Annotated in this window: 52 protein-coding genes and 1 pseudogene (1 of these 53 running past the window's edge); 7 read left to right on the plus strand and 46 right to left on the minus strand. The window is 47.4% G+C overall.

Features of this window, described 5'->3' with window-relative positions; translation table 11 throughout:
* The 29 genes from BP97_RS38290 to BP97_RS0132820 all read right to left on the minus strand — a co-directional run.
* Positions 1 to 632, minus strand: a 632-nt coding sequence (locus BP97_RS38290; RefSeq protein WP_051621146.1) for a peptidoglycan-binding domain-containing protein, incomplete at its 3' end; no start/stop codon positions are given.
* Between the two features lie 174 nt (positions 633 to 806).
* Positions 807 to 1,727 carry a ribokinase gene (gene rbsK, locus BP97_RS0132680; RefSeq protein WP_028552834.1) on the minus strand — a complete coding sequence of 307 codons (921 nt, stop codon included), beginning with the start codon at positions 1,725 to 1,727 and terminating at the stop codon, positions 807 to 809.
* A 215-nt stretch (positions 1,728 to 1,942) separates the two neighbouring features.
* Positions 1,943 to 3,505, minus strand: coding sequence for an amino acid permease (locus BP97_RS0132685; protein WP_028552835.1), 1,563 nt, complete (start codon positions 3,503 to 3,505; stop codon positions 1,943 to 1,945).
* A gap of 58 nt (positions 3,506 to 3,563) precedes the next feature.
* Complete coding sequence (locus BP97_RS41520) at positions 3,564 to 3,692, minus strand: hypothetical protein (protein WP_269321940.1); 129 nt, start codon at positions 3,690 to 3,692, stop codon at positions 3,564 to 3,566.
* A gap of 49 nt (positions 3,693 to 3,741) precedes the next feature.
* Complete coding sequence (eutC, locus tag BP97_RS0132695) at positions 3,742 to 4,668, minus strand: ethanolamine ammonia-lyase subunit EutC (protein WP_156043485.1); 927 nt, start codon at positions 4,666 to 4,668, stop codon at positions 3,742 to 3,744.
* Positions 4,669 to 4,702: 34 nt separating this feature from the next.
* Positions 4,703 to 6,064, minus strand: a complete 1,362-nt coding sequence (locus BP97_RS0132700; RefSeq protein WP_028552837.1) for an ethanolamine ammonia-lyase subunit EutB — start codon at positions 6,062 to 6,064, stop codon at positions 4,703 to 4,705.
* 5 nt (positions 6,065 to 6,069) lie between these two features.
* Positions 6,070 to 7,560, minus strand: coding sequence for an ethanolamine ammonia-lyase reactivating factor EutA (locus tag BP97_RS0132705; RefSeq protein ID WP_036747033.1), 1,491 nt, complete (start codon positions 7,558 to 7,560; stop codon positions 6,070 to 6,072).
* A 4-nt stretch (positions 7,561 to 7,564) separates the two neighbouring features.
* A complete protein-coding gene (locus tag BP97_RS0132710) occupies positions 7,565 to 8,164 on the minus strand; it encodes an ANTAR domain-containing response regulator (RefSeq protein WP_028552839.1) in 600 nt (199 codons plus the stop codon).
* 17 nt (positions 8,165 to 8,181) lie between these two features.
* Positions 8,182 to 9,612: a sensor histidine kinase gene (locus tag BP97_RS0132715; protein WP_028552840.1), complete on the minus strand. Its 1,431-nt coding sequence runs from the start codon at positions 9,610 to 9,612 to the stop codon at positions 8,182 to 8,184.
* A 99-nt stretch (positions 9,613 to 9,711) separates the two neighbouring features.
* On the minus strand, positions 9,712 to 10,164 hold the full coding sequence (locus BP97_RS0132720) for a EutP/PduV family microcompartment system protein (protein WP_028552841.1): 453 nt from the start codon (positions 10,162 to 10,164) through the stop codon (positions 9,712 to 9,714).
* A gap of 4 nt (positions 10,165 to 10,168) precedes the next feature.
* On the minus strand, positions 10,169 to 10,510 hold the full coding sequence (gene eutS, locus BP97_RS0132725; protein WP_028552842.1) for an ethanolamine utilization microcompartment protein EutS: 342 nt from the start codon (positions 10,508 to 10,510) through the stop codon (positions 10,169 to 10,171).
* A 12-nt stretch (positions 10,511 to 10,522) separates the two neighbouring features.
* Entirely contained in the window at positions 10,523 to 10,801 is a 279-nt protein-coding gene (locus BP97_RS0132730) for a EutN/CcmL family microcompartment protein (protein ID WP_028552843.1), read from the minus strand.
* Positions 10,802 to 10,819: 18 nt separating this feature from the next.
* Positions 10,820 to 11,695: a hypothetical protein gene (locus BP97_RS0132735; protein ID WP_028552844.1), complete on the minus strand. Its 876-nt coding sequence runs from the start codon at positions 11,693 to 11,695 to the stop codon at positions 10,820 to 10,822.
* Entirely contained in the window at positions 11,692 to 12,477 is a 786-nt protein-coding gene (gene pduL, locus BP97_RS0132740; protein WP_028552845.1) for a phosphate propanoyltransferase, read from the minus strand. The genes BP97_RS0132735 and pduL overlap by 4 nt, the downstream gene beginning before the upstream one ends.
* A gap of 5 nt (positions 12,478 to 12,482) precedes the next feature.
* Positions 12,483 to 12,770 carry an ethanolamine utilization microcompartment protein EutM gene (gene eutM, locus BP97_RS0132745; protein ID WP_028552846.1) on the minus strand — a complete coding sequence of 96 codons (288 nt, stop codon included), beginning with the start codon at positions 12,768 to 12,770 and terminating at the stop codon, positions 12,483 to 12,485.
* A gap of 60 nt (positions 12,771 to 12,830) precedes the next feature.
* The gene (locus BP97_RS0132750) at positions 12,831 to 14,327 is read right to left on the minus strand and encodes an acetaldehyde dehydrogenase (acetylating) (RefSeq protein WP_036747038.1); all 1,497 of its coding nucleotides are present in this window, start codon (positions 14,325 to 14,327) and stop codon (positions 12,831 to 12,833) included.
* A gap of 24 nt (positions 14,328 to 14,351) precedes the next feature.
* A complete protein-coding gene (locus tag BP97_RS38295) occupies positions 14,352 to 14,681 on the minus strand; it encodes a BMC domain-containing protein (RefSeq protein WP_036747040.1) in 330 nt (109 codons plus the stop codon).
* Positions 14,682 to 14,698: 17 nt separating this feature from the next.
* Positions 14,699 to 15,373 carry an ethanolamine utilization microcompartment protein EutL gene (eutL, locus tag BP97_RS0132760; RefSeq protein WP_036747042.1) on the minus strand — a complete coding sequence of 225 codons (675 nt, stop codon included), beginning with the start codon at positions 15,371 to 15,373 and terminating at the stop codon, positions 14,699 to 14,701.
* A gap of 263 nt (positions 15,374 to 15,636) precedes the next feature.
* Positions 15,637 to 16,998: an MmgE/PrpD family protein gene (locus BP97_RS0132770; RefSeq protein ID WP_028552849.1), complete on the minus strand. Its 1,362-nt coding sequence runs from the start codon at positions 16,996 to 16,998 to the stop codon at positions 15,637 to 15,639.
* Positions 16,995 to 18,152 (minus strand): amidohydrolase, encoded by a 1,158-nt coding sequence (locus tag BP97_RS0132775; RefSeq protein ID WP_051621148.1) that lies wholly within the window; start codon positions 18,150 to 18,152, stop codon positions 16,995 to 16,997. The genes BP97_RS0132770 and BP97_RS0132775 overlap by 4 nt, the downstream gene beginning before the upstream one ends.
* Before the next feature lie 57 nt (positions 18,153 to 18,209).
* Positions 18,210 to 18,941, minus strand: a complete 732-nt coding sequence (locus BP97_RS0132780) for an amino acid ABC transporter ATP-binding protein (RefSeq protein ID WP_028552851.1) — start codon at positions 18,939 to 18,941, stop codon at positions 18,210 to 18,212.
* Positions 18,942 to 18,951: 10 nt separating this feature from the next.
* Positions 18,952 to 19,623 carry an amino acid ABC transporter permease gene (locus BP97_RS0132785; protein WP_028552852.1) on the minus strand — a complete coding sequence of 224 codons (672 nt, stop codon included), beginning with the start codon at positions 19,621 to 19,623 and terminating at the stop codon, positions 18,952 to 18,954.
* 24 nt (positions 19,624 to 19,647) lie between these two features.
* Positions 19,648 to 20,490, minus strand: coding sequence for an amino acid ABC transporter substrate-binding protein (locus tag BP97_RS0132790; RefSeq protein WP_028552853.1), 843 nt, complete (start codon positions 20,488 to 20,490; stop codon positions 19,648 to 19,650).
* Positions 20,491 to 20,493: 3 nt separating this feature from the next.
* Positions 20,494 to 21,012 carry a GNAT family N-acetyltransferase gene (locus BP97_RS0132795; protein WP_036746985.1) on the minus strand — a complete coding sequence of 173 codons (519 nt, stop codon included), beginning with the start codon at positions 21,010 to 21,012 and terminating at the stop codon, positions 20,494 to 20,496.
* A gap of 45 nt (positions 21,013 to 21,057) precedes the next feature.
* Entirely contained in the window at positions 21,058 to 22,383 is a 1,326-nt protein-coding gene (locus BP97_RS0132800; RefSeq protein WP_028552855.1) for an LLM class flavin-dependent oxidoreductase, read from the minus strand.
* Positions 22,384 to 22,648: 265 nt separating this feature from the next.
* Positions 22,649 to 23,641, minus strand: a complete 993-nt coding sequence (locus BP97_RS0132805) for a phosphotransferase (protein WP_028552856.1) — start codon at positions 23,639 to 23,641, stop codon at positions 22,649 to 22,651.
* Between the two features lie 285 nt (positions 23,642 to 23,926).
* Complete coding sequence (locus BP97_RS41525; RefSeq protein WP_028552857.1) at positions 23,927 to 24,196, minus strand: ATP-binding cassette domain-containing protein; 270 nt, start codon at positions 24,194 to 24,196, stop codon at positions 23,927 to 23,929.
* 393 nt (positions 24,197 to 24,589) lie between these two features.
* Positions 24,590 to 25,804 carry an MFS transporter gene (locus tag BP97_RS0132815; RefSeq protein ID WP_028552858.1) on the minus strand — a complete coding sequence of 405 codons (1,215 nt, stop codon included), beginning with the start codon at positions 25,802 to 25,804 and terminating at the stop codon, positions 24,590 to 24,592.
* 223 nt (positions 25,805 to 26,027) lie between these two features.
* Complete coding sequence (locus BP97_RS0132820) at positions 26,028 to 26,621, minus strand: TetR/AcrR family transcriptional regulator (RefSeq protein ID WP_028552859.1); 594 nt, start codon at positions 26,619 to 26,621, stop codon at positions 26,028 to 26,030.
* Between the two features lie 146 nt (positions 26,622 to 26,767).
* Between BP97_RS0132820 and BP97_RS38300 the strand changes: the two genes are divergently transcribed.
* Positions 26,768 to 27,928 (plus strand): nitric oxide synthase oxygenase, encoded by a 1,161-nt coding sequence (locus tag BP97_RS38300; RefSeq protein WP_064745764.1) that lies wholly within the window; start codon positions 26,768 to 26,770, stop codon positions 27,926 to 27,928.
* A 106-nt stretch (positions 27,929 to 28,034) separates the two neighbouring features.
* Here BP97_RS38300 and BP97_RS0132830 read toward each other — a convergent pair whose 3' ends face one another.
* The 7 genes from BP97_RS0132830 to wecB all read right to left on the minus strand — a co-directional run bounded on the left by BP97_RS0132830 (position 28,035) and on the right by wecB (position 37,208).
* Positions 28,035 to 29,546, minus strand: coding sequence for an extracellular solute-binding protein (locus BP97_RS0132830; RefSeq protein WP_442952410.1), 1,512 nt, complete (start codon positions 29,544 to 29,546; stop codon positions 28,035 to 28,037).
* A gap of 111 nt (positions 29,547 to 29,657) precedes the next feature.
* On the minus strand, positions 29,658 to 30,530 hold the full coding sequence (locus BP97_RS0132835; protein WP_028552861.1) for a carbohydrate ABC transporter permease: 873 nt from the start codon (positions 30,528 to 30,530) through the stop codon (positions 29,658 to 29,660).
* A gap of 23 nt (positions 30,531 to 30,553) precedes the next feature.
* Entirely contained in the window at positions 30,554 to 31,396 is an 843-nt protein-coding gene (locus BP97_RS0132840) for an ABC transporter permease (RefSeq protein WP_231506544.1), read from the minus strand.
* Between the two features lie 343 nt (positions 31,397 to 31,739).
* Positions 31,740 to 34,013: a helix-turn-helix transcriptional regulator gene (locus BP97_RS0132845; RefSeq protein WP_028552863.1), complete on the minus strand. Its 2,274-nt coding sequence runs from the start codon at positions 34,011 to 34,013 to the stop codon at positions 31,740 to 31,742.
* 157 nt (positions 34,014 to 34,170) lie between these two features.
* A complete protein-coding gene (locus BP97_RS0132850; RefSeq protein WP_028552864.1) occupies positions 34,171 to 35,259 on the minus strand; it encodes a Gfo/Idh/MocA family protein in 1,089 nt (362 codons plus the stop codon).
* Positions 35,260 to 35,406: 147 nt separating this feature from the next.
* A complete protein-coding gene (locus BP97_RS38305; protein ID WP_051621150.1) occupies positions 35,407 to 35,895 on the minus strand; it encodes a MarR family winged helix-turn-helix transcriptional regulator in 489 nt (162 codons plus the stop codon).
* A gap of 140 nt (positions 35,896 to 36,035) precedes the next feature.
* Positions 36,036 to 37,208 (minus strand): non-hydrolyzing UDP-N-acetylglucosamine 2-epimerase, encoded by a 1,173-nt coding sequence (gene wecB, locus BP97_RS0132860; RefSeq protein ID WP_028552865.1) that lies wholly within the window; start codon positions 37,206 to 37,208, stop codon positions 36,036 to 36,038.
* A gap of 315 nt (positions 37,209 to 37,523) precedes the next feature.
* Here wecB and BP97_RS41645 point away from each other — a divergent pair.
* The 3 genes and pseudogenes from BP97_RS41645 to BP97_RS0132870 form a co-directional block, all read left to right on the plus strand.
* A pseudogene (locus BP97_RS41645) lies at positions 37,524 to 37,598 on the plus strand (MerR family DNA-binding transcriptional regulator); the annotation flags it as partial.
* A gap of 56 nt (positions 37,599 to 37,654) precedes the next feature.
* Positions 37,655 to 38,095 carry an SRPBCC family protein gene (locus tag BP97_RS0132865; protein ID WP_028552866.1) on the plus strand — a complete coding sequence of 147 codons (441 nt, stop codon included), beginning with the start codon at positions 37,655 to 37,657 and terminating at the stop codon, positions 38,093 to 38,095.
* Positions 38,092 to 39,690 carry an MFS transporter gene (locus tag BP97_RS0132870; protein ID WP_028552867.1) on the plus strand — a complete coding sequence of 533 codons (1,599 nt, stop codon included), beginning with the start codon at positions 38,092 to 38,094 and terminating at the stop codon, positions 39,688 to 39,690. The genes BP97_RS0132865 and BP97_RS0132870 overlap by 4 nt, the downstream gene beginning before the upstream one ends.
* A gap of 92 nt (positions 39,691 to 39,782) precedes the next feature.
* Here the strand turns inward: BP97_RS0132870 and BP97_RS0132875 are convergent, their stop codons facing one another.
* Positions 39,783 to 41,576, minus strand: a complete 1,794-nt coding sequence (locus BP97_RS0132875; RefSeq protein ID WP_028552868.1) for an alpha-L-fucosidase — start codon at positions 41,574 to 41,576, stop codon at positions 39,783 to 39,785.
* A gap of 144 nt (positions 41,577 to 41,720) precedes the next feature.
* Here BP97_RS0132875 and BP97_RS0132880 point away from each other — a divergent pair, with 144 nt between their 5' ends.
* Positions 41,721 to 42,584: an AraC family transcriptional regulator gene (locus tag BP97_RS0132880; protein ID WP_028552869.1), complete on the plus strand. Its 864-nt coding sequence runs from the start codon at positions 41,721 to 41,723 to the stop codon at positions 42,582 to 42,584.
* A gap of 19 nt (positions 42,585 to 42,603) precedes the next feature.
* On the opposite strand, the gene BP97_RS0132885 is transcribed toward BP97_RS0132880, so the two are convergent.
* The 4 genes from BP97_RS0132885 to BP97_RS0132900 form a co-directional block, all read right to left on the minus strand.
* Positions 42,604 to 43,557 carry a D-2-hydroxyacid dehydrogenase gene (locus BP97_RS0132885; RefSeq protein ID WP_028552870.1) on the minus strand — a complete coding sequence of 318 codons (954 nt, stop codon included), beginning with the start codon at positions 43,555 to 43,557 and terminating at the stop codon, positions 42,604 to 42,606.
* Positions 43,558 to 43,674: 117 nt separating this feature from the next.
* Complete coding sequence (locus BP97_RS0132890) at positions 43,675 to 45,000, minus strand: ABC transporter substrate-binding protein (RefSeq protein ID WP_028552871.1); 1,326 nt, start codon at positions 44,998 to 45,000, stop codon at positions 43,675 to 43,677.
* 326 nt (positions 45,001 to 45,326) lie between these two features.
* Positions 45,327 to 47,153, minus strand: coding sequence for an ABC transporter ATP-binding protein (locus BP97_RS0132895; RefSeq protein WP_051621196.1), 1,827 nt, complete (start codon positions 47,151 to 47,153; stop codon positions 45,327 to 45,329).
* A gap of 40 nt (positions 47,154 to 47,193) precedes the next feature.
* Positions 47,194 to 48,936 (minus strand): ABC transporter ATP-binding protein, encoded by a 1,743-nt coding sequence (locus BP97_RS0132900; protein WP_028552873.1) that lies wholly within the window; start codon positions 48,934 to 48,936, stop codon positions 47,194 to 47,196.
* Between the two features lie 191 nt (positions 48,937 to 49,127).
* Between BP97_RS0132900 and BP97_RS0132905 the strand changes: the two genes are divergently transcribed.
* Together BP97_RS0132905 and BP97_RS0132910 are read left to right on the plus strand one after the other, a co-directional pair.
* Positions 49,128 to 50,084 carry a D-2-hydroxyacid dehydrogenase gene (locus BP97_RS0132905; protein ID WP_028552874.1) on the plus strand — a complete coding sequence of 319 codons (957 nt, stop codon included), beginning with the start codon at positions 49,128 to 49,130 and terminating at the stop codon, positions 50,082 to 50,084.
* Between the two features lie 151 nt (positions 50,085 to 50,235).
* Positions 50,236 to 51,210 carry an aldo/keto reductase family protein gene (locus tag BP97_RS0132910; protein WP_028552875.1) on the plus strand — a complete coding sequence of 325 codons (975 nt, stop codon included), beginning with the start codon at positions 50,236 to 50,238 and terminating at the stop codon, positions 51,208 to 51,210.
* 282 nt (positions 51,211 to 51,492) lie between these two features.
* Here BP97_RS0132910 and BP97_RS0132915 read toward each other — a convergent pair whose 3' ends face one another.
* The 5 genes from BP97_RS0132915 to BP97_RS0132935 form a co-directional block, all read right to left on the minus strand.
* On the minus strand, positions 51,493 to 53,451 hold the full coding sequence (locus BP97_RS0132915; RefSeq protein ID WP_231506551.1) for a YjhG/YagF family D-xylonate dehydratase: 1,959 nt from the start codon (positions 53,449 to 53,451) through the stop codon (positions 51,493 to 51,495).
* A gap of 120 nt (positions 53,452 to 53,571) precedes the next feature.
* Complete coding sequence (locus BP97_RS0132920; protein WP_036746987.1) at positions 53,572 to 54,258, minus strand: GntR family transcriptional regulator; 687 nt, start codon at positions 54,256 to 54,258, stop codon at positions 53,572 to 53,574.
* Between the two features lie 194 nt (positions 54,259 to 54,452).
* Positions 54,453 to 55,844: a sulfatase family protein gene (locus tag BP97_RS0132925; protein ID WP_028552878.1), complete on the minus strand. Its 1,392-nt coding sequence runs from the start codon at positions 55,842 to 55,844 to the stop codon at positions 54,453 to 54,455.
* Positions 55,841 to 57,301: an ABC transporter substrate-binding protein gene (locus BP97_RS0132930; protein WP_028552879.1), complete on the minus strand. Its 1,461-nt coding sequence runs from the start codon at positions 57,299 to 57,301 to the stop codon at positions 55,841 to 55,843. Before BP97_RS0132930 ends, BP97_RS0132925 begins: the two co-directional genes overlap by 4 nt.
* A gap of 35 nt (positions 57,302 to 57,336) precedes the next feature.
* On the minus strand, positions 57,337 to 57,671 hold the 3' portion of the coding sequence (locus BP97_RS0132935) for a carbohydrate ABC transporter permease (protein WP_028552880.1). The gene runs 481 nt beyond the window's last position; only the last 335 of its 816 coding nucleotides appear in the window; its start codon lies off the right edge, out of view — the gene reads right to left on this strand; it ends in the stop codon at positions 57,337 to 57,339.

Here is a 57,671-nt window from a genome sequence, read left to right on the forward strand (position 1 = left end):
TGTCCTTGGCCTCCGCCTTGTCCTTGGCCTCCGCCTTGTCCCTTACCTCCGCCTGGTCCATGGCCAGCACCTGGCCCTTGGCCTTCTCCGGCTCCTTGGCCAACACCTGGTCCCTTACCTCCGCCAGGCCCATGGCCAACACCTGGTCCTTTACCCTCACCTGGTCCTTTACCCTCGCCTGGTCCATGGCCAGCACCTGGCCCTTTACCCTCGCCTGGTCCATGGCCAGCACCCGGTCCTTTACCCTCACCAGGTCCATGACCACCTTTGCCCTTGCCACCTTCAGGTCCTTGCTGCTGTGGCAGGTTCTTCAGCTTACTATAAGAATAAGTAATGGACTCTAGCGTCCGATCATCCACTGATCCTGTTACAGGTAGCCCATGCTTTTTCTGAAAATACTTTACCCCTTGAACTGTCGCTTCATTGTAGTAACCGTTGATTTCTCCTGAATAACTACCGAGGGACTTCAGCATTCCCTGGATAACAAATACTTCGGGTCCCGATGCGTCTTTACCTACAGCCAATATTGTACTAGGAACCCACATTAGAAGCATGATAGCTAGCAGAGCAACACCTACGTATCTCCCTGCGCTTTTGCCAATTGAAGCGATTTTCCACAATAATTCCTTCACGAAACAGGCACCTTCCTTTTGCTTATATGTTTTAATTTTCAGCGTCTTTACTATGCCATTTTCTCGTGAATATTATGATGGGCTTAACACTATAAAATTACAGCCAGTTATATAGGCAACTGCTGTTACCAGCAATAAAAACGGACCTGCATAAGCAGCTCCGTTTTGTGTATCCTATGAAAGATTATTAAGAAAATTTTCTATTTCTTCACGAGAAGGAATCGATGCTTGCGCCCCAGCCCGAGAAACAGCAATAGCTGAAGCGGCAGATGCGAACTGGAGACTGTCCTCCAAGCTTCGTCCATCCAAGTATGAAGCCATAAAGCTACCTATGAAAGTATCCCCGGCTGCCGTCGTATCAACTGCCTTCACCCGGTACGCTGGTTGATTCACCATCATACCTTCACGATTCGCATAAATGCAACCCTTCTCCCCTAGTGTCAAAAGCACAGCTGTAGCTCCCTGCTCAATGATAGCATCGATGGCTTGTTTATAGGACTCATCCTGTTCTACAGGGACACCAGTCAACTGCTCCGCTTCGCTTTCATTCACAACGACGAGATCAATTAAGGTCCATACATCTTTAGGAACGGGTGCTACTGGGGCAGGATTGTAGCAGATAAACACACCACGTTGACGAGCTTCCTTCATGGCCTGCACCGTTGTTTCCCACGGAATTTCGTTTTGTAATAGCATTCCTCTCACACCCTCAAGCGCTTGCGAGGCTTCAATCAGGTCATTAGCCGTGAATTGGCCGTTTGCCCCTTCTGATAAAATGATATGATTCTCAGCCCCATCATCGACATTGATATATGCGATTCCAGAACCGGTAGACTTTTTCAATACATAATTCGTATGTACACCCTTAGCTTCCAGTGATTCAATAAGCTTCGGTCCGTATGCATCCTCCCCAACAGCTCCAGCCAATGTCACATCCGCACCCGCCATAGCGGCTGCAACCGCTTGATTCGCCCCTTTACCACCAGGAAAATACGCCGTGCTCAGACCTTTCACCGTCTCCCCTGGAACAGGCAGCTTTGTAACATGAGTCACAATATCCATATTAATGCTTCCTACAACTAACAGCTTTGTCATAACAACCTCCAAGTAATTCTAAAAATGCACCTCAAAAGAAGTCCTACTTATTAGGACATATCACATCTTATTGTACCATCAGAAGAAGCCATGACAAAAGAGAGCATCTTCAAAGCCTATAAGCTTGAAAAAAGAACAGCCTTCCGACTGTTCAGATTGTCAAGAAACCTGTTTCTTAACAGACCCAACAGACTTCCGGCTGCTCTTCAACCTTATCATGCTTTATGAGATATTCCCGAACCAGTGGAAGAACCGCTATCAAGTTCCTTTTCCCGACGAAGAATCTCGTCCATGGACGTATTCAGCGCAGCTTGAGGACCAGGGAAATGATTTTTGTAATATGCGAAATCCATAATAATAAGAACAACCAGCATGGCCGCCAAAGCATAACCCGCTGTCTCATTTGGAGGAATGACCATCATAATGCAAATAAACACAATCCATATAAGCGCAACGATAGAGATGGCATCACTGTATTTTCCGAGATTCCATGGTCCGAGATGTTTCTCCTGGAATCTCCCGCTTGCCTTGGCTCTTAGCTTCAACCAAATGGGAATACCGTACGCTACATATAAGCCCACAACGCTGACAGCCGTAAGGAATGCTATGGTCGTATATTTGGCATCAGGATTAACAAGCTTAATGATATAATCTACAAAAGCAAGAAGGAATGAGAGCACGATGGCAAGCCAAATGGCTTTTGCCGGGGTACGAAACTTTTTGGAAATTTGTGCCCACTGCCTACTGAACGGCATGCCCTTGTCCCGGGAAAAAGCGTACATCATTCGAGAGAACGAAGTGATAGAAGAAAGACCGCAGAACCACATCGCGGCTGTAACCAGCCAAAGAACGACAGAACCGAACGTACCGCCAAGCGCCTGACTGATGACGTAAATAAAGGCATTTTCAGAGCCGGCCGCTGCTCCGGCATCCTTGATCGAGAGTGTAACGAAAGCCAGCATGAGGAAACCGATAACGAAAGAGTAAGCAACTGAGGTAAAAATTCCCCAAGGCGCACGAACGCGAGGATTAATCGTCTCTTCAATGGTATGTGCGGAAGCATCATAGCCCGTAAACGTCCACTGCGCCTGGAGAAGCCCTATTAAGAATGCGAACATGTACGGTTTATCAGAGAACGTTTCGCCAACTTTAAACAAGTAGTCTACTCCGTTCAATCCCCCTTTGGTGAAAAAAGCTAGGGAAACGACCAGCACTGCAACTATGATGATATGGTACCATGCGGAGAAATCATTTAATTTTGCTACAATACGTATCCCCATGTGATTAAGAATGCCGTGGGTCAGAAGGATAACCGTAAATGCGATCAGAACGGATGTGTTATCTGACGTATAGCCGAATACACTGCCCAGCAGCGGGTCTGCGAACAAGGCGACCGAATAATCAATCCCCGCAACGATCCCAATTTGCCCAATCAGATTAATCCAGGCGGTATACCAGCCCCAGCGTTTGTTTTTAAGAATAGCAGCCCAGTGGTACAATGCCCCTGCCGTAGGAATTGCCGATGCCAGCTCAGCCATTGCTGCAGCCACGAACATAACGAACAGTGCAACAATCGGCCAACCAAAGCCCATCATGCCTGCTCCGCCGTAAGTCAATCCATGTCCGTATAATGAAACGGCACCTGTAAGAATGGAAATAATGGAGAATGAAATGGCAAAGTTAGAAAAACCACCCATACTGCGAAGAAGCTCCTGTGCGTAACCGAACTTGTTCAAATCTTGTTTGTCCTTATCGTGATGATGAGATTGTGCACTCATGGATTCAACCTCCTCCAAAGGATAACGAGCCATAGTTACTTCCAGTTAACGAGAGAGATCACTTTCCTAAGAAGCTCTCGTGTTCACTTTCCTTGTAATTGCGGATACTGTTGTTAGCAATGCGGACGACGCTCAGTGCAAACAAGCATGTAACTAATATAATAACAATCCCTATAAAAGTGGACATGTGGGTCACCTCCTTAAAGTAGATTGTATGTAAAACCAGCATTTTAAGCCTATAGCTCCATGTTGACGCCGCTGGCCTGCTGCTCAAGCATTTTTTTCAGCAAAGTTCCGATATGTGCTCCCGCTTCAACGGGCGGTGTTCCGCCACGATGAATATTGGATATGACAGTTCTCTCACTCTCCACAGTCCCTTTGCGCGGTCGATAGCACATGTAGGCACTCATTGATTTGGACGAAACAAGACCTGGCCTTTCTCCTATCAACAGTACTAGCACTTCCGGCTGCAAAAGTTCTCCGATATGGTCCATCACCGCGACTCTTCCGCCCCGGACGAAGAAAGGCGTGCCTGCGCTCAATCCGTAAGAGGCAATGGAATCAAGCAAGGAAGGATATACATCCGGTAGGTTGGCATCAATAGCATTTGCGCTTAAGCCATCCGAGATAACGACTTGTACCTGAGGGTTCATTTTACATTTGGTACGAATGAGATTTACCCCCTGAGGAATAATAACTCGCCCCCTGTCCGGCCTTTTCAAATAGTTATCCGTATTTTCATAATGCGTCTCAACCTGAAACAAACCGAATGACTCCAGCAGTAACGGGCTAACTTCGCCATAGATGGAGTCTACGGCTGCTGCATGATCGCATCGGAATTTTAGCATTTCTTTAGTTAATGGCCTTGTACCCGTACGCCAAACACCGAGTCTAGAGGGGGTGCTGGACAACAGCTCTCCAATTCCCTCTTTCCACCTGGGTTGAGGAATATGGGATCCGACTACTTCATCATCAGCACGACCGGCAAACCCCGTCACTTCGGTGTCTACAGGTTCCTTCGTGTCAGGTCTGCCGTTCAGCGTGTCATCCCTACTAGAAGCAAGGCCATCTCTTGGGGGAGCTATCTCTTCCAGAAGCTTCCTTTTCTCTAGCTGGGCCATGACCTGATCGACCAACTGTTCCAACGGAATCGTTCGGTTCATCGCACTGCTCCTTCCTCCTGACTTGTTACCTCTACTACATGAAAATCGTCGGGTCACCTGCTATCGAAGTCAGTTTGCCATTTTCCATAATCCCCATTCGCTCCAGCCATCGCTCAAACTCAGGAGCTGGCCGAAGCCCCAACATCTCTCGTAGTGTCGCGATATCATGATAGCTGGTTGATTGATAATTCAGCATGCAGTCGTCAGCCATCGGAACGCCAATAATGTAATTGACGCCTGCAGCAGCCAGCAGTACAGCCAAATTATCCATATCATTCTGATCGGCCTTCATATGATTCGTGTAGCACACATCGACTCCCATCGGCAGCTGCTGAAGCTTGCCCATGAAATGATCTTCCAGTCCGGCGCGAATCACCTGCTTGGCATCATACAAGTATTCAGGTCCTATAAACCCGACAACCGTATTCACAATAAACGGTTTATATCTCCGAGCCAAGCCATAGCAGCGGGATTCAAGTGTCACTTGATCGATCCCATGATGCGCCTCTGCAGACAGCTCTGAGCCTTGGCCCGTTTCAAAATACCACAGATTCGGTCCCGTGCCCGTACCTTCTCTTCGAATCAGCTCGTCGGCCTCATCCAGCAGCTCGATATGGATGCCGAAAGCTTTATTACCATCCTCGGAGCCTGCCAAGCTTTGGAATACCAGATCCGCAGGCGCTCCTTGGCGAATCGCTCTCATCTGCGTTTTGACATGGGCAAGCACACAGTTTTGTGTTGGGATCTGCCACTTCCCCATGACCTCTTTGGTCTCAAGCAATATATCCTTCACACTCTCCGCCGTGTCGATGACGGGATTAATCCCCAGAACCGCATCGCCAATTCCATAGCTTAAAGCTTCAAACAAGGAGGCTTTGATTCCCTGGATATTGTCTGTCGGATGATTCGGCTGTGCGCGCCCTGCAAGTACACCCTTCTGGCCAATGGTGATGTTGCAATGACTGGTCACCTCCATCTTCGAGGCTGCTTGAATCAAATCTAGATTGCTCATCAGCTTTGCGGCTGCTGCAACCATTTCACTCGTTAGCCCCCTGCTGATACGGTGGATTTCGCTGTTGCCCGTTTCCTGCCGCAGCAAATATTCACGAAGCTCCGCTATAGTCCAGCCTCGTATCTCAGCAAAAATCTTCTCATTCACAGCCTCTTCAATAACCCTGGACACCTCATCGGTTTCAGGAGGAAGCAGCGGATGGTTACGAATGTCAGCAAGCGTCAGATCCGACAATACCAGCTTGGCTGCCATTCTCTCTTTGGCATCCTGAGCGGCGATTCCGGCCAGCTGGTCGCCTGACTTCTCTTCGTTCGCCTTAGCGAACACTTCCTTCAAATCTTTAAATTGAAATACAGAACCTTGCAAACCAACCTTCAGCCTCAAAGCCTCTACCTCCTGTTCCCGCCGTGAAATGCTAAAGTTTTGACCACCACCGGGATCATAATGCCTCCAATCGGCTCCCCCAGATCGATATAATCGCCATGCTCTACCCTAATTTGGTCAATGCAAATGACCTTAGGCCAATCACCGCATCGCCGGGCAATGGATTGCCCCAAAGCTTTGGCGACATCATTGACACAGATGACAATGATCACACCGCTCGCGGGAAAAAACCTTCTATAGCCTTCAACGATCAGTGTTGATATGTTCTGTAGTGATGCATAGCTCCAGTGCTTCAGAGCAGGAAGAGCAAATGCGACCGAAGCATTTATCGCTTCCTCCCTTTCATACAAGCTCGAAGAAATACGCATCACTTGAACAACAGCTCGTTCCAGAAGCTCGGGTCGCTCTACGACATCTTCTGTTAGATCAATCTTCATCACAGGCATGTTGCGTATCGGCAGCAGCGACGCGTCCAAATGAACAGTGGCTCCGCTGATTTCCGTACTCTGCATTCCTGCTCCAATGACAGTCGCCCTCACCGTTTCTTCAGCTTGAATCATCTGTAGCGCTGCGATATCCATCCAATCTTGAAGCGCGTGCGCAAGCAGCGGTCCGATATCACCATGGATCGCAATCTGATCCATCGTCGTTGGCTTAGGCTGAGTCATCAGCTTGCCGATGCCCCCTGAGATCATCCATTCTTCAATGGCCGGAACGTCTCCTAACGGGTGACCCAGCAACAGCCTGCTCGCCGTCCCCTCCAGACTGCCATCCATCGAGTGACATAACATATGAAGCATATCCCGGCACATGGCCGTACATATTTGCTGCAACTGCTCATAGCTCACGGTTTGACCCGCTTTCAGCTTATAGCCTTTGCCTTCTAACCATGGCCGCAATGAATCGGAGATAGCTGTGATGGTCCCTAGATTATTGACTTGAATTAATCTGCCGCCGATATGAAAGGTCACTGTTCCAGCCAGCTTGCCTCTATGAAAAACCGCCGTATTGGCCGTGCCGCCTCCGATATCGATATTAGCGACCGCTCCGCGGATTTGCATGGAGCGCCTTTCCGCACCGGCTCCTTTCCCTGCTAATAACCCTTCAAGATCTGCTCCTGCCGTAGCTACGACAAAATCACCTGAACGCTCTGCAAGCAAATGGACGATTTGTCTTGCATTCGCTTTATTGGCCGTTTCTCCAGTGATGATGACGGCACCCGATTTCAGCTCGTTCGGTTGTACTTCAGCACGCGCATAATCTGCTACAAGCAGCTCCCCGATCCGTTCAGCATCGACCTCATCGGCATTTTTCAAGGGAGTACTGTATATAGGGCTTGCATATAACAGCTCTCTCTCCACAATGTCATATCTGGGAAGACTCAGAGATCCCGAGGTTCGCGCGAGTCTTAAACGGCTGATGATCATTTTGGTTGTACTGGTTCCGATATCAATTCCTACACTGGTGATCCACGGGTCATCTTTACGGCTATCCATGATTTCACCCATTTCTTGCCGTCATAAAGCCTGCCTCTGGACCGTCAGCCAGCAGCTGCTCTGCCAGCTTGCCCAAAGTTATCCGCGACGCCATGCTAGCCTCACGCAATCTGCGGTAAGCTTCTTCCTCTTCTAGTGCATAAGCCTTCATAAGCATCCCTTTTACCTTTTCAATGCGTTTGCGGTCTTCAAGCGATTGCTTTAATTCCTCGAGGTCCTTCTTCAAACCGTCAATTCTCTCCTTCTGACTCAAAGCAATCTCGACTGCAGGAATCAAGTCCTCCTCGGAGACAGGCTTCACAAGATAGGCAGCAACTCCTGCGCTTCTTGCATCCTTCACGAGCTCCTTCTGACTGTAAGCGGTTAGCAGCAGCACGGATGTATCCTGCATTCTTCGGATAATCTGGGTGGCCTTAATCCCGTTCATCACCGGCATTTTCACATCCATGATGACAAGATCCGGCTTCAGTCTGGCAACGAGCGCTACAGCCTCTTCCCCGTTCTTCGCCTCCCCCGCTACTGTGTAGCCTTCTTCCTCCAGCATTTCACGGATATCCATACGAATAATCGGATCATCATCTACAACGACAATGGAGTTTTTCATAGCTGCAGCCCCCTCAACTATGGTTTGGATAGCGGAAATGTGAGCAGAACCTCCGTCCCCTTCTCGTCCGACGTGATATTAAGAATGCCTCCAAGATTTTCATTAACCAGAGTCTCTGTAATTTTCAAACCCAGATGACCTTTCGGATGGATCTGCCTCTGCGAATCAATACCAACTCCGTTATCAGCCACTCTTACACTCACAATCTGACCGTTTCGATGAAGAGCTATATCAATCTCGCCGCTTTCCCTGTCTACGAACGCATGAATCACACAGTTTTGTACCAGCTCATTCACAACAAGTGCAAGCGTCGTTGCCATATCCGATGGCAGCGTCAGCTCATCACCACATAGCTGGACACGAATGGTCTGATCAGGCTTGGCTGTTGAAGAGACAATATTTTTGGCGATCCGGTCCACCACATCGATGAATCGAATCGTATCCAAGCCGTCAAATGCAAGCATCTCATGAATAATCGCGATACTATTAATGCGATTCATGCTGTCCCGGTATACGGTCTTCACCTCATCAAGCTTGGTTCTGCGCATTTGTAAACGCAGTAAGCTGGATACCGTCTGAAGATTGTTCTTTACTCGATGATGAATCTCCTTAATGACGGCGGATTTGATCATCAGCTGCTTATCCTTTTCTTTCAAATCGGATACATCCCGAATAAGCATCAGCCCTCCGACAACTCGCTGTTCCTTGTAGATAGATACCGCCTTAAGTTCAAATGCTGTCGTGCCGATTTGAATATCCTCATGATATATCCCGCTGTGACCGATCACGGATTGTTTCTCCAAACGATCATAAAACAGCTCGACCAGCGTCCGACCTTGAATCATGCCGGTATGACCGATGTCCTGAAGCATCGCCGCTGCCCGTGGGTTAGTATAGGTTACGCGTTCTGTTTCATCAAAAAGCACGATGCCTTCATGCATCAAAAGGGGCATACTGCCTTCCGACATTGCCACCTTCAGCAATGTCTCGCTCAGCTGTTCCGTTGTTTCCATCAGCTGCTCCACATGCTTTTCTTGCTCAAGCTTCTTGGAAATGTCCTGCTCCATGATCAGGGCGCCTATTACTGTTCCACTTCCGTTCACACGGATCGGCACGACATGCTGCTGCATCGCAATATGCTCCTGCGAGATCCCACGAGAGCCGATAACAGGCTGGCCCGACAGCAGACAAAACATAACGGCAGGCTCATTGTGAGCATAGGCGAGCTGACCGACAACGGACGTTTTGTACAACGACGGTGCCGTTACAGGGTGCGCTTGGGCAATGACCAGCGCCGTGCCTGTATCGGGCAAAGGGCAATCGATGAACACATCCGATTGCGACACATCAGCGATCAGCTGCAAATGTCGAGCCAAATCTTCAATAACTGCAGCTTCCTCCTTGGATAATAGGGTGCGTTCCATACACATTGTCATGATTGATATCATCGGGTATCCCTCGCCGCCTTCAGAATGTTTTCCAATGATTTCATTGTCACACAATAGACACACTTTAGGAAGCCATCCCTTAGAAAACTTGCTAAAATCCTATTGGTTACTTCCCGGATATACAATGGGGAGCAATCTGTTCCTTAATTCTTCAATCCCTATTCCGTTGGCGGAGGAAGTCATTAAGATATCTCCTCCAGGTAAAGATTGCCGTAGGAGGTCTACCGCCTTATCGGTGTTGGCATCCGGGTGGTCAATTTTTGTAACAGCCCCTAAAGCCGGTATGGGAAATCCCCCTGCAAAACCTGGAGGAAAATAATTTCTCGTTCTTGTCGCATCATGAACCAGTAGTATCGCACCTGCTTGATGTGACGTAGCCATCAATGAGCGGTAATACATCGGATTCTCACTGTATTCACCCGGGGTATCAATAATCCATTCTCGATAAACAAGGCTCTGCGTTTTGGCTGCCGGAAGCTTTTCGCCGAAAAGCGCTTTAACCAAGGTTGACTTTCCTGCTCCGACGGCTCCGATGATCATCACTTTTTTCATCTCATCAAGACCTCGTTAGCGGAGCAATGGAAAATTGCAGCTTTTCGTGCAAAAAGCTGTTCACAGCCTCGATGGCCATCTCCACCGCAGACACATCACCTACGATAACAAGTGAGCCCGTAAAGCGGTCCAAGTAACCGATATCCACATTGGCTGCTTTCGTTGCTATATCTGCTGCTATGATAGCCGTTTCTGTTGGTGTCAAAGTCAATATGCCCAGCGCATTCGCATTTTCAATACCAAGCTTCGTATATAGCACTTGATCCGGGTTTGCAATTACATGAGCCAGCGTGAGCTGCTTGCCCGGCACGTATTCCTGAATGACTCGCTGCTTTGGCTGCTCCATGTCCACTCTCCTTTACTCGGCATCGTCCGTCACCTCGAAGCTATCCACGATCCCGACAATCATGGCGTCAATGGGTACCATTTTGCCGCTGAATAGCACTCTTGCGGGGCTGCCCCGCGATACGATAACTTTCTCTCCGACGCCTGCTCCAATCCGATCTGCGGCAATAACCGTCTGCCCGGATTCCCCATACTTAAAGTCAATCGGCTGAACCACCATCAGCTTCAAGTTGTCCATACCTTCTTCCTTCTGTGTTGCCCATACGCTGCCTATCACCTTCCCCAGAAACAAGCGTCTCCCTCCTTAGCCCTAAACCTGATCTGCATAATGCAGCGTTACGCCATTTGCCTTCAATAGATCCTTGGCCAATGGGGACACGAGGGTCCGTTTGCCAATCATGATACTCGTGAAAGTCCGAGTCCTTACCTGTTGTTGAACCCAATCCGCACTAATTAATCGTCCTTCAAAAGCGATCATCTCGCTTGTACTAATCTGATCTTCATCTTCCTGCTGATGCTGAGTGAAGCTTTCCTCCAGCACAGGAGGATGCGCTTCGCGAGCTTTCGCCTTCGTGGTAAGTATCGAGCATTTACCCACCACTCGCTCGGCGAGCTGCTTTTGCGGAGCAAACTCCACTCCAAGCGTTTGCAGGTCTTTTTTGTAGCGCTCGAATAAGAGCTGATAGGGCTCAGACATTGACAATAGTTGCAACGTCCGGCGGTCCGCCCTCTTAATTCCAGGGACATCATCCCCGATGAGGACAAACTTATTCAGCAGCAGGGCGGATAGAATCAGCTCCGATTTGACCGTTCCTTTCAGCCCAGCAGCCGCCCTCCCCGCATTATCCAGGTCAATTTCAGGAATGACAATACCCTCATAATCGAGCGGTACCTCGATGGGGGCCGGAGCGAACTCGTCGGCAGCAATGATTAAACCTGGACCTCCACATTCAATTTTATGCAGTCCAAGCCAAGATGAAGTCTCTCCATCCAGAAATAATAAATCGTGGCAAATGCCATGGTTGGCAAGCAGGATAAAGTGGTCCGTAAACGCTTCATGAGCCGTACTGTCGCAAAAGACATACAGCACCTTGGGAGACTTGACTGCTTCCTCGGGTATCGTGAGCAGGATCTCCCGGATGATCGACTCGACTGTTGATTTCCATTCCGATCGTATCTCTCTCACCCCCTTATGGTGTGTGTGAATTGCCCATTACAGCCAATAACTCTTACATAGTCCTTGGTACGCAGCTGTGCAGCGTTGGCTTCGTCCGTGTCCAAATGAAGCTCGAGTGAATACTGCCCATGAATACGAACTACCACATCGGCAAACAAGAGAGGGCGGTCTCCCGTTGATTGGAGGATGAGCCGGTCACCCTGCTCAACCTGAAATTGTTTGGCATCGTCCACCGACATGTGAACGTGATTTTTGGCTACGATGAGGCCTTCAGACAGCATCACCATCTGCTTTGGCCCAATTAGGGCGATCCCAGGAGTATCCTGCAAGTGACCCGAAAGCCTCACAGGAGGATGAATTCCGAGCAGATATCCATCCGTCCGGGATATTTCAACCTGCGATGCACCACGCGATGGCCCCAGAACGCGGACCTGTGGCAATACTCCTTTGGGGCCAGCCAACGTAACCGTTTCGCGTGCGGCAAATTGTCCTGTCTGAGAAAGCTCCTTGAATGGTGTCAATCGGTATCCATCCCCGAACAACAGCTCGACATGCTCCTCTGACAAGTGAACATGGCGATTCGATACACCAACGGGGATGCGAAGTTCCTCAGCCGATCCGTTGTGTAGAAGGGATGTTTCCGCCTTCGTTTTCCTTAGAAGGGAGATCCCTCTGCTTTTCAAAAAATCTGAAGCGGCTGGTGTTAGCTTATCCTCTTCGTTTACGGGAAACGGATTCGGTATGCCTTTGACCAGCTGGGCACGAAGACAGGATTCCGTTATGAGCGCCATAGTCTTTATCCTTCAAGCTTAGGCAGGATGAATTCAATATCCGTATGAGGACGCGGAATGACGTGAACTGAAACAAGCTCTCCGATCTTTTCAGCAGCAGCTGCGCCTGCATCCGTCGCCGCCTTCACGGCGCCTACATCTCCACGAACCATAACCGTTACGAGTCCTCCACCAACATGCACCTTCCCGATCAGCTTCACGTTAGCCGCCTTCACCATAGCATCAGCCGCTTCGATAGATCCGACCAGCCCCTTCGTTTCTACCATTCCTAGTGCTGCCATTTCTCCTGCCATATGATTGCCTCCTAGAATTTTTTAGTTGTCATTTCTCTTGCTTCTACCTTACTTTAAGAGTTAATGAAGCTGCATCTCGGCGAGTACACTTTTGACCAATTGCATCACCTCTTCACGCGAAATGCCCAGCTTAGTTCGAGCTTGAACGGATTCAACCGCTCGATCTATTGTCAAAGCTGTATCAGCCTCAGACGGTACCGAGGGAGGCATCTCGCGGATTCCAAAAGCTAGCCGCTTAATATTCAACAAGTGCTGCGGACCGATATTGTCCGATGTAATATTATTGCCGAACGATCCGCAACCAAGCGTCAAGGACGGCATGATGCCCGTCGTTGCCCCAATGCCTCCGAATGTAGTACCAGCATTGACTACGATTCGGGAAGCCGGCTTCTCTAACCCAAACGCTTCAATAACTGTATCGTCCTCACAATGGATGCCTAACGTATGACCCAATCCGCCGAGCTCCAGCAGCTCGATACATCGACGACAGCCTTCTCTCCAATCACTCACTGTATAGAGAGCCAGCAGTGGACTAAGCTTTTCCATCGAGAAGGGATGTGCGGGACCGACTGCCGTTTCTTCGGCAATCAACACCCGTGCTTCCGTCGGAATGGAGATACCTACCATGCCGGCAATGACCGAAGGCGATCTGCCGACAACCTTAGGGTTCAAGCCTTTACCAATCATCAAAATCGATTCGATATTTTGTTTATCCTGCTCATTCAGAAAATAGGCTCCCTGCTGTTTCAGTTCTTGAATCAACTGAGGTTTAATCGCCTGATCCACGACCAATGCTTGCTCGGATGCACAGATTGTTCCGTAGTCGAACGTTTTGCTTTGCAGTATTTGCCTTACGGCCTTAGAAATATCGGCACTCGAGTGAATGTATACCGGAACATTGCCTGGCCCCACGCCATAAGCGGGCTTTCCAGAGCTATACGCTGCCTTAACCATCGCTGTACCACCCGTAGCGAGGATGACATCCGTCAATTTATGCTTCATAAGTTCAGCGCTAGCTTCCAGTGTTGGTTGTGTAAGACAATGAATTATGCCAGCAGGTGCCCCAGCGTCCTGTGCCGCTTGCTGCATTAGCCTTGCCGCCTCCCGAGAGCAGCGGAGCGCTGATGGATGTGGACTGATGACAATCGCATTGCGCGACTTGATGGAGATCATACATTTGAAAAGTACCGTAGAGGTTGGATTCGTCGAGGGAATGATGGCGGCGACGATGCCGACCGGCTGAGCGATTTCCCACACTTTGAGCTGCTCGTCTTTTCTGATGATTCCAACCGTTGGCATATCCTTGATCGCCTCATAGACATCGGCGGCCACAAAGCGATTTTTGGCTGCTTTATCCGCCGGATTCCCAAATCCGGTTTCCTCAACGGCAAGCATTCCGAGCCGCTCCGCTTCCTTCTCCGCCACCTGGGCCATAGCTTCTACGATAGCGTCGATCTGCTGCTGAGACATAGTCTCCAGCTGCTTCTGAGCCGTCTTGGCTTCTTGAAGATAATTGCGCACCTCCTGAATGGATTGTAGATCCGGGTCAAGCTTCATGCCATGCTCCCCTTTCATCTATCCTTAAGCTTCCCGTCCTTCACTCTTCTTCTCGTCCGATTGCAGCCTTGCCAGCATGGCAGCAACAGTTCCATCCGGTCGAGGAATGACGTGAGCGGACAAAAGTTGTCCCACTCTTCGCGCTTCCGCTTCTCCTGCTTCCACTGCCGCCTTAACAGAGGCCACATCCCCCCATATGTACACCGTAACGATTCCAGCATCTGCCTTCTCGTATGCAGCGACTCGGACATCCGCTGTTTTGGCCGCCGCGTCCGCCGCCGCTATTAGAGCAGGAACTCCTAACGTTTCGATCATTCCTAATGCCATTGTGTTAAAGCTTGTCGGTAGGCTCATGCTCATTCACCCGCTTCTCAACCATATTTGACCGGCACACGCGCAACTTGCAAAACCGCCTCTGCAAAAGCCTCTGCCGCAGCCTTACATGCAGATTGTGTACCCGTAAGCAAACCGCCTGCAAAATTTGTTTCCGTAGGAGGGCCATAAAACTGGCACATCGTGACATCCGCCGCCTTCAGAGCCGCATCCAAACCATACACGGCTTCCAAAGGAGGTGCGATCAAATAGGCAAGTGGCTCGCCCTCCCTTATTCCTGCTGTTTTCGATAAATAAGAACCGGTTCTGGAAACCACATGAGCGTAATATGCATGTGTTCCCTCATCGTTGAGGGAATAAAAGCAAGCTGAATCTTCCATCATAGCAATCGCAGCATCCAGACCGCTCTTTACTTCCGCTGGCGTCTCTCCGCCGAGCATTCCGATAAATTCTCCCGACAAGGGTCCTGATGCATGGCCAGAGCCGGCATAGAAGGACTTGGCGTAGACGACCTCGACCGCCGCTTTCTTAGTAGCTTCATCAATAGCCGTATATCCTACGTCATCAATACTTGACGTGAGAAGGCCGATGCTGCGAATGTGCGGCTTTAATTCCAGCTTTGAAGCCAACCCTCTGTCAACATTAGGGATGATTCTGACTGCAAGCGGGACGGCTCGAATTGGTTGTTGTCTCACTCCTCCACACCTCTTCATCATGAATTGTTCACGAGCTAGTGCCGAAAAAAACAAAAAGATGCCCGGGATCGAAGAGGACGACTGCTGTCGTATCTCTTGTTCACCCAAGGCACCGTTGCCTTAGAAGCTATTCTTTTTTGCTAATATCTTGATTGTAATCCTGATACCCTATTTTTGCAAGCGTTATCATCGCTGTTATATCACGTTTTTTTCGAAACTTCCAGGCTGCTGCTTTTGCTACATCATATGCCCGCATAGAAGCATTTATTCTGTCTAAGTCCCTAGAGCTGATGGAGAAGTGTCTGCATATCCATTTCTGATCGAAGATTAAGAATCGTCTTCAATAGAGTGGTCGCATGTCCGGGAGCATAGGATAGCGAAGCCTCCAGCTTCTGCTTCAGATCTTCCAGTGACAATGCATTGCCTGGCGCTCCTCTTGGGCAGTCTACACGCTCAGAATAGCTTTCACCATTTTTAACTGCGATCTTAACAATAGTGAATCGCCCCTTTGGAACAGCATTTGGAGCAGGTTCAATCGTATCGTCATAGCTTCTTTGAATGCGAGGAAGCAATTCCAACACGCGCTTGGGAATAGGAGCGTTTGTAAAACTGTCAACCGATAGTGGAAGTCCCAATATTGCCGCTGCCGTCACATACTCCACACTAAACCTTCCTTGCTCGCCTGTGCGAGGATTTCTTTCGATCAAAGCGGCATCTCCGCCAGTTGGAAACACAATATCGATTTGTTCGATATCCTTCGGATCAAAGCTATGCTGTTCCGCCAGTCTTACGGCAGCATCTGCCGCATGATGAGCTGCAGAGCAGAACGGATAAATTTTAAACCATAAGCCGGGTTCAACGATTTTCCAAGACTGCCCCCAATCCTCCAGCAGCGTCTGTTCAGCAAGCTCCAGATTGCCATACACACCGAAAAAGCCGTTCTTGCCATCTAAGGCGGTACGCGTTCCTCCAAAATCAACCTCCGTCAAACTCACAGCTAGCAGTGCAGCTTGCGCCGCCATGCCGGCGTGAAGAGGCTTTGCTTCCGTACCGAATTGGTTGCGAAGTCCACTCGACTGCGTCGCGGCAAAACCAATAGTCTTCTCAAGCTGCTCTTGTGTGAAGCTCTTTAAATAAGCAACTGCAACTGCAGCAGCAATGACTCCTAAAGTGTAAGTATTATGCCAGCCTTTCAAATAGTGCTCGGAGCCGATGGATTTACCGAATCTCGCCATCGTCTCCACACCGAGGATGTAGGATGCCAGCAGCCTTTCGCCTCCCACCGCGACGCTAGTGGCAGCTGCAGAAATAAGAGCAGGAAGAATGACTGTGCTTGGATGCCCTCGGACATCGGAATGAACATCGTCATAATCGAGAGCATGTCCAATAAACCCGTTCAACAGCGCCGCTTGGCGGGAGCCAGCCTTTCGGTCCTGTCCGACAACGGGAACGACAGCATGTCCTCCTTCCGAGTCAATGATACTCAATAGCTTGGCGATCCCTGTGTCTTGTCTCCCTGCAAACGATGAAGCCAAGTAATCGATCAATCCCATGCGTGCAGCAAACATCGCCTTTTCGTCCGATTCCGGACGGGATTGAAGTATCCGCTCAGCCAATGATTTGGTTAGCTTATTTTCGCTCATGTCCACTCCTCCAACACTTTAATTGCTAAATGGGCAAAATAGTTCGCACTCACTGTCAGCGCCTCCTCATTCAACGTGAATGCAGGGTGATGCCATTCTTCAGTCCCGCTCGTCCCCATCCACACGAAATAACCGGGCACTCGCTCCTGATAGACGGAGAAGTCTTCTCCACCCAAGGTCTGCTCAGCCTCCACGACCTTATAGCCTAGCTCGGTTGCAGCCTGAGACACGATCCCCGTAAATTTCGCATCATTATTCACCATCGGAATATAGGGAAACCAGCGAAAATCAATTCGGGCTCCATAGGCCGCTGCGACTCCCTCAGCCATCCGTTTCATCAATTGAGGTATGGCCTCGCGCGCTTCCTGCTGAAATGTTCTGACCGTACCTTCCAGAGTTACTTTATCCGGAATGACATTCCACGCCGTCCCTCCTTGAATCCGGCATACACTGACTACCGCATTGTGGAGCGAGCTGATATTCCGGCTAATGACCGATTGCAAGCCACTCACGATCAAACTTGCTGTAACTATAGGGTCAATGCTGTTATTAGGGATACCGGCATGTCCTCCGACGCCAATGACATCGATTTCGAAACGATCCACACTAGCCATCAAAGGTCCTTGACGAACCCCAATCGTTCCTACCGGGTGATTGGGTCGATTGTGCATGCCAAATACGGCTTCGACACCGTCCAGTGCACCTGCGGCAACTACCTCTTTCGCTCCAGCTGCCACTTCTTCCCCCGGTTGAAAAATAAACCGAACCGTCCCTTTCAAATCCTTCCGGCGTTTCTTAAGCACGACGGCCGCTCCAATCATGGAGGCTGTATGGAAATCATGACCGCAGGCATGCATTTTTCCGTCTGTTTTCGAAGCGAATGGCAAGCCTGTCTGCTCTTTTATTGGAAGAGCGTCGATATCTGCCCTCAAGGCGATAGTAGGACCTGCTTGATCCCCTACAATTTCTGCAATGACCCCGACTTGTAAGCCTGGGTAATCGACAACAGGAATACCCGCTTCTTCCAGCCAGCTGCGTATACGCTTCGTTGTTTCAAACTCCTCCATGGACAGCTCGGGATGCTCATGCAGCTCACGGCGCATTTGAACCAATCTATTTTGCAATGCGGATATGCTATTATCTGAAATGTTCATCATTATTCCCCTTTACTCCAAGATAGCCAAAAGCGGGCTTCCAATGGAAGCCCGTCTTTAACCGATTTGCTGCAGGAACCGTTTGGTTCGAGCATTTTGCGTATTTTCAAATAACTGCTCCGGCGTACCTTGCTCTACAATATGACCATCAGCCATGAAGATTACTTTATCTGCTACCTCACGTGCAAAAGCCATCTCGTGGGTGACAATCACCATGGTCGTTTGCCTCTCGGCAATCCCTTTAATAACCTGAAGCACCTCGGATACCAGCTCAGGGTCCAAAGCCGAGGTCGGTTCGTCCAGCAATATGGCATGAGGATTCACAGCTAATGCTCTGGCGATACCGATACGCTGCTGCTGGCCGCCGGATAAAGTAATCGGGTAGCTGTCTGCCTTACTTGCCAGACCCACCTGCTCCAGTAAAGCTTCCCCGATTTTTTTAGCTTCAGCAGCCTTCATCTTCTTCGTCACGATCAACGACTCCGTTATATTTTGAAGAGCCGTTTTGTTTTTAAACAGATTATAGTTTTGGAACACCATCGCCGTTTGCTGGCGAAGCAAATGGGCTTCCTTGCGGGAATAGCTTTTTGCATTTAGGGTCGCCTCGCCAATCTGGATCACTCCGTCATCCGGAGTTTCCAGCAGATTGAGACAGCGCAGCAGCGTAGACTTCCCTGAACCAGACGGCCCGATAATAGCAACCACTTCACCGCGGTTAACTTCGATATCGATTCCGTCAAGGACGACGAGATCTTTAAATTTTTTGCGCAAATTTGTTACTTTAATCATCGGGCCCCTCCTAGCTCTTATATGGTTTGCTCAGTTTACGCTCCAGCAGCTCCTGCAGGAAGCTGTAGATGATGGTCAACACCCAGTACACAATAGCGATAGCCGAATACGTCTCGAAAAATTTCAAGGACGCCGTTGCAATCATTTTCCCTTCTGCAAACAGCTCAGCCACACCTAAGGTAAATGCAAGCGATGTTTCCTTAACCAGTGCAATAAACGTGTTTCCTGTAGCAGGTATCGCATTACGGATCGCTTGAGGCAAGATGATGCGGCGGAAAGCCTGCGCTTTCGTCATCCCTACGGACAAGCAGGCCTCCAATTGCCCCTTTTCCACGGAATTCAAGGCTGCCCGGAAAATTTCAGCCAAATAGGCGGAGTTTTTCAAGCTCAATCCGATAATGGCAGCCGTTAATGAATCCATCGCGCTAAACGACGGAAACAATTGCGGAAGACCGTAATAAATCAGGAAAAGCTGTACCAGTGTCGGTGTTCCACGGAAAAAAGACGAATACAACGATGCCAATTGATAAATAACCGGAGTTCTATTTTTCGTCAGCATTGCGATAGCATAGCCCATAATAATTGCGAAAATCATGGACACGACTGCCATCATAATCGTGATCGGAATATATTTGATTAGGATTGGAAAAGCTCCCAACATCGCCTGTACATCAAAGTTCATCTCTTTCACACACCGCCTAAAATCTTATTTTGCGTTTTTAACTGTCACGTCTTCGCTGAAATATTTCTCGGACAATGTTTTCAAAGTACCGTCCTTGCGAAGCTCGTCCAGTGTTTTGTTGAATTCTTCTCTGATTTTGGCATGCTTCTCGTCTTTCGCGAATGGGAAGCCAACTTCTTCATAGACGAATGGCTCGCCTGCTAGCTTCAGTGGCAGTTTATTCTTTTTAATTTGAGCAAGCAGAACGTTCCGGCTGTTCACATAAGCATCCACACGACCATAGACTACGTCGTTCATCGTTCCCTCTTGGGACTCGTAAGTTTTAATTTTGATTTGCTTGTCCGGATCCTGCTTTTCAAGGTTTTTGGCGTGATTCGAGCCAAGAACGACAGCGACCGTTTTGCCTTTCAAATCGGCAACGGATTTAATATCATTGTTGCTATCCTTAACAACAACCTGAGATCCTGCATAAGCATAGGTTTGGGAGAAATCATATTTCTGTTGACGTTCAGGAGTGATAGCGACCTGGTTGGACACTGTATCAAGCTTGCCCAGCTCCAGTTGGGCCATAACACCGCTGAACTCTGTCAGCTGCCATTCCACTTTGTAGCCGAGCTTTTTGGCAATAGCTTCAACCACCTCTACGTCGAACCCTTGAAGCTTGTTATCTTCTTTATAAGCATATGGATAGCTTTGGCCCGTTGCACCGACACGCAATACTTTCTCTTCTTGTGGAGCAGCCGAGTTCGTGCCTCCTGCAGCACCTGTGTCCGATTGATTTTTGGAGGCAGTGCCGCATGCCGCTAGTACGAATAGTAAAGTAATCATGACTGCTGCTGTCCAAAGCTTTCTGTTATTCTTTTTCATATGTTAATCTCCCCTGTTGTTTGGTTGAATTAAATCGGCTCGCAAAATTTTTCGAAGGTACACAGTAATATGTCCTTTACCCAAATCCTTTTCACCGATACGTTTGTATCCTTTGCGCTCATACATTTCGATTAACCAAGGGTGCTTATCCGCAGTACCCAAAGTTACAGCCGGTGCTTTTATCGTATCGCGAATCACCGTTTCCTCTACCCAGGTAAGTAAGGTTGAGCCAACTCCCTTTTTCCCAAGAGTCGGATCTACTGCAAACCACCAGATATGAGGAACACCTGCGGGACCGGGCTGCAACCCCCACGGCATTCTAATTGACACCGTTGCGATAATCTTACCGTCCTCTTCCATCACATAGCAGGCGTTGTTGTTAATATTCGTCAACACTGTCTCCAGATCCGCGGTAGCTGCCGTAAAATGTATGCCCAGCTGACGAATCGGTTCGTAGGCCGCATGGGATAAAATCTGAAGCTCCGGCGCATCTTTTTCTGTAGCTAGTCTGAAAGTCGTCACCCTTATGCACCTCTCTTATTCGAATAACTTATTTTCAACCTTGCTTTATTTATGATAACGATTGGCTGGTTCAGGAATACCTAAATGCTGTCTTAGTGTGCTTCCCTCGTACTCCTTGCGGAACAATCCGCGTTCTTGCAATATCGGAACGACCTGGTCGACGAACAGATCCAATCCTTCAGGCAGTAGCGGCGGCATCAGGTTGAAGCCATCGGCAGCCCCTTGTGTAAACCATTCTTCCATCTTGTCTGCCAATTGGATCGGAGTGCCAACAAAGATATGATGCCCGCGGGAGCCAGCAATATATTGATAAAGCTGTCTTATCGAAAAGTTTTCCCGTTTAGCCAGATCTTTTATTAGTTCGAAGCGGCTTTTGACCGCGTTCACTTCAAGATGATCAAGATTAGGCAATGGCCCATCCAAAGGATAAGGCGACAGATCAAATCCTCCCAAGTAGCCGGACAATATTTTCAACCCGACAGAAGGAATAATGAGATCCTGCAGCTCTTGATACTTTTGCTTGGCTATTTCTTCGGTCTCACCAATGATAGGGAATATTCCCGGCATGATGCCCACTTCTTCCGGTGCCCGACCATAGGAGATGACTTTGCTCTTCACACTCTTATAGAAGGCTTGAGCATCCTTCAAATTATTTTGTGTCGTGAAGATCAGCTCAGCAGTCTTGGCTGCCAGATGCTGTCCAGGCTCGGAAGAACCGGCTTGAATCACAACAGGATGTCCTTGCGGTGGTCTAGGTACATTCAATGGCCCTCGAACCGAAAAGAACTCTCCTTTATGATTAAGCTCGTGGAGCTTGTCCGGCGAGAAGTATACCCCTGCTTCTTTATCTCTGATCAGAGCTCCCTCTTCCCATGAATCCCACAAGCCTTTGACTACATCGACGAATTCTTCTGCACGCTCGTACCTTTTGCTGTGTTCCAAATGCTCTTCTTTGCTGAAATTGAGTGCCGTCAGTTCAATGGAGGAGGTCACAACATTCCACGCGGCTCGTCCGCCGCTAATATGATCGAGAGAAGCAAATTGGCGCGCAACATGAAACGGCTCGCTATACGTTGTGGAAGCTGTTGCCGCTAAGCCGATCTTGCTGGTAACCTGAGCTAATGCGCCCAGCAGGGTGAACGGCTCGAATCGTGCCAATACGTTCGGATGGGAATCCGGTGTGATGGATAAGCTATCTGCAAGGAACAGCATGTCCAGCTTACCGCGCTCCGCCGTTTTGGCCAGATCCTTGAAATAATCGAGATTGATGCTCCCATCAGCTTGAGCTTTCGGATGACGCCATGAGGCAACATGATGGCCGGTTCCAGCCAAGAACACACCGATTTTCAAATGCTTCTTCTCGTTAGTCATAGATGATCAAGCTCCTTACTATATATCAGATTGAAATACTAGGAATTAAAGCGTTAATTAACTAATTATTTACAATTTCGACAGATTATCTAGTAATTCGACATACTACAAAAATAAAAATTCGGTAAAAAGGTTACCCCTTATTTACCGGCTGTTTTAATGTCGATTAATTTAGTCGGATTAAATAATTTATTTGCTTATTTTATATCCAGACCTATATGATGTCAAGGCTTTTATTCGATGCATATCATGTTAGATCAATCCTTTAATTACTCACAGAAGGACATGCTCCTATAAATACTTCCTGCAACTCATGCCAATGATCGCCGATCCAGATCAACTCTTCAATAAAACGGCTCATCGGCTTATTCGTGCTGTACATAGCATGAACCCATTTGAATTCCTTATACCATGTAAGCTTAATAGAGCGCACCAACTGCTCTTCACTTAAACGTGCATACTCAGTGTAGCCCTCCACATAGGCTTTAATGCTATCAATCGGAATCGTATTTGCTGAATAAGAGCAGGAGAGCAGAGCACGTGATATATCAAAGTCTGGATAAACGTAATGAACACGATCGAAATCCAAAATATCCGCGAGCCGATCCTCATGAAACATGAGGTTATCTACATGCATATCCCAATGGGTCCAACCGGGTGTAGAAGCTTTCAGCTCGTCCAAGCTCAGCTGCTCCAGCAGCCTGCTTTGCTTTTCAATTGCCTGGGCATACCTCACATGATCGGCAGCTAACGTCTCTTGAAGGTTTTTGTCCAGCCGCTTGTGCATCGCCTCTTTGGACGGGAGTTCCCACTGTAAGGATTGAGTAGAAGGCAAGTTCTCTCTCATCCATGCATGCATAAAGCCCGTTGCTCTTCCCAAACTGAACATCTGATCCTTGTTCGCTTCGCCAGCTTCGATATGCTGTCCTTTGCTAACGCCGCTAACCATGTATTCTTCTTCCGATTTTGTAACAAGGATAGGTTCGCCTGCATACGAATACACCGGCTGGCACAAGCCTCCGGCATGATGAAGTGCATCCTGGTATTTCAGTGCTTCCCTCGTCTTAGCCAAGCCTTTTTTGTTTCTTGCTTTGCCGAACTGTTTGACAAAAACAGGTCCATTATCCGTGTTCATGATCCTGCACAGATTTCCGTTGCCCTTCGGACTTGGTGTTGCGGATAAAATTCTCCAACCAAATTTCGACTCCATATCCTCTACGATATCATCTTGTACTAGAACAAAATTGAACGGATCCATCGTTACCCACTCTCTTATATAGACCATTAGTGTTCGTTAAATCGAACATAGACTGCAAAAAAAGTACTTGGTCAAAGACCAAATACTTTTTATTCTCAATAATGAATTTATATCAAATTTTTCCATAATTATCAATATATTTTTTCAGTGATTTATTGCACTTATCTAGGAACGTTTCAGCATGTTCTCAGCTCATTTCACTGCTGAATCAGCTGCTGGAACTGTGATCTTTTTTACCCGCTGACGCTATCGGATCACTGAGCTTACTCACGATCTCCGTAAGCTTCATCTCCACTCTATGGAGCTTCTCCATGTCATTGTCGCGCAGCTTGGCTCCTTGCCGCCTCCCACTCTCCTCATATTCTCTGTATGTCCCTTCATAAGAGCAACAGCTTTATCTGATATCTGCAATATCCGTCCAGCTGTTCGTTCAATAAATTGTCGGTCATGCGACTCCGTCAAGCCGGCGAGAATATTTAATAAAGACGTCTTCCCTGCCCCATTCCGTCCCATAATGCCGATCCGATCCCGCTCATCCACACGCAGACGCTCCACTGCAAATCTCCTACTCTTTATTGAATTCCATTGGCTTCTAAAATAATCACAAAAAAACCTCCTTTATCCATTTCTGGACAGGAGGTCTATCGGTCTTTTGGTGTATAAGGAGTACCGGCATACCAACAGACGTCGGCAATAAGCCTCAGTCATTGCTTCTGCAGTAAACCGGAATTCTACACACAAAGATATCCCTCAAAAAGCCCGCACCTATCCCTATCCAGAAACATCTGTCGTTATTTAAAATGATGGTTTTCGTGGAAAAAGGAATTAGTGCTTCATCGGATTAAAGGTCACCCTTTCAAATAAAGATTAAATTAAACATTGCTTGTTGCAGTTGCAGTATCAAGTCTGACCATTGCCCATTCTAGACTGCTCAACCACTTGTCATGATTATTGAGCATCGGCTTTCAATTCGCCTCGAACATCTCTCGTTCTGCCCTTCATTACCGACAACGCAAAGCTGCCAAGCAATATAATAGCACCAAAAATATAAGGGAAATCCAAGTGAACATCGTATAAAATCCCTGCCAACGCCGGACCAAAAATATTGCCGAGACTCATATAGGCATTATTCATTCCAGCAACGAAACCTTGCTCTTCTCCTGCCATCTTGGACAGCAGCGTATTGATCGCAGGTCTCATGATCGACGTAAATGTAAAGAAAAACAACGTTACGAGCAAAATGTACCAGAAATTCCCGGATAATAGCATAAGGATCAACGAAGCCGCAGACAACAGGAAGGTACTGTTAATTAACGTACGCTCTCCGAATCTGCGAATCAGCTTGTCGATCAGAACAGCTTGAATAATAGCTCCGATCAATGCGCCTACTGTAATAAGAATAGAGATGTCACGTGCGGTGAAGTTATATTTCTTATCTACAAAGAGCGGGAAAATCGCTTCAAAATTGGATAAACCAAAGGTTAATGTAAAAATAAGCAGTAGAAAAATGAAATACGGAGCTTTGAAGGACTGCGCGAATTGTTTGAACATACTTACTTTCTGAACCACTTTATTGCGGTTAGCCTGACGAATTTCTTTCGTCAAAGATTCCGGCAGCAGCAGTAAGGAAGAAACCATTGCCACAGCACCTACTCCAGCAGAAACATAGAATGGAGTACGCAGACCAAGCTCCGCTAGGAACCCGCCGATCCCAGGGCCAATGACAAAGCCAAGCGACATAGCGGCGCCCAGCAGCCCTAGACCTTTACCTCTCTTCTCTTCCGTTGTCACATCGGCAATATAAGCCATGATGGAAGGAATCATTGAAGCGGCACCGATTCCCCCGAGCAAGCGGGATAAGTATAGAACCCATACATCCGATGCTGCCGCGAATAAAAAATTGGATAATGTGAAAAGTGCCAGACCAGAAACGATCATAACTTTACGGCCGTATTTGTCCGACCACTCTCCGGCGATGGGGGAACACAAAAATTGTGTAAGCCCGAATGCGGCTACGAGATATCCCGCTGTTTTACCGCCTGCTCCGAATTCCTTCAGAAACTCCGGCAGTACAGGAATAATGAGACCGATCCCCAGCATGGCAATAAACATATTCGCCATAAGCAGCATTAGAGGGGATACACGGCTTTGACTTGTATTCATAATATAATTTTCTCTCCCTTTACTATCAGCTTCCATCCGTTTTTTTCTCTATATTTTAGAACGGTTCGTTTTCACCTTACCTCATAGATTGACTTGTAGTCAAGTTGTGAAATTATTCTAAAAAAACTTTCCGGAGCACAAATTCCGTTAACACAAATAAGCCGGCCCTGGGTTATAACTCCATTAACAGGCCAGCAAATCTACTTATTATGCTTAATTGGTTTTATCTAGGCTGAAAATAATGTAAAATGCTCTGAGAATCCGACTTTACGTACAGCTCCTGCCTTTCGCTTAAACATGAAGCACGAATACAGGACATGATGAATAAAGCGTGCTCCTTTGGGTTCCCGTCGAGCAGCTCACCCTTCCTCTGCCCTTCCGCAAATATTTCAGCTATCGTATCCAGATTGTCGGTAATTCGTTTACGAACCGATGCCTTGATATCTTCAGCAATACTTTCAGAGGTTAGCATTTGATCGACGAATATTTGATGAAACAGAGCATCTTCCCACTTATTTTTTAGCATATGGTCAACGAGAATCTTCAGTTTCTCTAGAGGCGAAACCGGTAAATGTATCACTTTCTCTATAAGTTCCCTCATACTATTTAAATTTTTATTAATAAGAGAAGCATAAATTTCTTCTTTGGATTGAAAATAGTTGTACACCAAGCCGTGGCTGATCCCCACTTTGGCGGCAATATCGGATATTTTGGTAGCGTCCAAGCCTTTTTTGGCAAAAAGCTCTACGGCTACAGATAATATTTGTTCGCATCGTTCTTTACGGGCTTCCTGATCCCGCTCCACATTACGCGGCAATCTTATTTCACTCCCTTAAAAGGTGACAGTTTGACAACATCATATATCCGGTTCTTAAACTTGTCAAACCTCTATGTGGCAGCACCTATTCAAATACAGTATAGTAGGAATGACGCAAAAGAACTTACGAAAGTAGGATCAGCCGTATGAACAATAAACAGCTAGACGAAGCCATCTCCTTCATCCGTGCGAGTTATACCGAGAACGGAAAACAGCCCGAGGAAACGGAGCGGCGGATACAAGAAGTCACGGCGAGCATTAACCAAACCGGAACTTATTCCCATACTATAGATGAACTGCGATTCGGTGCCAAATGGGCATGGCGGAACAACAGCCGATGCATAGGAAGGCTGTTCTGGTCGTCGCTTGAAATCTTCGATCATAGGGATCTCCTGACCGAAGATTCTATTGCACAGTCTCTGTTCGAGCATATTGAATTCGCCACGAACGGCGGCCGTATTCGACCCGCTATTACCCTCTTTGCTCCTGAAACGGACAAGCAGACGATCCGAATCTGGAATCATCAGTTGATTCGTTATGCCGGATACGAAACAGATAAAGGGATTATAGGTGATCCTGCTTCCGTTGCCTTCACCAAGCAGTGTTTACGGCTAGGCTGGCAAGGTAAGCGCACTCCCTTCGATATACTGCCATTAGTTATTCAAATTGGCATGAGTGAACCAAGATGGTATCCGATTCCTCCAGAGCTTATATTGGAGGTTCCGCTTACTCATCCAACCATAGAGCGTTTTGCCGAGCTGGGCTTGAGATGGTACGCCGTCCCATGTATTTCGGACATGCGCCTAGAAATCGGAGGATTAAGCTATACGGCTGCACCGTTTAATGGATGGTACATGGGAACGGAAATCGGCGCCCGAAATTTCTCCGATACAAGCCGCTATAACCAACTGCCGCTTATTGCGGATCTTATGGGGCTTGATAGATCTACGAACTCCTCTTTATGGAAGGATCGAGCATTGGTTGAGCTTAATGCGGCTGTGCTTCATTCTTACAAAAGCAATGGTGTCAGTATAGTAGACCATCACACTGCGTCCGAGCAGTTTATGCGTTTTGAGAAGCAGGAGCTTGATGCCGGTCGCAAGGTGAATGGTAAGTGGTCATGGCTAATTCCGCCGATGTCGCCGACAGCAACTCCGATATGGGACCATTATTTCACAGAAATCGAGATGAAACCGAGCTTTTCCTATCAGCCTGTCCCCTATGCTTCAGATGAAGCTCAAGTAGACCACAAAAATACATCAGCTATAGTTACCGCGGCCGCACATGGCTGTCCTTTTCATAGATGAATCCGGTTAGCGGGTTATTCATTGACAGGTAAAATCAGCAAGCCCCTCTGTTGTCTTAATCAACATAAGAGGGGCTTGTTTTACATTAGGATTGCCGGATATCTTATTATTTCTTTTTCATCTCCTGATAGGCCTTCAGCATCTCATCCTGTACCTCTTTACCGCCGATCTTCATATACTCTGCCACCATATCGTCGTATAGCTTATCAAAGTCGGCAGGTTTCGCCGTCATTGTTTTTACAGTGATTTCCACTCCCTTATCACTAAGCGTCTGATTATACTTGATTTGTGCTTCGATCGGCCTGTTGAAACGAGCCGGAAGCTGACCGTCTGTATCCCCTACTTTGATACTATCCATAGTAAAATCTTTATACTTTGGATCAGCCGCATTCGCCTTCAATGTTTTTTCGGGATCGCCCATATCCTTACCGTTAATCATCATGCTGTAATCTAGATAGTTGTACATAATCTTTTTCGCTTCGTCCGTATCAAGGAAGATTGGAATACCATCGTCGCCTTTTTTGTAGGTAACCCCCTCTGTGCCGTTCTGCAAATCAAAAATCACTTTATAATCCGACATCCAGTCCAGCCATTTTATCGCTTCAACTGCCCTTTTACTTGCTTTTGGGATCATGATGTGTGCAGACAATGGATGGTAGATTTGTTTGACATGCTTGCCTTCATAGTTGGTGAATGGATCGACGGGAAGCAATGTGGCTGCCGGTACGTTTTTCTGCAGAGTGGAATAGTAAGCCTGATAGACTGGCTCATTCGTATTGGTAATGGCGAATCCGATCTGTCCGTTAACCAGGTCCGCCTGGAACTTCTTACCGTCTTTGTCCAAAGCGAAGTCAGGACTGATGAGTCCTTCGTTATACAGCTTGTTCAAAAACTTGTAACCATCCTTGTTGCCGGGCTTCATCCAATCGGGCAGCGTGTAGTACTCTTCTTCCGACATTTTCTTCCAGAAGGTGCGAACGAGGGGATCGAGGTTATTATTATAACGGATACCGTAGGGGATGACCTTGCCGCCTGTTCCGCCCGGATCCTTTTCTTTAAACGCCTTCAAAACTGAATAGAACTCATCCGTCGTTTTGGGAGGCTGCATACCGAGCTTATCCAGCCAATCTTTTCGAATTATCGGGGTGCTCGAAGCAAGAATAATCCGCTTTGCTGGAATCGTATACTGCTTACCGTTAATAACTCCGTAGTTGAGCAGCTGGTCGCCCAAATATTTTTTCAAGTTAGGCCCATGTTGATTAAGCAGATCTCCAAGGTCGGTTAATCCGCCCTGCTTTACCCAGTTTTGTACGGCAGGGTCGCTGTAAGTGAAAATAATGTCCGGCGCTTCATTCGCTGCCATCAGAACGTTCAGCTTAGGCACTTCCTCCGTCCGGGGAACCGATACAAATTCCAGCTTAATATTGTTCGGATCGCCGAACTTCTCCTGCATATATTTGACGAACCAGCTTTCAGTCAGCGGAGGCGCACCTGGCGGCGTATTACCACGATCGAAGAGCTCGATTTTGAGCGTTACCGGATTGCCCTTTTTCCCTCCGTCACTTGTTCCTGCAGCCGTGTTGTTATCGGAGCAGGCTGCAATCGTTAGAACAGGCATAAGAATGGCGAGTAAACTGGCTGTTGTCCTTTTTAACTTGTCCATACGCATATGGATCAACTCCCTTTTGGAATGTTGTCGAACTAGGTACCCTTTAATTCGAAACATCGGTTAGCCTTTTACCGCACCAATCATCATCCCGGATATAAAATAGCGCTGCAGCCATGGATAGACGAGCAGAATTGGAATGGTCGCGAACATTATGCTGGCAGCCTTCAAGCTCTCTGGAATAGGAGCGAGCGAATTCATGCCTTCCGTTGCCGTTGCGTCGCTCATCTGATTGGAAATAACAAGCTGGTACAGCTTTAATTGAATGGGATACAGATTTTGATTCGTGATAAAAAATAACGCGTCCATGAAGCCGTTCCACCGACCTACCGCATAGAACAAGCTTAACGTTGCTAGTACAGGCAAGGACAGCGGCAATACAATCCGGACTAAGGTGCCGAAGTGCGAGCTCCCATCTATCCGGGCTGACTCCTCAAGCTCTTCAGGAATAGAAGAGAAAAATGTTTTCAAAATGATCAGATAAAATGCGTTAATCATGCCTGGCAGAACGAGCGCCCATATCGTATTCGTCAGCTTCAATGTTTTGACGAGCAAATATTCCGGAATCAGGCCCCCGCTAAAAAACATCGTAAATACAATCATGAGCAAAAAGAAGTCGCGGCCTTTCAGCCTTTTTTTGGTAAGCGGATATGCCGCACAGATGGTCATGATCATGCAGGTGAGAGTGAACAGAACCACCAAACCAATAGTGAACAGCAGCGAGCCGATCATCTTGGCATCACGGAAAACGGTTTGATACGCAACTGTGCTCCATTCCACCGGAAACACCGTCACTTTGTTTGATAAAATCGCAGCATTGGAGCTTAACGATACCGAGGCCAAATGAAGAATGGGCACCAGCGCCAAAAATGACGCTATCGCTACAAACGCTATAATGAATGCGTCGAACAGCTTGTCTATACGTCCTGTGTTCATTGGTTTCTCAACAACCCCTTCCCTTACCAAATGCCTTGATCGGTCACTTTCTTAGAAATGTAATTGGAGGATAACAGGAAGATCAGCCCGACCACCGCTTGGAACAACCCGATCGCCGTTGCTATTGTAAATCTGGCGGATAGAATCCCCACCTTGTACACAAAGGTACTAATAACATCCGAAACATCCGTTACTAGCGGATTGCTCATGACAAATGGTCTTTCAAAGCCGATGCTCGCCATATGTCCAATATTAATGATCAGTAGAATGATGATCGTAGGCTTGATGCCTGGGATCGTAATATCCCAAATTTTGCGAAGCCTTCCTGCTCCATCAACGTCTGCCGCTTCATACAGCTCCTTGTTAATGCTCGTCAGTGCCGCCAAGTAAATGATGGTCCCCCATCCTGCACTCTGCCATACTCCTGAGCCTACATACGTAATGACCCAATAGACAGGTTCAGTCAAAAAAGGAATCGCTTTCATTTCTGCGGATCGAATGATAATGTTGACCAGTCCCGTATTGGTAGCCAACAGCTGGTAAACCATCCCTCCGATAATGACCCAGGAAATAAAATGAGGCAAATACAAAATCGTCTGAGCGCCTTTTTTAAACCACTTGATACGAATTTCATTGAGAAATATCGCTAAAATAATCGGTGCAGGAAATGACACAACCAGATCCAGAAGGTTTAACAGCATTGTGTTGCGAAGCACTTTGTAGAAATCCTTCATTAGAAAAATTTCGCGGAACGCATCAAATCCAACCCATGGGCTGTTCATTATGCCCTGAAACATGTTGAATTCTTTAAACGCAATAGTGACTCCGTACATCGGGATATACTTGAAAGTGATGAAGTACACCATAGGCAGCAATAGCAAAGCATACAGCTGCCAGTCCTGATTAGCCAAAAACTTGATTGTTTTTTTCTTAGCAAGAGGTTGAGCCAGCTCGCTCTCCACCACCGTCTTGCTGCCGAGTCCGGACATAGAATTCCTCCATTCCTCAAACGTCATTGGGCAAGGTATTTACCTGCTTTTCACAGTAATGCATTCTTAACAAAATGGTCAATTTACATGAATCGCCGATTAACAATATGTCATTTGGATGCTCCCCAAACCTTTAATTAACATTTTGTCAGAAGCATTTAACATTTTCGTTGAGCACAAAGATCGCAACATGATCCCATGATTATTTCGTTAATCCACATTAATCTACTGTGCTGCGGACTGTGTCCGTCTTCCTTCTGTAGTCTCCGGGCGGCAGCCCAAACATATTTTTAAACGCACGATGGAACGATATCGCATGCTGATATCCTACCCGCTCGGCAATATATTGGACTGGGAGATCCGTTTCAAGCAGCAGTCTGCTGGCTTCTTCTAACCTTACTTTTAACATATAATCGATGAACTTTTCACTGAACTCTTCTTTGAATAGCTTGCTTAAATAGCGCGGATTCATCTCAAAAAATTCACTCAGCTTCATTAAAGATAAGTCAGGATCGGCATAATGAACATCAATATAGTGCTTTACCCGAGACATCAGCAGATGATTGCTGCGAACCGACCTCACTTCGCGTATCCGCCCTTCTAGTTCGGATAGAAGTGTACGTACCTGTACATGCCATTCATCCAAAGTCAGCGATTTTGCTGTTACGGCTTCCAGCTGGGGCAAATAATCGTCAATCCACAGCTGTTGAACTTCTCCGGGCATCTCAGCCCATTCCTTATGGAATTGATATAATAAGAAGTCCATCATATGCTGTATATCCGCTTGGGAAAATAACCCTGTCCGCAAGCTGAAAGCAAGCTTGTCCAAATGAACCTGCCACTGCCCGTCATCCTGACGAAATGACTTGGATAGTGTAGACAACAGCTGCATTTGCGAGAATACACCCGCTTCTCTTTCTCTTTTACAACGAACATCCGCCTTATCCATTAAACTATTAGTTCCGAACAAGGGTTTAAGGGACAACCTTTCCCGCGCCTCTTCATAAGATCGCGTAGCTTCTGTGTAATCGGTGATTTCGGTGCCCAAACCGACAGATACGCTGAACTCTAGATTGGTTGATATCCAATCCTGCAGCTGCTTCATGCTTTCGACAGCTTGATCACGATGAGTTCCCTCTTGGTCTTTCCAATAAAATACAATTGCCATTTGGTGCGGCTCCAGCCATTCGTTCCACAGAACTACATTGCCAGATTGGGCGATTTCCTGCAGTACATGACTCACAGTAAATTTAAGTAAGTACTGATCACTCGGACTATAGCTTCCTGTAAATGCCAGATACCTATCAATTTCCATTACGGCAATCGTTAGCTTCTCAAAATTGGCCGGCACCTGCAGCTTATGCATCTCTTTCCTCCACTGCATCTCGCTCATCATTGTGCTTCCTTCCAGCCATTCGGCTAAGCACTGCCTTTTGCGTACCGGCAAATCATCGTGATACAGCTGCTCATACTGCGAAGACTTCTCGATCAGCCCATCGATGGCTGCTTCAATAAACTTCAGTTCATTCTTGGCGGGTTGGCGTGCTAACTCTCCGCTTTTGCGCTTTGTATAATCTTGAATTCGTCCTGCAATCGTATGAATCGGCTTGAAGTTGCGATGAGTCACATAAGTGAACCACACAATGCCGGCTACGACAGCCGCCAGTCCGACAAATATCCAAAATTCATGAAACAAAGAGAGCAGCGACAGCTGCTTATTGCTCTGTCCACCGGATATAAAATACCAGCCCGTGTAATCCGATGCTTTGCGCTTTAGGTCAGTATTCGTGTCCTCGTTCAGTTCTCTGGCTTGCTGAGTGTTAACTATATCAAAGGGCTCCCGATTGGGAGCGATCAGACGAATAAATCCGGCATCATAACGAGTTAAATCCTTAATAAAACCGACCAGTGAGGGCACTCGGATGTTGATCACAACCGCCCCTTGCTTATCTCCAGTCACTGGATAATATTTGTATAAGCTAACGACACGTTCGCCACCCGCTTCATGATTGAATTCCTTAAAATAACGCGGATTCGTCCAACCTGCCGAATAGGAGCCTTTCCGGTAACTATCGAGCAGAAACTCGCTGTCTCCGAATTGATCTAAAGAGGACAATCCGTTTCGTGTTAATACTTTACCCGTGGCTTCGTTATACATGTAGATGGAATTGGAAAAAGGCAGCATAGAGGATAGGTCGTCCATTTTCCGTGAAATAAGAAAATAGTCATATACCGTTTTGCTGCCGTCATCTTGAAAAAAAGACGTGATTTTTTCATTCACATCCATTTCCTTGATCAGCATACGCTCGGCAGCCTTTAGGTTATTGTCCACCGCTTGCATGACTTTGGTGGCTATAGCTTCATCGGTCAGAGAGATTTGTCCTTTGGCAGATTCGTTCAATGCAGCGAAGAAAGCAAAGATCAGGATGGAAATAACGAGAAAAAAAATCGGAGCATAGGACAACAGTATACGGTAATACCAGCTCATTCTCATCCTTACAATCCCCCTAAGATATCATGGTTTATCATCAGTTTATTACAACATTTTTGAATTTGTTGTAGAACGGTGGCAGATAGAACGACAAAAAGACACTTCCTTAGCACCATTTTTCTGTGCTAAAAAAGTGTCTCCGTGGAAGACCGATCCAGCCTTAGGCTTTCTCCGACCATGGCTGCAGGACTGAGGTCACGGTCTCCCCGCCGGTTGCTGCTTGCTGTATAAGAAGATTTAAATAGTGATCTTGAGATGCGTCAGCCAAGCTGTAGAATGGCTTGCCAGTACGGACATACTCGTCCATCCTCAGGAGGCAGGTGGCGACTGCGATTTCATCGTCCGTTAGTCTGGCCGGTGCTAATGGATTCTGATAAACCCACTGCTCTCCTGCCAATATTCCTTTATGGTAATAGCCTTCCAGGTTTCCGTTTTGCCCGGCATCCTTGCGGAGCAGCGGAGTCTCGATAGGGGTCAAGTAATCTAGTAAATAGGTCATAGTCTCATTAACGATCTCACCGCGCTCACCACGTATAAGCACTCGCTGTGATCGAATCCAAGAGAAATATTGGTCGCCCGTGAAATCGAAAATGCCTAATCGTCCGCTTGCAAATTGCAAGGAAGCTATGGTTTGCTTGGAAACAACCGTTTGCTCGGAAGCAGGCGCTCCCATACGGTTAGGTCCTGCTGTGAGCGGTGACTCGAACGTGAAAGCTCGGATCACAGCCGGTTCATGGCCCGCGCCAAGCCACTGGCGCATCAGCGAAATGCCGTGGTAGCCATGTGCTGCCGATACCTGTACTTGCGATACTTGACCGAGTCGGCCAGATTCAATGCATGCCTGCCGGGCTGCATGCAAAGGCTGGAACAGATACTGCTCCGCCACTTGTACGCGAGCTTCAAGCTCTCCAAGCCTTGAGTTCAGCTTCAACAGAGCCTCCAGATCCGGAGCTGGGGGCGTTTCGGACAATGCTGGGATCCCGCGCTCTGCAAGCTGTTCCAGAATAACGGGACAAGACGCCCATGATACGGAAACAACGACGAACGAAGGTGTCTCCGAATGCAATAATTCTTCCAGTGTTGCATATCCCCGCACATCCCAAGCTTTTTCGATAGCATGCCGTTTAGCCTCATCCCTTACAACAACTCCCGCGATCTCGAAACGCTCAGGACATGCTTCAGCTATCCGCAAATAAAACTCTGTTCGCCAGCCACCGCCAATAATAGCGAATTTGATTTTATAGTTCATCCTTACCTCCCATGACACGGCTGACTTCGCCGATTCGAACTACCTCAATAATACCTATCAAGTGCCTTTAATTTCAAGCTGAGGTAAGGCAGCTGCGTTAAAATGGGAGAAATCAGCATCGTTCATTTTGTCATGACTATCTCAGTTTCATCTACATCTGTGCCAATGAAGTCGACTACATCCAGAAGTACTTCCGAATATCCAATTTAAATTATGGTGAAGCCGATGGCTAAAACTATACAGCATCTGCATCTCCTTCTCAGAGAATCCATCGAACAACAATTTTAAATGCGCTCGCTGTAAAGATGCTGCCTCTTTCAACAGTCGTTCTCCTTTATCCGTAATGCTTAACAGCATAATGCGCTTATCATTTTGAGGTCTTATACGGTTGATGTAGTTCCCTTTTACCAGTTTGTCGCATACGGCTGTCATTGCTCCTGCAGAGAATTGAAGCCCTTTTGACAGCCGCCCGGCCTTCATTGGCCCTTCCTGCTTCAACCTCGTCAGCACATGCAGCTGCTGAAGTGTTACCGTATCCCCTATAATCACTTTGTCGCGCTCAGCTACATATTTTCTGATCATAGAACGAAACTGGTCGTCCAACTGGACGATTGTAGAAAGCGGAGCTGCGTCCATTCAATTACCTCCTTCCACCTTCAAATATAAAAAGACCCGCGAAAATCATTCAGTCATGCTGAATGTATCGGGGCCATTGGTTATTCCAGTAGGCTTGCTTATTTTTATACTAAAATACATCTATCACAAAAATTATCACATCAATTCCTATCAGTCAAGTGTGAATAAAATGGTTCAGGCTGCTCAGACAGCTGTCCGAAATAATAAGCCAAATAAAGTGCGATACGCTTGGATGCATGACCATCTCCGAATGGATTTTTGACATTAGCCATTTCAAGATACCGCTGGGGATCTTGAAGAAGGATTGCAGCATTGTCATAAATGGACAACTCATCCGTTCCTGCTAGAACAACTGCATTAGCCTCGATAGCTTCAGGCCTCTCCGTTGTATCACGCATTAGTACTAAAGGTTTATTGAACACCGTCGTTTCCTCTTGAATTCCTCCCGAATCACTCAATATTAAGTAGGAGCGTGACAAGAGATTGATCATATCCGGATATTCGATAGGCTCGAGCAGATGAATTCTCTCATGCCCGGATAGTATAGGAATTGCGATTTCACGAACAGCAGGATTAAGATGGACTGGATAAATGACCATGACATCGGGGTGGTCGTCTGCCAAGCGGCGAATAGCGCTGAACATTTGTCTCATCGGTTCCCCTAGGTTTTCCCGACGATGAGCTGTTATAGTAACGATTCTGCCAGGGTGCTGAATTAGCTTATTCAAGCTATCATTTTGAAATGTGTAATCAGACTTTTTTGTCAATATTGCAGCATCAACAGCCGTTTGACCTGTGACGAAAATTTGGTTGGATGAGAATCCTTCCCTTAGTAAGTTATCCCTTCCTACTGAAGTGGGTGCAAACAGTACATCCGTCACTACATCAACCATTCTTCTATTGACCTCCTCAGGCCAAGGAGACCATTTGTTATGCGACCGTAATCCGGCCTCAACATGCCCTACGGGAATTTGATGAAAGAACGCGACTAAACTGCCGCAAAGAGCTGTTTGTGTATCCCCGTGCACCAAAATCATATCGGGCTTGTCTTCTGCAATGGCTTGATCCAATCCTTTAATGGCTGCTGATGTAAAATAAGCTAGCGTTTGATTTTCTTTCATTAGATCAAGATCGATATCTGGAATAATCTTAAAATGGGACAGCGGCTGCTGAAGCTGTTCTCGGTGCTGGCCAGTAACAACGACCTTCGTTTCAAACCATTCGGGATACTTCCTAAGCTCCTGAACCACCGGACACATTTTAGTCGCCTCTGGACGAGTTCCGAAAATGAGCATGATTTTTTTCTTTTTCATGTCAATCCCCCTTTAATATGTATGGCATGAAATACGGTAACAAGATTAGAATCGCTTACTTTTCCAATTATTACAATTATAAGTCACTGATATCCATCTGATAGATCATCAATGAGTCATTATCCAAGCTCTAGCTCCGTGTCCGAAAAATTGATTCTATGTATTCCCGCAAGCATTCCCCCAAATTCTGATGCAGCATTCCATTATTTAAAAATTTCACTTTGTGCACTTGAACCTTACGTAACGGAATGTCTTATGATGTGGATACCGGTAAAAACCTCGCGCGAAAAAAGGGGATGATCACGAAACGGGGAATGGAAAGCTGGAGAACTTGCGAAATTAGCGGGATTAACGGTTCGAACATTTCGATACTACGACCAGATCGGCTTGGCGACTATCTTGGCGAACATCCATTTAACGATTTCCTAGAGAGGACAAAATAAACCATGAACGAACGATCTGTAAAGTACTCTACCTTTGTTATCGAGAAAAAGTATAGTGCCTCGCCCGAGCGGGTATTCTCCGCCTGGTCGGACCCGTCGGCCAAAGCCCGGTGGTACCCGAAAGCCGACGAGTTCGACTTTCGGGTTGGTGGTCGAGAAATCAACCATGGCGGCCAACCGAACGGTCCGATTTATACTTTCGACGCTTGCTACCAAGAGATCGTTCAGGACAATCGCATCGTTTATACTTACACATTGGACCAAGGGGAGATACGAATGTCAGTCTCCTTGACGATAGTAGAAATTAAGAGATCAGATAACGGCACTCAACTCATCTACACCGAACAAGGAGCTTTCTTCGATGGTCACGATCTACCAGAACAACGCGAGCACGGCACAAAATTTATGTTAAATAAGCTAGGCTTGGAGCTGAAGAACGAATGAAAAACGCCTTGCATGGAATTGAGATGAAGGCCGGCATAAGGGATTGGACAGGGCTTGCGGTACTAGCTCTGCCCGCCCTACTTGTCTCGATCGATCTCTCCGTAATGATTCTCGCGCTGCCGCACATCGGTACCGACCTCGGCGCCGATAGCGCTCAGCAGTTGTGGATCATCGACATCTATGGATTCATGCTCGCCGGGTTCTTAATCACCATGGGGACGCTGGGAGATCGGATCGGCCGCCGCAAACTGCTGTTGATCGGCGGGAGCGCATTCATGATAGCCTCGATACTGGCTGCATTCTCCCGAAACGCTGAGATGCTCATTGCAGCCCGCGCAATACTCGGTATAGCCGGAGCGACTGTATCGCCTTCTACACTAGCCTTAATTAGCAACATGTTCCGTGACCATAAGCAGCGCTCCCTTGCCATCGGCATTTGGTTAACGTGCTCTATGGGAGGCATGGCGCTCGGGCCTGTGGTTGGAGGTATCATGCTAAATCACTTCTGGTGGGGCTCGGTGTTCCTTCTGGGCGTGCCGGTCATGTTGCTTCTACTAATAACCGGACCCATGTTGCTGCCCGAATACCGGCACCCCGAAGCCGGACGGCTAGATTTGACCAGCGTTGCGTTATCGCTGGGTGCCATCCTGCCGATCATTTACGGCCTCAAGGAAATCGCTAAGTACGGTCTGCAGATGGTGCCTGCGCTGTTAATACTAGCGGGTTTCGTCCTAGGCACGGTGTTTGTGTCGCGGCAGCGCAGGCTGACGAGTCCTCTACTCGATTTACGCCTGCTCACGAGTCCCGGATTCGGCGCTGCACTGGGGGGCATGTTCGGTATTACACTGACAGGAGGAACCATGCTCTTTATCGCGCAATACCTCCAATTCGTGCAAGGAATGTCGCCGCTTCAGGCAGGATTGTATACGCTCCCTGGGGTAATTGCCTCGATGGTCGGTATGTTTTTCTCACCGCTAATCGCACGCCGGATCCGACCGGCGCGCCTTATCGGAACGGGACTACTGATATCGACCGCGGGCTGTTTTCTGCTAAGCCAGGTGGGGGTTGAATCAAGCCTCATGTTGCTGGTGCTCGGGTACATCTGCTTCAATATAGGTTCAGCCCCGCTACCAAGCCTGTCCAGCGACCTTGTCATCGGCTCCGCCCCGCCGGAGAAGGCAGGATCGGCGGCCTCCTTGCTGCAAACCAGCGGCGAATTCGCCTTCGCATTGGGCATCGCAGTCTTAGGCAGCATCGGCACGGTCGTTTACCGCAACCAGGTAGCGAACTCTATTCCCGCCGAATTGCCGGTGTCCGCGATACAAGCTTCCCGCGACAGCTTGGCCGGTGCCACGGCTATAGCGGAAGGCCTATCCGAACAAGTCGGCAAGACACTGCTCACGGGGGCACGCGAAGCCTTTACGAGCGGGATGCACGCCGTTGCTGCAGCCAGCGGCGCCATCATGCTGGTTACCATCATCCTTATCGTTACGCGGCTTAGGCACGTACGACCAATAGGAGAGACTCAGTCTAACCAAGCCGGTAGTAGCCTTCCAGAAGTTGCACCCGGCGCTGCCAAAGAATCAAAAATATAACCACTGATGCATAGTTGCCTCTATATGTAGGAAAAACCGGGAATTCGCATCCAGCGAATCTCCGGTTTTCTATCTTTACTTTTCCTAAGTTCCTACTCAGCCAAAGGCTTCAGTTGAACTTCTTTCAAATTCATCAACGCTTCGCCGGTAATCGAATCCGCGCTTACAGTCAATCTATAGTTTCCCGGCTGCTCCAAGCGGATAACGCCGAGCGTTTCTTCGATGAAGGTATACCCATCGCCTTTTGCAGAGACTTGACCCTGAAGCTTATGTCCCGCAGTGTCAACGGTAAAGGTACCTCCCGCTATACCTTCCTCCGCACCATAGACTACCTTGACTTCATAAGCACCTGCTTCCGCCGCGCGGTATGTCCAGCTGATGCTGTCCGATGCGTTCGTCCAATTCGTTACGACGTCACGACCTGCTTTACCTGTATCGTAGCGGAGTTGATCCCCTTCAATGTCTCCGTCAAATGCACCGAACACATTTATATAGTCGTTGTGATGCAGACGTTTGATCGGATTCGCATCGACGGCTCCCTCCATTTCCACCACAACAACAGTAGCATTCGGATCGAGCGGAGCGGCAGGTACGGAAATTGCAATATCCTCCTTGTTCAAACGGCTATGGTCTAGTGGAGTTTGCTTAGCATCCGCCAGCAAATATGCTTTTGTAGCATTATTTCTCAAGCCAGGAACAATCAACTCACCGCTAGCAGGCCAATCAAATACATGCAGATACAACGTTTGTCCTTTTGCCGTGCAGCGTCCCCATTGAGGCTTACCTATCGGACTACCTGTCGTTCCATACACACTCTCACCATTCACACTCATCCATTGTCCGATTCCATGCAATATTTCGGTGGATTTTTCGTCGAATTCGCCTTCCGGTGTCGGTCCAACATTAAGTAAATAGTTGCCGTTCAAGCTGAACACATCGATCATGTTATGCAGAATGCTTTTGACCGATTTCCAGTTATGGTCCGTTTTTTTATATCCCCAAGAATTGTTCATCGTATGAATCGATTCCCAGTCTTTACGATTAATCCGGATATGAAGCTGATTGTCTCCCGAATTGCCGTAATCCCCAAATCCATCCCTTCTTACGCGGCGGTTGACCAAGCAATTCGGCTGGAGACTGCGCACAAAATCGACAAAGCGTTGTCCCTGCTCGTCGGTAACTTTGTGTCCGCAATCGAACCAGATGACCGCAACATCGCCATATTGCGTCAGCAGCTCCTTAAGCTGAGGAAACGCTTTTTCATTCAAGTACCGTTCATAACGGGTCCGTTTATCTTCATCGTCAATCCAGGACTCCAGCGTATCCCAAGCCCCGATATTGTTCGGGTAGTCATGAGTATTTCCTTGCGAATCAGGGTGATGCCAGTCCATCGAATGTGAATAATAGAAGCACAGCTTCACGCCATGCTTGTGACATGCATCCGCCAAATCCTTCATCGGGTCACGTCCATACGGTGAACGCCTCACGATATTGAAATCGGATACCGCGGAATCATACAACGCAAAGCCGTCATGATGTTTAGCCGTAATAACCAGGTATTTCATGCCTGCCTCTTTAGCTGCTTTCACCCAAGCATCTGCATCGTAGTTCACCGGATTAAAGTCTTCGGCAAGAGTTTCATATTCTTTTACAGGAATTTGCCCTCTCAGCATAATGTGCTCACCATAAGCACCCGGTACTTCTTTGCCTTTCCATACTCCGCCTAACAGCGAGTACAATCCCCAGTGGATGAACATGCCGAAGCGTGCATCTCTCCACCAGGCTAGCCTACGGTCTTGAACCTCTTCTGTATATTCCGTTACGGCCGTTACCGACTCGACTGCTTCCGCTTCAGCGTTATCCATGTACATGTCTTTTTTAGTCATAAGAAACCCTCCGTTATTTTTCTAACCGTTCTCCTCTATTGTACGCCGGGTATGCTATAATCCATATGGACGCGGTTAACTCCTATTTGTACGAAACTAACCTTTTTCAAGACTGCATTTTTCAAAACAAGGTGGTCTATATCTATGGAAACTCAAAAGTTTATGGCGATAAGTCACTTTTTGGCTGAAGTTAAGGTTGAGCTTATGATTTCGATGCTCAGCAAATGCAAGCCCAACTGGGTTCAAGGTCCTTTCCTTCCGACGTACAGTAAAGTCTATTACATATTGGAAGGGGAAGGCAGAATGATGATAGGCGGTCAAGAACTGTTCCCTCAACCAGGACAGCTTGTATTCGCTCCCGCAGGGCTCTCGCAATTTTTCTCTGTAACCGACACGAACCATACCTATAAAATGTACTGGTGTCACTTTACGTCCAACATAAGCTTTTTGAACTTATTCACTTTGTTTCAGCTCCCGTTTTGCATTACATCGACAGATTCTGCGGCTATCCTAACAGCCTTTGAGAAACTGGTATATGAATCCAGAAGGGCCAACGGTCCCGCCAAATCGATTCGTATCCAATCGGCACTGCTGGAGGTGATCTCCTGTTATATTGAACAGGCCGTGCAAGCTAAGCCTCAAGTTCCCGCTACACTCGCAAGTAATAAGCTGAGTACTGCACTCCAATATATTGACGCTAACTTAACCAAAGATATGACAGTAGCGGAGCTATCCGAGCTCGTACATCACCATCCGAATTATTTCATCCGTTTTTTCAAAAATCATTTGGGCATGACACCAATGGCATTTATTTATGAAAGAAGATTGGAGAAAGCGAAGCAGCTTCTAATGGCCTCTGATATGACCATTGGGGAAATAGCTCAAGCAACGGGGTTTCATGATATATTCCATTTTTCCAAGGCGTTCAAAAAAAGAATCGGAGTAGCCCCATCCGAATTCCGCAGCTGGCCGCGATCTTCCAACAGCCGCGAAAACGATGAGGCTTAAGGCTCCGATTCATGCTTACTCAATATTGCAGATTGTAATCTACCCGATTCACAATCGGTTCATGTCCTTGTAGGTATTGCTGCAAATTTTGCATAAAAATTTCAAAAGCTCTCTCGTTATACTGATCCGTAGAACCCGAATTATGCGGTGTCATAATGACGTTCTCCAAGTCCCATAACGGACTTGATTCCGGCAGCGGCTCCTGCTCGAACACATCCAAACCAGCTCCTGCTATCGTTCCGGTTTGCAAAGCTTCTATTAAAGCTTCCGTATCTGTCGTACCTCCACGTCCGATGTTAATAAACATGGCTGTCTTTTTCATCCGCTCGAACTGTGCTTTGCCAAAACGGTGTCTTGTCTCGTTGGTCAACGGGAGTGTTACGACAACGTAATCACTTTCACGCAGAACAAGCTCCAGACCGTCGTTATCGTACATCTGTTCTACGAATTCACTCGCTCCTCCGGACCTGCGAATGCCGAGAACCGTCATACCGAACGCTTTAGCCAACCTTGCGGTTTCTTCTCCTATAGCGCCGACTCCGATTATCCCTATGGTTTTTCCATGGATTTCTCCAAGCGATCCCGTTCCCTTCCATTGCTTTTGAAGCTGATTGCGCATGGAGAGATGCAGCTTCCGAGTAAAGGAAAGCATCATACTGAAGATCGTTTCCGAGATGGGGTAAGCATGCACTCCACTGGCATTTGTCAGCATAATACCTCTAGAGGCAAATTCCTGTAATGGCAGCATATCTACGCCAGCTCCCCAATTTTGCACCCAACGAAGTCTGGTACCAGGCTGCAGGCATTCGGTTTCGCAAGCGGTTTTCCAATCGATAACGATTTCCGCTTCCTTCAGATGCGGGAGCCATAGCTCTTTTTCCTTACCATGGACAAGTTCCCAGCCGGGTGCCATTTGTTTTATTTGCTCTTCCTGCTGCGGAGTTAATGAATGAACACAGACCATTTTGGACATACTATCAGCTCCTTTCCTTGTATTATAGCATTTTATTCCTTTTCATTGAAAAGCCGGGTGTATGATGAAAAGAGCACAGGCTCCGGCTTTCGGAGTCCTATGCTCTCTTTTATACTGTTATTTTGTTTTGGCTTTTGCCGCATCTACAGCTTTATTTGCTGTTTCTTCAATTTTACGGAACAAGGAGTTGATGTCCGTATCTCCAAGAGCCGCTTCATGAATCGCATCCTCATAAGCCTTTTGCGCTTCGCCTTCAAAAGATGATCTTGTCGGCATAGGTGCATACTGATTAAAGAACACCGCGCTAGTATTTTTGTCTTTATATTTGCTATCTTGAGCGAATTGCTTTTTGATCGCATCATCTTTAAGAACCGTCATCGTTCCGCCACGAGCCTGCTTCGTTTGGTACTCTACACTGGTCAAGTATTGGATAACCTTCATAGCTTCATCCTTGTGCTTGCTTTGTTGGGTAACGCCCCAGTAGAATGGATACGCTTGCGAGCCGATTTTCGGTTGATCCTTAAATGTCGGCAATGCCGCAATATCCCAATTCATACCTTCCGCGCCCCCGCCAGCCCAGTCAAGTTCGGATAAATAGGCCATCATGGCAAGGTTTCTGTCTTTCAAGAACGGATCCTTGTACGGCAGCTTGTTCTTCAATGCAACCATAGCCTTTTTGTAATCAGGATTATTGGCCGTGTTGATGTAATAAGATTGATACAGCTGCTTCCACTTGTCATTCGTATTAATTGTTGCTTTATCCGTCTTCGGATCTAGGAAGGTTAACCCCAATTGATTCGCTTTTATCGTATGTGCCGGTGAAGCCGCAAAGCCCAAATACTGCTTATCTCCATCCGCTCGCGTTAAAGTGTTGGCCACTTGGGCAAGGTCATCCCATGTCATATCATTCTTCGGATAAGGAACGCCGAATTTATCGAAAATGTCTTTGTTATAAAACAGGATCACGTTTTGCGACCATACTGGAAGGCCGTAAATCCCGGTTTTAGACATATTTTTAGCAAAGTCAATCATCGTCGGCTCGAAAGCGCTTAAATCTATGTTATTTTTCTTAATCAGGTCTGTCATATCGTATGCAAGACCATAGTTGGCAACCGTGTAGAAATAATTGGTGCTCTCGTAATAAATATCGATAGTTTGACCGGAGGCAACCATTTCATCGATCGTTGTGCCGGTTCCTTTTTTAATATACTTAATCGTAATATTCGGGAATTTGGCTTTGATCGGATCGGAAAACTTCAGCTTCACTTCTTCTTCGGATGTTGCAGCCGTAGAATAGAGTACCAATTCCACAGGTTCATTGCTTACCGCTGGCTGTTTCTGAGTCTGATCTGTCGCATTCCCATCCGCTCCTTGCTTGCTGCTGCAGGCTGTCGTCAGAGCAACTAACATTGCCGTTGATACGATTAAACTTTTCTTTATCATCTTTGAAATCCCCCCTATATTTTCTTTTCCAAGAAAGCGCTTCATTTCATCATCTATTTAACAATATCATAAAGAAATTCAACATTCTTCATAATTTTTGCCCATAAATTTCATTTTTTTGTTCATTTTTGAAGCTCTGGGCGCTTGATTGTCGGAATAGTCCGATACGGTGGAGTCACCAACCAAAATTAACGGTTACCGCTTGAGGTTATTCTTGTCATAGTCGTTTATCACATCCGAGCATGCTTAAACCATCTTTCATTTCATCCAATCCGAATGCAAAAAAAAGACCAGCTCCGCATCCGCAGAACCTGGTCTTTCAAGATTTAATGAGATCCTTCCATATTCCTGAACTGATTATAAAACATTTGATAATAGGTGCCTTGACGTTCAATAAGCTTATCATGACTACCCTGCTCAACAATCTCACCATGGTCGATGACCATGATCGTATCTGCATCCCGAATCGTGTTCAACCGGTGAGCAATAATGAAGCTTGTTCTTCCCTCCATAATGTTCAGCAGCGCGTCTTGAATGTGCAGTTCAGTCCGCGTATCGATGCTGCTGGTCGCTTCATCAAGAATAAGAATGGACGGCTTTGCCAAAATAACCCTTGCGATCGCCAGCAGCTGCCGCTGTCCTTGACTCAAATTACCGCCGTTCTCAGATAACTCTGTTTCATACTTCTTAGGGAGTCTCTTAATAAATGCATCAGCGTTTGCCATCTTCGCTGCCATTTCTACTTCTTCGTCCGTAGCATCCGATTTGCCGTACTTGATATTTTCTTTGATCGTTCCCGAGAATAAATACGTATCCTGAAGAACGATTCCGAAGCATCTCCTAAGGCTGTCCCGTGTATATTCCTTAATGTCCCTGCCATCAATATAGATGGTACCGGAAGGAATATCATAAAATCGGGTGATCAGATTAACGATCGTCGTCTTCCCTGCCCCGGTCGGACCGACCAATGCAGTGCTGCTTCCCTGCTCTGATACGAAGCTGATGTTTTTCAAAATCGGAACATCCGGTCTATAGCCAAAGGTTACATCATCGAATACGACATGCCCCTTCGTATCCTTAAGTTCAATCGCATCTGGCAAATCTGCCGGCTCTTCTTTTTCGTCCAGTACTTCGAACACCCGTTCCGCGCCTGCAACACCGGATTGGAGAATATTGTACGTATTAGCCATCTCGTTAAGAGGCCGTACAAACTGACGGGAATAGCTCAGAAAGCTTGCAATCACGCCGACCGTAATATGCCCTTTAACAGCCAATACTCCCCCAACAATAGCAACTGCCGCGAAGCCGATATTATTGATTACGGCGAGCAGGGGCATCAGAAACCCGGAATAAATTTGCGCCCTTAAGCCAACTTCATACAGCTTGTCATTGACAGTATTGAATTCATGGATCGCCTTTGCCTCATGATTGAACGCTTTAACGACATGAATGCCTGAGATCGTTTCCTCGATATGACCGTTTAGCTTTCCAAGCTGCGCTTGTTGATCTTTGAATAGTACACTTGTTTTCTTGGTTATGGTCTTCCCGAGAATATAGACCAACGGCACTGTAATTAATGTAGCCAGAGTCAATATCGGACTCAAAATGATCATCATCGTCAAGGAGCCCACAATGGCAATCGTACCCGACATCAGTTGGGTGGTAGATTGCGAAATCGTATTACTCACATTGTCGATATCGTTGGACAGACGGCTCATCACTTCCCCGTGGGGCCTGGAATCGAAGAAGGACAACGGCAGCTTCTGCAGCTTGTCGAACAAAGTGGTGCGCAAATTACCGACAATCCGCTGCGACACCCCAGCCATAAACCAGCTCTGCAAAAAGGTGAGTACGCCATCCGTTAAATACGCCGCCGTTAGCGCCAATATCATGATCTCGAGCATTCTAAATTGAACCGTACCATTGGATGCCGTCATTGAATCAATGGCTTCTCCTATAATATAAGGACCGGTCAAAGTAATGAGTGCATCAGCCAAAATAAACAAAAATACGATTGTTAGCCGTTTTCTCTGGGTACCGACGAATTTCCATATTCTACGCAGTGTCGCCTTAAAATTTTTCGGTTTAACGACAGGACCTCCACGCCCGCCGGGACGAGGTCCGAATCCCCCGGGTCTTCCTGCTTGCAGCATAGGAACTTCCTGTGGCGGCTGATTATCTCTGGAAGAATCATTAGGCTTCGACATTCCTATGCGCCTCCTTTCCCATCTGGGATAAATAAATTTCTTGATAGACCTGACAGCTTTTCATCAGCTCTTCGTGCTTGCCTATCCCAACAACCTCGCCCTGATCCAGCACAACGATTTTATCAGCATCCATAACAGATGTAATTCTTTGAGCAATAATAATGCAGGTGAGTTCCTGAGTGTATCTCTTCAATCCTTCTTTAATCCGCGCTTCTGTTGCCGTATCCACCGCGCTGGTGCAATCATCCAGAATTAATATTTCCGGTTTTCTAACCAAAGCTCGCGCAATCGATACCCGCTGCTTTTGGCCTCCGGAGAAATTGACTCCGCGCTGACCGAGGCGCGTTTCATACCCTTCCGGGAACGAGGTGATGAAAGGATGAGCTTCTGCTATTTCCGCCGCTTGAACAATTTCCTCCATCGTCGCGTCTTCTTTGCCCCAACGAATATTTTCCGTCACTGTACCTGTGAACAGCACCGTCTTCTGGGGAACGATCGCAATTTTCTCTCTTAGCTTGGCCGGATCGATCTGAGTAACATCAACACCGTTAACTTTTACTGTACCGGATATCGCATCATAGAATCGGGGGATTAACCCGACAAGGCTGCTTTTACCCGAACCGGTTGAGCCAATGATCCCTACGGTTTCTCCTGGTAGACATGTCATCGTAATCCGCTTAATAACCGGATCGCCAGAAGCCCCTTCATAGGAGAAGCTCACATTTTCAAAGTCCACTCTGCCTTTGATGTGAGGGTTCAGGCGGGTATCCTGCTGCCATGTCATTTTGGCTTGCTGGTCGAACACTTCGCCGATCCGCAGTGCGGAGGCTTTGGCTCGAATGAACATATTGAACACCATCGAAATTGTCATCAAAGAAAACAAGATTTGAGTCATGTAGTTGATAAAGGCAATAATATGCCCCACCTGAATGTTGCCATTAGAAACACCCAAGCCGCCGAACCATAATACCGCAATGATCCCTACATTGACCGTAAGCATAATAGCAGGGTTGAAGATCGACATCGCTCTCATCGCTTCAATAGAGCGCGCTTGGTACGATTGATTCACATTGTTAAACTTATCGACCTCATAGTCGAACCGGTTAAAGGCTTTGACAACACGCACTCCGGACAAATACTCTCTCATCACGCCATTGACCGCGTCTAAAGCCTTCTGCACACGGATAAAGCGTGGAAATCCGATCTTCATGTTCAAGGCGATTAAAATACCGACGATAGGAACGACTATAGCCAAAACGATTGACAGCTGCGGATTCAAACGAGTAGCCATAATCAAACTTCCTATACACAATAGAGGCGCTTTTACAAAAATACGCATCAGTCCATTCGTAAAGTTCTGCACTTGAGTCACGTCATTCGTAAGTCGAGTGACCAAGGAGGCTCTTTCGAATTGATCGATATTTTCGAATGAAAGCGTTTGTATTTTTGCAAACAAATCCTTTCTCAGCTCTGCTCCGAACTTCTGTGACACTCGGCTCGCCAATATATTGCGTCCTGTAGCCGCCAGCGCCCCCAGAAAAGTAATAAGCAGCATAAATCCGCCCATACTGAGCACATAATGCATGTCGCTGCCGGCAACGCCCACATCAATAATGTGAGACATCACCGTCGGCAAGGTCAAATCAGCTAAAGCTTCACAAGTTAAAAATAATACCGCAATCGAAAATTGCTTCCAATACTTGCGAACGTATTTTTTAAAGAACGACAAGGCCCTGTTCTTCCTCTCCTAATTTATTTAGCTTCCCTATATAAAACATACTCCTTTCAAACCAAAAAGTCACTCCCATTTTTCAAACATTTTGTTCGATCATTCAAATTGCTCACTGGGGTTAGGCTTGTACCTGAGAACGTAGTATAATGGGTTCCAAAGTACCCTATTTCAAAGGAGGACATGGCATCATGAACATTGTTGTACTGGATGGATATACTCTAAATCCTGGAGACTTGAGCTGGGAACGGTTAGAACAAATGGGTTCGCTGACTGTATACGATCGCACAGCTCCCGAGCTTATCGTAGAACGCGCTATTCATGCTGAGATCGTATTAACTAACAAAACACCTCTTACGGCTGCCACGCTGGAGAAGCTTCCAAACCTTCGTTATATAGCTGTCCTAGCGACGGGCTATAATATTGTAGATATCCATGCTGCTCGCGAGAAAGGCATTCCGGTCTCCAACGTCCCTACTTACGGAACCCAATCTGTAGCACAGTTCGTCTTTGCAATGATTCTTGAGCTGTGCCACAACATCGGACGTCATGATGCAGCCGTGAGAGCGGGAGATTGGTCCAACAGTATCGACTTCTGCTTTACGAAATCCCCTTTAATCGAATTATCCGGCAAAACCATCGGCTTGATCGGGCTCGGGAAAATCGGCACTCAGACAGCACGTATCGCAACTGCAATGGACATGCGCGTACTAGCCGTAGGAAGCGGGCGCAGCCGTCCACAACCAATGGAAGGCGTTGAATGGACGGATATGGAGACGTTATTGAAAGAATCGGATATTGTCAGCCTTCACTGCCCATTGACGCCGGATACCGAGCAGTTAATAAACCGTCAGCGTCTAAGTTGGATGAAACCATCGGCTTTTTTGATCAATACATCCCGTGGAGGTTTGATTCAAGAGCAAGACTTGGCTGATGCGCTGAATGAACAAGCTATCGCAGGTGCTGCGCTGGACGTGCTCTCTGTAGAGCCCCCTTCAGCTAATAATCCGCTATTATCAGCGAGAAACTGCATCATTACCCCTCACATTGCATGGGCAACACAGGAAGCACGGGCAAGGCTTATGGAAACGTCTGCTGATAACGTGTCAGCTTTCCTAGAAGGCCGTCCCGTGAATGTTGTCAATTGAGCATATGAAGCTTTACACGGACTGCCGAGTCACGTCATTCGCTCATTGATCTACTTAACTAAAAGTAACTAGATATGCTAAAGTTGCGTACTTCTCCCCTTAGAGGATTGAAGGTATAATAGCTCCAGTAAACAAGGAGAGGATGAGGTTCATGAAATACAGACGTGTGGGAGCGAGCGGTTTAAAAGTAAGCGAGATTGCATTGGGAAGCTGGCTGACCTATGGAACTGCTGCAGAGCAGAAAGCAGCGGATGCCTGCATCAACAAGGCATTTGAATGCGGTATCAATTTCTTCGATACAGCGAATGCTTATAATCGTGGCGAGGGAGAAAAGGCTATCGGTGCGGCCTTGAAGCCTTATGAAAGATCAAGCTACGTGCTTTCTACCAAAGTCTATTTTCCAATGGGACAAGGTCCTAATGACCGCGGATTATCCCGTAAACATATTAAAGAGCAGTGCGAAGCCAGCCTAAAACGACTTGGCGTTGACTATGTCGATTTGTATTTCTGCCACCGCCATGATGATCAGACCCCTATGGAAGAAACATTGCGTGCGTTGGACGATCTTCAAACGGAAGGTAAAATATTGTATGCAGCAGTCAGTGAATGGAGTGCAGCACAAATAACAAAGGCAGTCGGAATTGGACAGCAGTTAAGATTGCGTCCATTGATTTCGAACCAGCCTATTTACAATATGTTCGAGCGTTATATTGAACGTGAAGTGCTGCCGGTTTCGACAGCTGCCGGATTGGGTCAAATCGTCTTTTCGCCTCTTGCCCAGGGCATTTTGACAGGTAAATATAAATCGGCTCAGCAGCTGCCCGCGGACAGCAGAGCCGCGAACAGCTCCGTGAACCATGTCATTAAAAGTTATCTTCAAGACCAAGTTCTGTTATGTGTACAGGAGCTTGATCAATTGGCGCAGCAGCTTGATGTGAAGCTTTCCCAACTAGCACTAGCCTGGGTGCTCAGACAACCAGGCGTCAGCTCCGCTTTGATCGGTGCAAGCAACCCGCAGCAAATTGAGGAAAATGTTAAAGCGGTAGACATTACACTGCAGCAGAATACGTTAGATGAAATTGAACGCATATTGAAGCAAGTCGCCGGATTTGCTCCTCTTCGCTAGTCCCACTTGTAGTGCAAAAAGGATCCGCTAACACGGATCCTGTGTTTGTCGAGAAACCTATTTCTCCCAGAAATTTGCTATATGGGTAGGTGGGGTATGCCTCGGAAGAGCGAAAGCGTCCGCCTTTGTTCTTGGGAAATCCCCGTTGTTAAGCGAATAAATTGAAAATTTCCCAAGAACAACAGCGGCTGGAGGGACATACCCCACCGGAGCATACTAGCAATATTTCAAGTTTATGGGTTTCTCGTCAAACTGGATCCGCTAAAGCGGATCCAGTTTGCACTACTCCACCTTATTTAACGCTTTTTTGCCCGCTTCCAGTACGGCGAGGATGCGTTCTACATCATACACACTACCAGCCCACGTGCCTCCGCTGACGGACTGCAATGCAGCCCACAACCGCGTATCGTCAGGCAGCCTCGGATCTGCCGCCAACTTGGGATTAGGATCCCGAGCTGCCAGCACCTTTGCTCCTTCCTCCGGAGTCAACAACATTTCTCCGTGTCCTATAAAATGGATGCTTCCTTCCAGGCGAATCCGGTCAATCTTAATATCAATCATATCCCCGTCTCGAAGCTTTCCTATAGGGCCCCCAACAAGTGCTTCCGGACCTACATGTCCGATGCAGGCACCCGTCGATACGCCTGAGAATCTTGCATCGGTAATTAACGACACCCGTTTGCCGAACGGTAAATGCTTTAAAGCCGACGTCAGTTGATACGTCTCCTCCATCCCTGTTCCGGACGGTCCGCGTCCTATCAGCACCATAATGTCTCCTGCCTCAATACCACCTTGTTTGATGGCGGCAATGGCATCCTTTTCCGAGGTAAATACTTTGGCTTTGCCCATATGTCGGTATACGCCGTCTTCACTAACCACAGAAGGATCAATAGCCGTGGATTTAATCACGGAGCCTTCAGGCGCTAGATTGCCAATAGGAAACGTAATGGTAGAGGTGAGTCCTCGTTCGTGTGCTTTTTGAGGATTCATAATGACATCATCAGGATCTATTCCGTCTTGCGCCAGAAGCCTGCTTCTCATTCGTCTCCGTCGCTCACTCTGCTCCCACCAATCCAACACAGAGCCTATCGTTTCACCCGTTACCGTCAGTGCTTGTTCCTCAAGCACCCCCAAACGGCGTAGATGGAGCATCACTTCCTGCACACCGCCGGCCAGAAACACTCGGACAGTCGGATGATAATCCGGTCCATTCGGAAGCACGCTGACAAGTCTTGGGACAGTGCGGTTTATCCGAATCCATTCTTGTACGGTCGGAGTAGTCAGACCTGCAGCATGAGCAAAGGCTGGAATATGCAGCAGCAGATTCGTGGAACCTCCAAATGCCGCATGAACAATCATCGCGTTATGGATAGCCGCGTCGGTCAAAATATGTTTCATATGAATTCCCTTATTGTCCATTAACATCAGGGCACGGGCTGATTGCCTGGCCATTTCACTCCATATTGGCTGTCCCGACGGGGCGAGGGCGGCATGGGGGACGGTCATTCCCATCGCTTCGGCCACCACCTGCGAAGTCGCTGCCGTTCCAAGGAACTGACAGCCTCCACCAGGTGTTGCACATGCACGGCAGCCAAGATCAGCAGCTTCTTCCAATGTCATCTCGCCGTTAGCATATCGCGCACCGATAGTCTGTATTTTTCCCGCATCCTCTCCTTCGGTCGGCGGCAGAGTGACGCCTCCCGGCACTATAATACAGGGAAGCTCATGCATTTCTGCAAGAGCCATCATCATAGCGGGGAGCCCCTTGTCGCAGGTCGCTACTCCCATAACGCCTCTTCGCGTAGGGAGAGAACGAATCAGGCGCTTGAACACAATGGAGGCATCATTGCGATAGGGCAAAGAATCAAACATTCCCTCCGTTCCTTGGGTACGCCCATCGCATGGATCGCTGACATAACCGGCAAAAGGAATGCCACCACTCCTGGTGATTTCTTCTGCGGCCGCCTGCATTAACAAGCCGACCTCCCAATGTCCGGTATGGTAGCCCAAGGCTACAGCGCTTCCGTCTTCCTTTCGAATGCCACCTTGTGTACTTAAAAGCAAATACTGATGACCATTCAATTTAGATGGAGTCCATCCCATACCCACATTTTGTGAAAGGCCAAACAGCTCCCCGCTCGGCGAGTTCATCAGCATTTCTGAGGTCAACGGCAGCGATCCTGCTGGCCCCTGCGCATGTGTCTTTACAGCAAACCATTCCTCTTTGTCTTCACCCATCATATCGTTCAATACATTAGTCATAGAACACACCCTCTTTGCCATTTGTAAAATCTTCAATTCAAGAATGCGCTTTCATTTGTTAAGAATAAAAATGCCTTAGTCAAGGCATTCCGCATAAGCTTACTTAAAATAGGTTGGATATTTCTCCTTCAGCTGCGTTTGGTTGATATCCAACATACTGAGGTGCTCCTTCATAATTCCTTCAGCTTCATCGCCGTTATTATTACGAATGGCTTGAACAATGCCCTGGTGCTGATTTAGAATGCTCTCCCAATCCGTATTAGAGGCTAACCGCAAAAAACGAATCCGGTTGTAATGAGTACTCATTTGCTGGATCATGCTCCAAGTCCGGATTTTACCACAGCCGGTAATTATGGCTTTATGAAACTCTTCATCGAGTTCGAACAATCTTTCGTAATTTTGCTCCGATGCGCAGAGCTGCTGCAGGTTAAGCAAATTCTGCAGATGCATCACCTGCTCGGCGCTTAGCACCATGCATGCCTCACGAACGACCGCTGTTTCCAATGTTTCCCGAATGAACCTGGACTCCTCGACATGCTGCATATCAATCAGCGATATAAAAGATCCTTTTTGCGGGACTGTCTCGATCAGTTCCTCTTGCGATAGCCGGACAAAAGCTTCACGAATCGGTGTTCTGCTGACTTGAAGCATTTCTATGACATCTTTTTCCGAAATAAACCGGCCGGGCTCGAGGCGCAATTCCATAATATTTTTCTTAAGTGTCTGATGGACGTAATCCCGGATGAGTCCCTTATTCCCTTGCAGTGCATCTACATGAAGTTCCATCTGTTTCCTCCGAAGTATCTAGTATTACTAATATAACAAGAACCCTATAAGGAAACAAGGCAGCGGGACTCGTCCGATTCAGAACAATCAGATATATCCGTTAGCAAGCCAACCTCCGTCGGCTTTCAAAATAATTCCCGTAAAGTCATTTAAAAGAAAAAAGGAGCAGGCATGTTCCCCCCTCCTTTCCATTTTCACACTATCGCATTATGCAGCAATTGGTTTCGCATCCATTCATTTTGCACCAATCCATCGCCTTCAGCTTCCAAGCGCTCGTATAACCAGACCCGGTATTGGGCGACAAGCTCCTTGCAGGCCGGATCATGAATACGATTCGTCAGTTCATAAGGGTCCTGGTCCAAGTCGTAAAGCTCATCCATATCGGTCGTATTCCAAATGTACTTCCATTGTTTTGTGCGAAGCATCCTCTGGGTATATAGTCCAAACTGCTGCCCGTTATAAGTGGAGACGATGCTCTTTCTCCAATCAGGCACTTCTTCTCCCTCTAACAGAGGGATTAGCGAACGGCCAGGGAAGAAGGACGGGACAGGCAGCTCCAACAGCTCAAGTATTGTGGGCGGCAAATCCAGCATATTGCTTATGAAGGAGTCGCACCTCGTCCCTCCTTGTCGAATCAGAGGGGGGTATTTAATGATAAAAGGAACTTTGACGACATCGTCATATAAAATATAATGCTTATCCATCATCCTATGGGAGCCGCACATATCCCCGTGATCAGACGTAAAGATGACCATCGTGTCCTCAGCTGCACCTGATTTGTCCAAAGTCCGAAGAACCTTGCCGATTGCATCATCGGCCTGACTGATCATGCCATAATACCGGGCAACGATAGGCGCCCAGTCCTCCCATGTAAAAGTATCCACCTGCCAACTGCACAGCTGCTGTTTTTGAATATAGGGCTTGTCGTTGAATGTCTCCTCGAAACCGCCCCATTGGGGAATTGACTCGAGCGGGTACATGGATGCGAACGGCTCCGATGGGCGGCAAGGTAGGTGAGGCTCCGTAAAGTTCAATTGAATGTACCAAGGAGCCTCTCCTGCCGTCAGCTCTCGAATGAAGCTGCACGCCTGCTCGCCCAACCAGTGGGTTTGAGCATCCTCCAGCGGTATCGGATTTCGTTCTCCGGCGTACCCTGCCTGAAACTTGACCTCTGGATATTTCTGATTGATTAATTCCTTATAAGCTTCAAACCCGACAAAGGTATCGTAGCCATAATCCAAGGGGGTATACTGTGGATGAACATCCCATTTGCCGAGAAGCACATTTCGATACGATAGCTGCCTGAGCTCCCGTGGCCATGCGTACTCTGTAGGTTCAAGCGCCTGAACGGGCAAGCCATTCTTGAAATTCCACAGCGCCCCGAACGCTTCGGGCCTTCTGCCGTTGATTAAGGATTGCCTTGCAGGACAGCAGGTAGGTATGGGAGTGAATGCATTCTCAAACCATATCCCTTCCGAAGCCAGCTGATCAATATTCGGCGTCTGGACCGGGTAAGCTTTGCTGTAGCCTAGGCAATCGAAGCGAAGCTGATCCAGCATAATAAATAGCACGTTGGGTGTCTTCATGGCGCTTTGATTCCATAATTATTCTCTTTGTTCCATTGATTGTCGCTCATTTTTTTCTTGACTCCGTCTACCATCAGCTTTTTTAACTCAGCCAAATATTTATCCAACGAGCTCGAGCCTTCAAGATACAGCTGGCCCAGCTTTTGATTATACTCCGTGACGTTCTTATCAACCTCTCCCGCATAAATATTCAGCTGCATCCGTTCACCGACAAACTGAAATCCCTTCAGCTTATCCGGTAGCGTAGCGTTCTCTATAACAGGAGTGCGATATAGACTCTCCGCCAGTAGTCCCTGAACCTTCGGAGATGTCGTATAGGCTAGAAAATCGACGGCAGCCTCCATTTTCTCAGGGGCAATGGTCTTGGGAATGGCCATATTGCCCGCAGGCACGCCCCCGATCTCCATCAGCTTACCCAACGCATCCGGATGGTTCTCTTTCGTCAAATACGGCAGTGGAAAGGCAGCCATTTCGAACTTACGGGCGTTGGTTTCGAATAAAGCTTTACTTTGCCCCGACGTCCGCATCACCATAGCCGCTTTGCCGCGCAGGAACAAATCCCCCGCCGTTTCAAAATCGAGTCCGTTATAGCCTTTCGGCCAATATTTGCTCCAATTTTTGACGATTGCAAAAACATCCCGGAATGGAGCTTTCTCAATATCGATAATCCCCTGATCCACGCCTCTCGCGTATTCATTCACTTCTATAAATCCGCTTTTATCAATATCCAGCTTTCCGTACGAGCCTGCCAGCAGCTCCTCCGTCAAGATCCGGATCGTCCAGTTGTAATTATAGTCACCTGGCTTTGAATTAGGGAATGCAAAAGGCACGACATTGATTTTCAGAAGCTTTTCCTGAGCATCGAGAAACTCATTCCAAGTCTTCGGCACATTCGTAATGCCCGCCTGAGCAAATAAATCCTTATTGTACAAAACCCTTACTGAATTGACATAGTTAGGGACGCTCGCATACGTTTTATCGTCTCCAATCAACTGCTGCAAAATCGTTGGAGGAAACAACTTCTCCCAAGGCTGATCCCCGGAATAAGCCGTTTTTTGCTTGTAATAAGGAGTTAGATCGACCAGCAGTCCTTTTTTCAAATCCTCTTGGTCCCAAATATAGCGAGTTGTAAAAATATCCGGGGCTGTCTTTCCGATCAACTGAGTCGTTACCCAAGTACGATGCTGTTCAACCCCGGCAAAGCTCTGCATTTGCAGATTTACTTTAATACCCGGATGAGAGTCCGAATAAGTTTTGGCGATGCTTTCCCATGATTTGCGTTCCGCCTCGTCCCCGTCGCTCTCGAGCATGACCATCACGTTTAAATCGATCGTTTTCCCGCTGCCGTCCGGATTACTGCCAGCTTTAGAATTCGTATCGGCAGAGCATGCGTTGAGCAGCAGCATCCCGAAAGTCGCGGCAATTAGTGGAATCGTCCATCGTTTGCGAGCGTTCAATCCCATCACCTCATTTGTTCAAATCACTATAGAAGCTATCCTTTAACTGCCCCTGCCGTAATGCCGGATACGAATGTATTCGTTGCAAACAAAAACAACAGCAGCAAGGGAACGGAGGATATGACATATCCTGCAAATTGCATCCCCTGCACTTGATCAAGAGGCCCATGAACACTTCCTAATGCAAGAATGATCGGTTTTACTTTGTCCCCGGAGGTAACAACCAGAGGCCATACATAATTATTCCAGCCTAACAGCGCATTGATGACCGCAACCGTTGATACAATGGGGATGGACAAGGGGAGCGCAATTTGCCAATAGATCCTCACATCACCTGCCCCGTCTACCTCTGCCACCTCAAGCAGATTGT

The organism is Paenibacillus sp. UNC451MF (genome assembly GCF_000686845.1).
Lineage (GTDB): Bacteria > Bacillota > Bacilli > Paenibacillales > NBRC-103111 > Paenibacillus_S.

Bases quoted from the DNA above. Each gene is read 5' to 3' on its own strand.
- rbsK (WP_028552834.1), bottom strand. From the start codon at position 1,727: ATGACAAAGCTGTTAGTTGTAGGAAGCATTAATATGGATATTGTGACT.
- BP97_RS0132685 (WP_028552835.1), bottom strand. From the start codon at position 3,505: ATGAGTGCACAATCTCATCATCACGATAAGGACAAACAAGATTTGAAC.
- BP97_RS41520 (WP_269321940.1), bottom strand. From the start codon at position 3,692: ATGTCCACTTTTATAGGGATTGTTATTATATTAGTTACATGCTTGTTT.
- eutC (WP_156043485.1), bottom strand. From the start codon at position 4,668: ATGAACCGAACGATTCCGTTGGAACAGTTGGTCGATCAGGTCATGGCC.
- BP97_RS0132705 (WP_036747033.1), bottom strand. From the start codon at position 7,560: ATGGATAGCCGTAAAGATGACCCGTGGATCACCAGTGTAGGAATTGAT.
- BP97_RS0132710 (WP_028552839.1), bottom strand. From the start codon at position 8,164: ATGAAAAACTCCATTGTCGTTGTAGATGATGATCCGATTATTCGTATG.
- BP97_RS0132715 (WP_028552840.1), bottom strand. From the start codon at position 9,612: ATGATATCAATCATGACAATGTGTATGGAACGCACCCTATTATCCAAG.
- BP97_RS0132720 (WP_028552841.1), bottom strand. From the start codon at position 10,164: ATGAAAAAAGTGATGATCATCGGAGCCGTCGGAGCAGGAAAGTCAACC.
- eutS (WP_028552842.1), bottom strand. From the start codon at position 10,510: ATGGAGCAGCCAAAGCAGCGAGTCATTCAGGAATACGTGCCGGGCAAG.
- pduL (WP_028552845.1), bottom strand. From the start codon at position 12,477: ATGGCGCTCATAACGGAATCCTGTCTTCGTGCCCAGCTGGTCAAAGGC.
- eutM (WP_028552846.1), bottom strand. From the start codon at position 12,770: ATGGCAGGAGAAATGGCAGCACTAGGAATGGTAGAAACGAAGGGGCTG.
- BP97_RS0132750 (WP_036747038.1), bottom strand. From the start codon at position 14,327: ATGAAGCTTGACCCGGATCTACAATCCATTCAGGAGGTGCGCAATTAT.
- BP97_RS38295 (WP_036747040.1), bottom strand. From the start codon at position 14,681: ATGAGCCTACCGACAAGCTTTAACACAATGGCATTAGGAATGATCGAA.
- eutL (WP_036747042.1), bottom strand. From the start codon at position 15,373: ATGAAGAGGTGTGGAGGAGTGAGACAACAACCAATTCGAGCCGTCCCG.
- BP97_RS0132770 (WP_028552849.1), bottom strand. From the start codon at position 16,998: ATGAGCGAAAATAAGCTAACCAAATCATTGGCTGAGCGGATACTTCAA.
- BP97_RS0132775 (WP_051621148.1), bottom strand. From the start codon at position 18,152: ATGAACATTTCAGATAATAGCATATCCGCATTGCAAAATAGATTGGTT.
- BP97_RS0132780 (WP_028552851.1), bottom strand. From the start codon at position 18,941: ATGATTAAAGTAACAAATTTGCGCAAAAAATTTAAAGATCTCGTCGTC.
- BP97_RS0132785 (WP_028552852.1), bottom strand. From the start codon at position 19,623: ATGAACTTTGATGTACAGGCGATGTTGGGAGCTTTTCCAATCCTAATC.
- BP97_RS0132790 (WP_028552853.1), bottom strand. From the start codon at position 20,490: ATGAAAAAGAATAACAGAAAGCTTTGGACAGCAGCAGTCATGATTACT.
- BP97_RS0132800 (WP_028552855.1), bottom strand. From the start codon at position 22,383: ATGACTAACGAGAAGAAGCATTTGAAAATCGGTGTGTTCTTGGCTGGA.
- BP97_RS0132805 (WP_028552856.1), bottom strand. From the start codon at position 23,641: ATGGATCCGTTCAATTTTGTTCTAGTACAAGATGATATCGTAGAGGAT.
- BP97_RS0132815 (WP_028552858.1), bottom strand. From the start codon at position 25,804: ATGAATACAAGTCAAAGCCGTGTATCCCCTCTAATGCTGCTTATGGCG.
- BP97_RS38300 (WP_064745764.1), top strand. From the start codon at position 26,768: ATGAACAATAAACAGCTAGACGAAGCCATCTCCTTCATCCGTGCGAGT.
- BP97_RS0132830 (WP_442952410.1), bottom strand. From the start codon at position 29,546: ATGCCTGTTCTAACGATTGCAGCCTGCTCCGATAACAACACGGCTGCA.
- BP97_RS0132835 (WP_028552861.1), bottom strand. From the start codon at position 30,530: ATGAACACAGGACGTATAGACAAGCTGTTCGACGCATTCATTATAGCG.
- BP97_RS0132840 (WP_231506544.1), bottom strand. From the start codon at position 31,396: ATGGTGTACTTCATCACTTTCAAGTATATCCCGATGTACGGAGTCACT.
- BP97_RS0132845 (WP_028552863.1), bottom strand. From the start codon at position 34,013: ATGAGAATGAGCTGGTATTACCGTATACTGTTGTCCTATGCTCCGATT.
- BP97_RS0132850 (WP_028552864.1), bottom strand. From the start codon at position 35,259: ATGAACTATAAAATCAAATTCGCTATTATTGGCGGTGGCTGGCGAACA.
- BP97_RS38305 (WP_051621150.1), bottom strand. From the start codon at position 35,895: ATGGACGCAGCTCCGCTTTCTACAATCGTCCAGTTGGACGACCAGTTT.
- wecB (WP_028552865.1), bottom strand. From the start codon at position 37,208: ATGAAAAAGAAAAAAATCATGCTCATTTTCGGAACTCGTCCAGAGGCG.
- BP97_RS0132865 (WP_028552866.1), top strand. From the start codon at position 37,655: ATGAACGAACGATCTGTAAAGTACTCTACCTTTGTTATCGAGAAAAAG.
- BP97_RS0132870 (WP_028552867.1), top strand. From the start codon at position 38,092: ATGAAAAACGCCTTGCATGGAATTGAGATGAAGGCCGGCATAAGGGAT.
- BP97_RS0132875 (WP_028552868.1), bottom strand. From the start codon at position 41,576: ATGACTAAAAAAGACATGTACATGGATAACGCTGAAGCGGAAGCAGTC.
- BP97_RS0132880 (WP_028552869.1), top strand. From the start codon at position 41,721: ATGGAAACTCAAAAGTTTATGGCGATAAGTCACTTTTTGGCTGAAGTT.
- BP97_RS0132885 (WP_028552870.1), bottom strand. From the start codon at position 43,557: ATGTCCAAAATGGTCTGTGTTCATTCATTAACTCCGCAGCAGGAAGAG.
- BP97_RS0132890 (WP_028552871.1), bottom strand. From the start codon at position 45,000: ATGATAAAGAAAAGTTTAATCGTATCAACGGCAATGTTAGTTGCTCTG.
- BP97_RS0132895 (WP_051621196.1), bottom strand. From the start codon at position 47,153: ATGCTGCAAGCAGGAAGACCCGGGGGATTCGGACCTCGTCCCGGCGGG.
- BP97_RS0132905 (WP_028552874.1), top strand. From the start codon at position 49,128: ATGAACATTGTTGTACTGGATGGATATACTCTAAATCCTGGAGACTTG.
- BP97_RS0132910 (WP_028552875.1), top strand. From the start codon at position 50,236: ATGAAATACAGACGTGTGGGAGCGAGCGGTTTAAAAGTAAGCGAGATT.
- BP97_RS0132915 (WP_231506551.1), bottom strand. From the start codon at position 53,451: ATGATGGGTGAAGACAAAGAGGAATGGTTTGCTGTAAAGACACATGCG.
- BP97_RS0132920 (WP_036746987.1), bottom strand. From the start codon at position 54,258: ATGGAACTTCATGTAGATGCACTGCAAGGGAATAAGGGACTCATCCGG.
- BP97_RS0132925 (WP_028552878.1), bottom strand. From the start codon at position 55,844: ATGAAGACACCCAACGTGCTATTTATTATGCTGGATCAGCTTCGCTTC.